The following is a 57671-nucleotide window of genomic DNA, read 5'->3' as shown; positions in this document are numbered from 1 at the left end:
CTGGAACGGCGCGCAGGTGCTGGGCTCGGCCTGGGACGATGTCCGCCAGGTGCGCGAATCCGACCGCATCCTGGCGCTGCTCGAAAGCGAGACCGGACGGCTGCACAATCTGATCCACCGCTACATCAACCAGCCGAGCCCGGACCTGTTCGCCGAGATCCTGTTGCTGCGCGAGGCGGTGCTGGGCACGTTGTCCAACCGCGCCGCCAAGGACCCGATGCTGTCAGGCTCGGTCGAGGAGCTGGAGCGCACCACCGACCGCTTCCTCAACGGCTTCGGCGAGCTGCGCGGCCTGCAGGCCACCATCGCGAAGACCTATGAGGAGCAGGTGCAGGGCCCGGCCCGGGACATGGCGGGCCTCTACTCCATCATCGAAGGCGCCACCGGCCACCGCGATGCGCTGATCTGGCCCTCGCTCGGAAAATCCCGCGAGGCCTTCACCGCGATGCTGGTCGCCGCCAATTCCTATTACCTGTCGCTGTCGACGGGCGCGGCCGACGACGCGCGCCGCAACACCGAAACGATCGAGAAGACCATCCCCGTGATGATCGATCTCGCCGACAACGACCTCCAGCGCATGGCGCTGCAGCGGCTCGGGGCCCGCACCGCCGCGCTGCGCGAGGGTTTCGCCAAGCTGTCCGAGCAGCTTGCGAACCGCACCGAGCTCCTGCGCAACAGCATCGACGCCAGCCAGGCCGAGGCGATCGGCGCCATCGACGACCTCTCCACCAAGATGCGCCAGCGCGAGCAGAAGGCGCAGGCGACCTTTGACCGCACGCTGGCTGATATTTCGCGGCGAGTGTTGTCGATCGCGGTGATCTTCCTCGGCATCATCCTCACCGCCGGCGTGATGATCGCGCTGTCGATCCGGCTGCCGCTGCAGCAGATCATGACCGCGATGCGCGCGATCACGCTTGGCGACCTCGACCGCGAGGTGCAGGGCACCAAGGCGCGCGACGAGGTCGGGGCGATGGCGCGCGCGGTGGAGGTGTTCCGCGAGAACGCCATCGCCAAGCGCCGGACCGAGGACGAGCTCCGCGCCTCCAAGGAAAAGGCCGAAAGCGCGCTGCTCGAGCTCAACACCGCGCAGCAGAACCTGATCGACGCCGAACGGCTGGCGGCGCTCGGCGGCCTCGTCGCCGGCGTCGCGCACGAGGTCAACAACCCGATCGGCATCAGCCTGACGGTTGCCTCGAGCTTTGCCCGGCGCACCGAGATCTTCGAGGCCCAGCTCAGGGGTGAGGGCGGCCTGCGCCGTTCGCAGCTGGAAGAATTCGTGCAGTCCTCGCGCGACGCCTCACAGCAGCTGGTCGCCAATCTCCAGCGCGCCGGCGAGCTGATCCAGTCGTTCAAGCAGGTTGCGGTCGACCGCTCCCATGCCGAGCGGCGGCAATTCTCGCTCAGCGAGGCCACCGACCAGATCATCGCCAGCCTGCGCCCGGTCTTGAAGCGCTCGCCGATCACGCTCGAGGTCGACGTGCCCGAGGGGCTGCTGCTCGACGGCTACCCGGGCTCCTATGGCCAGATCCTGACCAATTTGTTCCTCAACGCCGCCAACCACGCCTTCGCCGACGGGCGCGCCGGCACCATCACGATCTCGGCGCGGCCACGCGGGGCCGAGGATATCGAGATCATCTTCACCGATGACGGGGCCGGCATGACCCCGGACGTGCAGCGCCAGGCCTTTGACCCTTTCTTTACCACCCGGCGCAATGAAGGCGGCACGGGACTCGGCCTGCATATCGTCTATAACCTCGTCACCCAGCAGCTCGGCGGCCGCATGATGCTGGAATCCAAGCTGGGACAAGGCACTACTTTTCGCATTATCATGCCCCGCATCGCCAAGGGCGGCGCGCAAAGCACAGAAATTGACGGGACTTCTCAATGGCCGAACAGGACGATGTCCTCCACCTGATCGACGACACCGGTACCGCATCGGAGGATGCCAACGCCCGGAAATGGAAGATCGCCGTCATCGACGACGATCCGGCCGTGCATGACGGCACCCGTTTTGCTCTGTCCGATTACAGCCTGAACGGCCAGAGCCTGGAGATCCTGTCGGCCTATTCCGCGGCGGAAGGCCGCAAGCTGATGGCCGAGCACAGCGACATCGCCGCCGTGCTGCTCGACGTCATCATGGAGACCGACGTCGCCGGCCTCGAGCTGGTCGAGTTCATCCGCAACGAGATCAAGAACGAGACCGTCCGCATCATCCTGCGCACCGGCCAGCCCGGCCAGGCGCCGGAGCGGCGCGTGATCGTGCAGTACGACATCAACGACTACAAGGCCAAGACCGAGCTCACCGCCGACAAGCTGTTCACCTCGCTGACCGCGGCGCTGCGCTCCTATCAGCAGCTCGAGCGCATGGTGCAGACAAGGCGCGGGCTCGAGATCATCATCGATGCCGCCTCGACGCTGTACGACTTCAAGTCGATGCAGCGGCTCGCCGAAGGCGTGCTGACCCAGCTCGCCTCGCTCCTCAACGTCGACTGCGCCGGCATCTTGGTGCTGCGCGACAATGGGGGCCTCGACCCCGAGCTCTCGGTGCTCGCCGGCAGCGGCTGCTATAGCCGCTTCATCGGCACCACCACGTCGAAAGCGCTCGATCCCGATCTGCGGGCGATGGTGGAGGCCGCGTTCCAGCGCCGCAAGAACGAGTTTGCCGACCATCGCAGCGTGATCTATCTGCGCACGGGCTCGGGCCGCGAGGTGGTGGTGCTGCTGCAGGCCGAGCGCGAGCTGTCCGAGACCGACCGCTCGCTGGTCGAGATCTTCTCAAGTCGGCTCTCGATCGCCTTCGACAACGTGATCCTGTATCAGCAGCTGCAGGACGCCAACACGCAGCTGGAGGACCGCGTCGCCCAGCGCACGCGCGCCTTGATGCAGGCCAACCGCCGCCTCTCGGCGCAATGGCTGCGGCTGCAGCGCGCCAACGGCTTCAAGAACGAGATCCTGGGCACCGTCGCCCACGACCTGAAGAACCCGCTCGGCGTCATCCTCGGACGCACCGAGATGCTGAAGGAACTGATCTCGACCGGCGCCTCGCAAAGCGGCGTGGTCGCCCAGGTCGACCACATCCGCGACGCCACCAAGCGCCTGACCACGATGGTCGACCATCTCATTTCGGACGCGATGGCCGACGCCTTCGACATCACCATCCGCCGCGAGCCGGTCGACGTCGCCGCCCTGGTCAAGGAGGTCGCCGAAGCCAACCAGCCGCTCGCCGTCAACAAGCAGCAGGCGATCAGCGTCACCGCGCCGGCCAACATCGTCACCATGTGCGACACCGACCGCATCCGCGAGGCGATCGACAATCTCATCAGCAACGCCATCAAATACTCGCCGATCGGCGGCAGGATCGACGTCGCCGTCAGCCATGAGGGCGGCGACACCATCGTGCGCGTCAGCGACGAGGGCGCCGGCCTGTCGCCGGAGGATCTCGGCCGCCTGTTCGGCCGTTTCCAGCGGCTGTCGGCCAAGCCGACCGCCGGCGAGAGCTCGACCGGGCTCGGCCTCTCCATCGTCAAGCGCATCATCGACATGCATGGCGGCGAGGTGACCGCCAACAGCGGCGGGCCCGGCCAGGGCTCGACCTTCACCATCACCCTCCCCGCGACCGAAATGCCGTGATCAAGCCGCCATGACCCAAAGCCAGCACATCATGATCGTCGACGATGAAGCCCCGGCCCGGGAGATGGTCGGCGATTATCTCAAGATGCACGGCTTCACCGTGACGCTGTGCGACGGCGGCAAGTCGCTGCGCACCGCGATCCAGGGCAGCATGCCCGATCTCGTCGTGCTCGACCTCAACATGCCCGAGGAAGACGGGCTCTCGATCATTCGCGACCTCAAGAGCCGCATCAACGTGCCGGTCATCATGCTGACGGCGACGGCGAGCCCGATCGACCGCGTCGTCGGGCTCGAGCTCGGCGCCGACGATTACGTCGCCAAACCCTGCGAGCTGCGCGAGCTGATGGCGCGCATCCGCTCGGTGCTGCGCCGGAGCGTGCCGGCCAAGGCGGCCGCTCCGGAGGCGGCGGCGAAATCGGACAAGGAGCAGCTGGTGCGCTTCGGCACCAAATGGCTCGATCTCGAAGCCCAGGCCTTGCGCGACGACGAGGGCAACGAGCATCCGCTGACCGCATCCGAGTTCGGGCTGTTGAAAGTGTTCGCGGCCAATCCGAAGCGCGTGCTGTCGCGCGAACGCCTGCTGGAATTGGCCAATGCGCGCGACGCCGAAGCCTTCGACCGCGCCGTCGACCTGCGCATCATGCGCATCCGCCGCAAGATCGAGCCCGACCCGGCCAAGCCGGCCGTGATCCGCACCATCCGCGGCGGCGGCTACCTGTTCTCGCCGCAGGGCGAGAAGGCGTAAGGGCGGCACACCCACCGGTGCCGTAGGGCGGGCAAAGCGGAGCGTGCCTACCACCTCTGTAGGCACGTGAGAGAAACGTAGGCACAGCGCTTTGCGCTTTTACCCACCCTACGAGACCGCCCATCCTGGCTGCAGGCGCCCGCAACGGCGCAATGTGCTTTCGCGGCCGAACGCAAATCGCCGGGATTCGTTCCGTGACGTCCCTGTCCGCCCGCGAATCCCCGCCCCCGTATTTTCCGTACATTGAAATTCCACGCTTTTTTGCTCCGAATGTTTCGTCGTGCCCCTTCCGACGAAACAATTTGGCGGCGCACGAAACCATTTTCCGCTTTTCGTGCAGACGTCCCGAAACGTTGGCTGATTAACACTTTGGTCCAAGGAAACGCCGCTCGGTTGCGGCGCTACGGGGAGCCAAGTCCATGCCGAACGTCATCGCCATCAACGCCCAAGCCAGCCAGAGCATCATCGCCGCTCAGGCGACCTCGGACGACATGCTCCTCGAGAGCATTGCCGACGGCAACCGGACGGCCATGCACATCCTTTATTGCCGGCACAATGTGCGGGTGTACCGCTTCATCCTGCGCATCGTGCGCGACGCCACCGCGGCAGAAGACCTCGTCAGCCAGGTGTTCCTGGACGTGTGGCGGACCGCCGGCCAGTTCCAGGGCCGCTCGCAGGTCTCGACCTGGCTGCTCTCGATCGCCCGCTTCAAGGCCCTGACCGCGATGCGCCAGCGCCGCTTCGAGGACATCGACCAGGAGGACGTGCGCCAGATTCCCGACGGCAACGATACGCCCGAGACCTCGCTCGACCGCAGTGACACCAGCGCCATCCTGCGCGCCTGCGTGCAGAAGCTGTCGCCCGCCCATCGCGAGATCATCAACCTCATCTACTACCACGAGAAGTCGGTGGAGGAGGTCGGGCAGATCATCGGCATTCCCCAGAGCACGGTGAAGACGCGGATGTTCTACGCCCGCAAGCAATTGGCCGAATTGCTTAAAGGCTGCGGCGTCGAGCGCTTTGCCGCCTGAAGCTCAGGTATTTCAATGGGATAGGACCTCAAATTGGTCCTTTCCAGGACACGGAAGTGTTACCGCCCGCGAAACAATTGAAACAAAGCACAACATCAGGCGGAAAAACTTCCCCCCTATAAAGCTCACATACGGTTTTGCTTAAACCTCCCAAGGACCTCCAACGACCCGGACGGGATGCCCCCCTCCGGGTCGTTTTGTGTTTGGGGCTTGTCGGCGTCCCCGGGTGAGGCGGTCATTACGCTCTTATTCCCTCCCCCTCGCGGGGAGGAAGCGCAAATGCCGCCGCGGCTGACAGGCTGCCTTTCAAAGCCCCTGCTCCCACGCCAAAGAGCCGGCCGTCACGAAGCTGTGACGCTCCGTAACGACCGCCTTCTCCATCCCGAACTGCCCTCGTGACCTCCCCCCGCGAGTGCGCCATGCTCGAGCTAGTCTTCGCTTTCCTTGCCGGCATTCTCACCATCGCCGCGCCGTGCACGCTGCCGATGCTGCCGATCCTGTTCGGCGCCTCGATCGGGCGCGCGGGGCATTGGCGCCCCGCGATGATCGCGCTCGGCTTCGTCGTCTCTTTCTCGGCCGTCGCGCTGCTGCTCGGCGCGCTGACGCGGCTGTTCGATTTCGATCCGAGCGTGCTGCGCGAGGCCGCCTCGATCCTGCTGCTCGGCTTCGGCCTGTTGATGCTGTGGCCGGCGCCGTTCGAATGGCTGTCGAGCCGGCTCAATGGCTGGCTCGATCTCGGCAGCGCAGGCGGCGCGCAGCGCGAGGGCGCGCTCGGCGGGCTGATCCTCGGCACCACGCTCGGTCTGGTCTGGACACCCTGCGCAGGGCCGGTGCTCGGCTCGATCCTGACACTGGTTGCGACGTCGAAGAATCTCGGCTGGGCCGGCACGCTGCTGATCGTCTACGCCATTGGCGCGGCGATCCCGATGCTGGCGATCGCTTATGGCGGACAGGCCGCGACCGCGCGCGTGCGCAGCCTCGCGCGGATCACGCCGCGCCTTCAGCAGGGCTTTGGCATCGTCGTGATCGGCTTCGCGGTCGCCGCCTATTTCCAATACGACACGCTGATCGTGGCGTGGCTCACCGGCTTCTACCCGACCGGCCAGATCGGCCTGTGACCATCCAAGATTTCACCTGGAGGACGCTTCCATGACTTTCAAACTGCTCGCTGTGACCGCCGCCATCATCGGCATGGCCGTAACAGGCGCCGTCATCCCCGGCCTCTGCGGCGAGGCTGCGCGCGCAACGCCGATCACCGTCGCCGCAGCAAGCCAGCAGGCCGCGCCGGACTTCACCGGCATCAACACTTGGTTCAACTCCAAGCCGCTCAGCCTCGCCGAGCTCCGCGGCAAGGTCGTGCTGGTCGACTTCTGGACCTATGGCTGCGTCAACTGCGTCAACACGCTGCCGCACGTCACCGAGCTCTACGCCAAATACCGGGACAAGGGGCTCGTCGTGGTCGGCGTGCACACGCCGGAATTCCCGTTCGAGCGCTCGGCTTCCAATGTGCAAGCCGCGCTGAAGCGTCACGGCATCACCTATCCGGTGGCGCAGGACAACGATTCCAGGACCTGGAACGCCTACCGCAACCAATATTGGCCGGCACAGTACATCATCGACCAGAGCGGCAAGATCGTGTTCCAGCACGCCGGCGAAGGGGCTTACGACCAGATCGACCGGACCGTGGCAAAGCTGCTCAACGCCGGCAGCTGATGCAGCGCGGGCCTCGCGCGGCGGGTTTCAGTTGCCGGCCTTGTTGCTTGACTCCGTGGACCCGTCCGTGGAGTTTCGCGAGCGACGGAATCAGCCGCCCGCAATGGACGCGAACACCAGCACCGATATTCGCCTTCGTGAAGGCTCTTCGATCGCGCAGCGGCTGGTGATGTCCGCCTTTGCGGCGGCCGTTGCGCTGTGCTTCACGCCCGGCCTGTTCACGCACGACACGCTGGAGATCATCATCTCCGTGGTTGCGCTGCTCGTCGGCGCGGGATTCGTCGTCGGCATCATGATGGCGCCGGCCGTGGTGTGGATCATCACGGCGAACGAGATCCTGATCGGGCGGCAAAGTCCGTTCGGCAAGCTCCGCACGCGGGTCGTCGGAAAAGACGACATCACGGCGTTGCAGGTTCCCGGCAGCAAGCGGATCAAGGCGCGCTTCCAACTCGTGTTCACGCTGGCTTCGGGCGAGCGCCTGACATCTCCACCGATCTCGGACGTCACCCATGTTCGCGACACCGTGGCGCGGATCGCGGCGCAGTTCGAGGTTCCTAATGTCGAGGAGCCCGTCAATCCGCTCGACGCCAGCAATCCCGAGATGCATCTCGGCGAGCCGCTCGAGGCGTTTTCCGCGCGGGACATCAGGATCGTGGCGCTGATCGCCGTCGCCTTGTTCGCCCTGCCCTACGCCTACAAGCTGTGGCGCGGATGGCCGCCCAGCCATGTCGACATCCTGCTACTGCCGCTCGGTGCGCTCGCGGCGTTCGCGGTCTACAGATATGCCAACCTCCTGACCGGTGCGTTTTGGGTCATTGGGCAAGGCGATATACGCGTCGAGCGGTTGTGGGGCGACGGCACCCCGCGCGCCGATCATATCGAGGGACCAGACGTGAAGACGATCACCGTCGAGCGCCGCGGCCGCTCCGAGGACGAACATTGCATCGTCACCATCCGGTTGCGCTCGGGGCGGAGGTTTCGCAGCCCCCGCATCGGATCGCGGGCCGAAGCGCGCGCGGTGGCGACCGAGATCGTGCGGCGGCTGGGAATCGCGCCGGAGAGCAACAAGATCTGACGCTACGGCCTGGGAGCGATCTCGCCTGTGGCCATCCTTCGAGACGCCCGCCGTTGGCGGGCCCTCAGGATGGGGACCAGGTGCGCGGCACCAGTTTCAACGAGCACCAATGCTGCTGAGCCTCATCCTGAGAAGACCGCGAAAGCGGTCGTCTCGAAGGACGAGGCGCGCCCAGGTCTCGCAAAGCGCCATATGCGATAACCCTGACCTTGCCGGGGAGGGAGCGCACTACCGCTGCGGCGACGATCTATGCTTTTCGCGCCATCCCCTGATTGTGGCATTGCCGGGCACGGTCAAGAAACCGTAGGTATTCTCGTGACATATCGAGGCGGCACGCCATCAACTTGCCATGAACTTGCCCCTCAGGTTTGATGGCTTTGAATGATTTGCGCTGTGGCAGCGGGGAGAGATTGAAATGGCGGATTTTCGTCACCTGACCGGAATATGCGTGGCCGCGATCGGCCTGCTCCTGTCCGCACCGCAAGGCTTCGCCCAGCAGCCCGACCGCGGCGACGAGCCGGGCCTGATCGCCGATGACGGTTACCAGCTCGAGCCGGAATGGCAGAAGCAGGTGGTCTACTTCCGCACCACCGAGCCGCCGGGCACGATCATCGTCTCGACCGCCGAACGTCACCTCTATCTGGTGCAGCCCGGCGGGCGCGCGATCCGCTACGGCATCGGCGTCGGCCGCGACGGCTTCCAGTGGCAGGGGCTGGTGACCATCACCAACAAGAAGGAGTGGCCGGACTGGACGCCGCCGCCGGAGATGATCCAGCGCCAGCCCTATCTGCCGCGCTTCATGGCCGGCGGCCCCGGCAATCCCTTGGGGGCCCGCGCCATGTATCTCGGCACCACCGTCTACCGCATCCACGGCACCAACCGCCCCGACACGATCGGCACCAAGGTGTCCTCGGGCTGCTTCCGCCTCGTCAACAACGACGTCGCCGATCTCTACGACCGCGTCCCTGTCGGCACCAAAGTGGTCATCCGGCAGAAGCCTGAGCTCTGAGAGATACGATACGAGCATGATCTCTTCGGACGCCCGCGTCGCGCCTTGCCGGCGCGGCCTGTCCGGATCAGGATCACGCTCTCCCGCCCTCGCCTGATTCCTTCCCGATTTTTCGAGAGAACAACATGATGCGCACTTTTCGTGGCGGCCTGCTGATCGGGCTCGCGGTCGCCGTGCTGGTCGCCGTCCTCGCCATCATCTATGAATTCTACGACACCCGCACGCTGAAGCGCACCGTGCGCCGCGGCGAGGTGCTGTGCGGCGTCAACAAGGGCCTGCCGGGTTTCTCGATCCCCGACGACAAGGGCAACTGGACCGGTTTCGACGTCGATTTCTGCCGCGCGGTCGCCGCCGCGATCTTCAACGATCCGGGCAAGGCGAAGTTCGTTCCGCTCGACGCCAACGAGCGCTTCAAGGAGCTGCAGAGCCGCAAGGTGGACATCCTCTCGCGCAACACGACCTGGAGCATGGCGCGCGAGCTCGACTACGACCTGTATTTTCCGGCAGTGGCCTATTACGACGGCGTCGGCTTCATGGTGCCGCGCGCGCGCAACAAGGAGACTTCGCTGGAGCTGGCCGACAGCAAGATCTGCGTGCAGAACGGAACCACGACGACGCTCAACGTCGCCGATTACTTCCGCGTCAACAACATGAAGTATGAAGAGGTGAAGTTCGACAAGCTCGACGACGTCGTGAAAGCCTACGACACCGGCAAATGCGACACCTTCTCCGCCGACGTCTCCCAGCTTTATGCGCTGCGGCTGAACCTCTCGAAACCCGGCGACCACATGATCCTGCCGGACATGATCTCCAAGGAGCCGCTCGCCCCCGTCGTGCGCCAGCGCGACGACGATTGGATGATGATCGTGAAGTGGACATTGTATGCCATGATCAACGCCGAGGAACTGGGCGTGACCTCGGAGAACATCGACGAGGCCTTGAAGTCGAAGAAGCCGGAAGTGATGCGCCTCGTCGGCACCGAAGGCCGTTACGGTGAGCAGCTCGGCCTCACCAAGGACTGGGCCGCCCGCATCATCCGCCACGTCGGCAATTACGGCGAGATGTACGACCGCAACATCGGCGAGAAGTCGAAGCTGAAGATCCCGCGTGGCATGAACCAGCTGTGGAATGCCGGCGGCGTGCAGTACGCGCCGCCGATGCGGTAGGAAGGCTCTCTCTGGTGTCGTCCCGGCGAACGCCGGGATCCATACCGCGTGATCTATCGCTAGGCGCAGGGACAGTACCGGAGAGACTCTCTAACTTCGAGCCTTCGTCAAACTACTCCCTGGGGTTATGGGTCCCGGCGTTCGCCGGGACGACAGCCGGGTTGAGGCACCATCCTGCTGCCCCTTGAGGCCGTGCTCAATACCCCCGCGCGCGGGCCAGCTGCTCGGTATGGTAATTGGCGTCGCCGAACAATTCCTCGCACACCCTTGCGCGCTTCATGAAGAAGCCGATGTCGAACTGGTCGGTCATGCCCATGCCGCCGTGCATCTGCACGCCTTCCTGCACCGCGCGCGTGGCGGTGGTGCCGGCGCGGGCCTTCGCCACTGCGACGCTCGATGCGGCCTTGGCGACGTCGGCGTCCAGCGCCTGCAGCGCCTTCATGGTGGCGGCGCGGGTGATTTCGATGTCGACATAGAGCTCGGCGGCGCGGTGCTGCAGCGCCTGGAATTCGCCGATCAGCTTGCCGAACTGCTTCCTGTTCTTGAGGTACTCGACGGTGCGGCCAAAGACTTCGTCGCTGAGGCCGACCATCTCGGCGGCGACCGCGCCGCGGCCGATGTCGAGCACGCCGTCGAGCAGAGCGGCGCCCTGGTCGACCTCGCCGAGCACGCCGTCGGCATTGACTTCGACATTGGCAAGCTCGATCCGCGCAGCATTGTGGGCGTCGACCATGATGGTGCGCTCGATCGCAACGCCCTTGGCCTTGGGGTTGACCAGGAACAGCGTCAGGCCGTCACGCTCGCCGGCCGAGCCCGCGGTGCGCGCGGCGACGATGAAGAGATCGGCGACGTGACCGTCGACCACCAGCGCCTTGGCACCGGAAAGCTTGAAGCCGTTGCCGGCGCGCACGGCCTGCAGGCTGGTCTGCAGTGGACGATGCTTGGCGCCCTCGTCGATCGCGAGCGTTGCAAGCAGCGAGCCGCTCGCGATCTTCGGCAGGTAGTCCGATTTCTGCGCGGCATTGCCGCCACGGTTCAGCGCCGAGGCCGCCACCACTGAGGTGGCGAGGAAGGGCGACGGCATCAGGGTTCGGCCGATCTCCTCCATCACGATTCCAGCTTCCATGAAGCCAAGCCCGCTGCCGCCGAATTCCTCCGGCACCAGGAGGCCGGCAAAACCCATTTCGGCGAAGGAATGCCAAAGCTCCTTGGAGAAGCCGGTGGGGTCCTTGCTGTCGCGCAGATGCCGCAGGTGCGACACCGGCGCCTTGTCGCTGATCAGCCCGCGCGCGGAGTCGCGGAGCATCGATTGTTCTTCGGTGAGGACGAGAGCCATGTGCGTGTTTCCGATTCGAAATCTGTTTGTTGTCGTCATTCCGGGATGACCCGAGGAGTCAGACCCGGAATCCATCAGGCCGCATGTATGCCGTGAGATGGATTCCGGGCTCGCGCTTCGCGCGCCGCGGAATGACGGGTGGTGAGAGCGTGTTCACGCCCCCGGCAAATCCAGGATGCGCTTGGCGACGATGCCGAGCATAACCTCGGAGGTGCCACCTTCGATCGAGTTGGCCTTGGTGCGCAGCCAGGCGCGCGGACGGGCGCCCTGCCTGGAGCGCTCGCTCTCCCATTCCAGCGCGTCGACGCCGCCCGCCGACATCAGGATCTCGTGGCGGCGCTTGTTGAGCTCGGTGCCGTAATATTTCATCGCCGACGAGAACGCCGGATGCGCCTGCCCGGCCTTGGCGAGATCGACGGCGCGCTCGGCGCAGGCCGCGAGGGCGGCTTCATCGACGTCGAACGTCGCGATCCTGCCGCGCAGCATGGCATCGTCGAGCCGCCCCAGCGCATCGGTGCCGACGGTATCGGCCGCGATCTGACCGAGCGGACGGCCGACGCCGCGCTCGCCCATGCCTGAGATCATCGCGCGCTCGTGCTGCAGCAGATATTTCGCGACGTCCCAGCCGCGGTTGATCTGTCCCACCACGTGCGATTTCGGCACGCGGACGCCGTCGAAGAAGGTTTCGCAGAACGGCGAATAGCCGGAGATCAAGAGGATCGGCTTGGTCGAGACGCCCTTGGACGTCATGTCGAACAGGATGAAGCTGATGCCGTCGTGCTTCTTGGCCGCGGGATCGGTGCGGACCAGGCAGAAGATCCAGTCGGCGTAATTGGCGTAGGAGGTCCAGATCTTCTGGCCGGTGATGATGAAATCGTCGCCATCGCTCTCGGCGCGGGTCTGGAGCGAAGCGAGATCGGAGCCGGCGTTCGGCTCGGAATAGCCCTGGCACCAGCGGATCTCGCCGGCCGCGATCTTCGGCAGATGCTCCTTCTTCTGGGCCTCGTTGCCGTACTTCAAGAGCGCCGGCCCGAGCATCCAGATGCCGAAGCTCGACAGCGGCGGCCGCGCGCCGATCCGCGCCATCTCTGCGCGCAGCACCTTGTGCTCGGCCGCGCTGAGGCCGCCGCCGCCATATTCCTTGGGCCAGTCCGGCACGGTCCAGCCCTTGTCGCGCATGCGCTCGAACCAGATGCGTTGCGGCTCGGACGAGAACTTCGCGTTGCGGCCGCCCCAGAACACGTCGGCGTCCGACGTCGCGGGCTTGCGCATCTCCGGGGGACAATTGGCTTCCAGCCAGGCGCGCGTCTCGGCGCGGAATGTTTCGAGCTCGGCGGATTCAGTGTCGCTCATGGTCGTTTCCATCAATCGCAATCGACTTGTTGGCGAGGACTCTGGGCCAAGCTCCCGCGGAATTCAACCACTTCCGCGCCCCGCATTCCGCTATAGTCCGCGGCGAGGACGGTGCTTGAAAACAAAGAGGAAACGACGATGCGCCTGAAACTTCTTTCGCCTGGCGAAATGAACGAGAGCCAGCGGCAGACCTACGACGAGTCGATTGCCGGCAAGCGCGGCAAGCCGCCGGCGCCGATGATGGCCTGGCTCAACAGCCCGGAGATGGCGCGCCACGCCACGCGGCTCGGCGAGGTGCTGCGCTTCGACACGATCTTCCCGGCAAAACTCTCGGAGATCGCGATCCTGGTGACGGCGCGGCACTGGACCGCGCATTACGAATGGTACGCACATAAGCGGCTCGCGCTCGCCGGCGGCATGGACCCTGGCGTCATCGACGCCATCCGCGACCGCCGCACGCCCGACTTCGACGATCCCAAGGCCAAGATGATCTACGATCTCGCGAAATCGCTGCACGAGGGCCACGGCGTCGAGAAGGGCCTCTACGACGAGGCAATCAAGCTGCTCGGCGAGCGCGGCGTGATCGAGGTGATCGGCCTGTGCGGCTATTACACGATGGTGTCGATGACGCTGAACACGTTCGAGTTCGAGCTGCCCGAGGGCGAGGTGAAGGAGCTGAGCTAGAGCGAGTGACGTCGCGGCATTGCTGAAGCAGCGGGAGGGATGATCTCCGATCTCTCCCCGTCATTGCGAGCGTAGCAAAGCAATCCAGAGCCTTCGTACAGGTGCCGTAGGGTGGGCAAAGCGGAGCGTGCCCACGGACTTTTGCTGACTCGTCCGAAGATCGTGGGCACGGCGCATTGCGCCTTTGCCCACCCTACGCAATCTTCGCTTTTGGCTTTCCCCGCACCATGATCAGCGCCGCGGCAACAACCTCCAGCGCGACGCAGAGATAGAACGGCAGCGAATAACCGCCGGACCAGTCGCGCAAGGCCCCGACGACGCCCGGGCCGAAAGCGTAGGTGACCTGGTTGATCGCGGTGTTGAGGCTGATCAGCACGCCGAACGCGGCACTGTCGAACTCCCGCTGCACGATCAGCGACGGCAGCGTGATGAGGTTGCCGACGGAGAAGCCGAACAAGGCGCAGGCCGCAATCAGCACATAGTCGTCGTGCAGGTTGATGACGACGAGGAGCGCCGCGGCCTGGCTGAGGAACGACAGCGCGGACGCCAGGCGCTGGTTGAGGCGGTCGATCACCAGCGAGAACAGCACGCGGCCGACCACCGCCATCGCGGTCAATACCGCGACCGCGACGGCGGCACGCTCGCGGCCGATCACGGGATCGAGGAACGAGATCAGGTGCACGATGAAGCCGACCTGCGCGAACAGCACCAGGGCGAAGGCGATGGTCACCGTCAGGAAGCCGACGTCACGCAGCGCCCAGGCGCGGATCTGCGTCGATGATTGCGGCCTGGTATTCGCCGCCGCGTGCCGGCGGTGGTGATCGGGCGGCCGGCCGACGAGAACCAGGATCACCGGCAGCAGCAGCACCAGCATGGCCCCGGCGGCGATGTACATCGCGCTGGCGAAACCGACATGACCGATCAACATGACCAGCAGCGGCACGCCGGCAATGCCGCCGAAGCTGGCGCCGTTGAGCGCGAGGCTGATCGCCATGCCGCGCTTGTGGTCGAACCACAGGCTGATCGTGTTGGTGATCATGGCCAGGCTGGTGCCGGCCCAGCCGAAGGCGAGCACGGCATTGGCGAGATAGAGCTGCCAGGGCTCTCGCACCGCGCCGATCGCGACGCTGGCTGCCGCCATCGCCAGCGTGCCGGCGATGAGGCTGAGGCGCGGACCGTATGTCCGCACGGCTTCGCCGACGAACACGACGAGCAGCGCGCCGAACAGATAGAAGAACGTCGTGCCGGAGGAGATCAGCGTGGTCGGCCAGCCCCGCGCGCGCTGCAGCTCGGCGACATAGACGCTCTGGCCGTAGAAGCCGAGGCCCCAGCCGAAGGTCGCGAGCAGGAAGCAGACCGCGACGATGCGCCAGCCTTCGTAACGGAGCGAGGATTCGTCGATGGCGGCGGGCCTTGATGTGTCCACTCGTTCTTCTCGTTATCGTCTCTTCCGTCATTCCGGGTTCGATGCTGCGCATCGCCCCGGAATGACGGCAAGAACTGAAACACGCTCCGGCCGGGGACAAACCCGGCCAAGCCGACATCTAGACGACCCTCACCCGAAAATCACTTCGACCGCGATCGAAGCATCAACGCTGCTGACAGCCTCCTGCCAACCTAGACCGCGTCCGGAAACTCGCCCATCGCCGCGTCCAGCCGCGCCTTGCGACGGCGGGCCCAGGAGACCAGCGAGAGCACGATGAGGCCCAGCACGACCGGCGGAAACACCACGAGGTTCACCGCAGACCAGCCGTAATTGGCGAGCAGCTGCCCCGAGGCGAACGAGCCGAGCGCCATCATGCCGAATACCAGGAAGTCGTTGAAGGCCTGCACCTTGTTGCGCTCCTGCGGACGGTGCGTCTCCAGCACCAGTGCCGAGGCGCCGATGAAGGAGAAATTCCAGCCCACGCCGAGCACGACGAGCGTGGCCCAGAAATGCATGGCCGTGAGGCCCGAAAGGCCGATACCGGCGGCGCCCGCTTCCAGCAGCAGGCCGACGGCCACGATCTTCGGGGCGCCGAAGCGGGCGATCAGCGCGCCCGTGAAAAAGCTCGGCCCGTACATGGCGACAATGTGCCATTGAATGCCGAAATTGGAATCGGACACGGACAGGCCGCACATCTGCATGGCGAGCGGCGCCGAGGTCATCACCAGGTTCATCATGGGATAGGAGATGACGCCGCACAGCGCCGCCGCGATGAAGCGCGGCTGAGTCACGATCGTGAGCAGGGGCCGGCCGCCGTGCAGGTCGGCCGGCCCGGGCTTCGGAATGTCGACGCCGGCGACGATGCCCATTGCGATCAGCGCGACGGCCGCCTGCACCAGGAAGCTGAAGGCGAACAGATAGGGCTGCCAGACGTCCATGGTCCATTGCACGAGCTGCGGACCGAGCACGCCGGCGAACACGCCGCCCGCCATCACCCAGGACAGCGCCTTGGGCCGGTAGGCCGCGCTGGCGCCGTCGGCCGCGGCGAAGCGATAGGATTGTGCGACGGAGCCGTAGAGGCCGCCGAGGAAGGTCGCGACGCAGAACAGCGCGAACGAGCCGTGCAGAATCGCGAACGAGCCGAGCAGGCCGGTCAGCGTGCCCAAGCCCGTGCCGATGACGAAGGCGACGCGGCGGCCGAAACGGCGCGAGATCGCGCCGGTCGGCAGCGTGCCGGCGGCGAGCCCGAGCACGTACATCGACAGCGGCACGGTCGCGAGCGACATGTCGGGTGCGAGGGTGGCGCCGACGATCGAGCCGGTGGCGAAGATCACGGCCGAGTTGGCACCGGTCAGCGCCTGGGCTGCGGCGAGGCGCACCACATTGGCGCGCGCGCGGGCGTCGTCGGCGATCTCGTGGGCTGCAGTCACGTCAAGCATCGGCTTTTCCGCCCCAATGGGCTCTCAGGGCTCTGTTGATTCCCGGCACTATGGAGGGACGCAGGAGGGCGGGCAACCGGCGCAAACGGGCGCAGGCCATGCCTCTGACGCAATCGGTGCAATGATAGCGGCTCGCGCCCTTGACGGCTTGCGCTCGATCAAATCTGATCCGCCGCAATTCTCCCGGGAGTTTCCTTCATGTCCGTCGACGACCGGCCCACGCTTCAAGCTCCCGACGACGATCCCTTCCTGTGGCTGGAGGAGATCGAAGGCAAGCAGGCGCTCGATTTCGTCGAGCGGCAGAATCAGCTGACGCTGCAGGCGTTCGGCGGCAAGGCCTACGAGCACGACCGCGACGTCCTGGCTGCGATCTACGACCGGCCCGACAACATTCCCTATGTCACCCGGCGCGGCTCCGACCTGCACAATCTTTGGAAGGATGCCGCCAACCCGCGCGGCCTGTGGCGGCGGACGACGCTTGCGGAGTTTCGCAAAACCACCCCTGCGTGGGAGACCATGCTGGATATCGACAAGCTCGCCGCGAGCGAAGGCGAGGACTGGCTGCTCAGCGGGATCGCCACCATGCCGGGAAGCTCGCGCGCGGTCCTGAGCCTGTCGCGCGGCGGCAGCGACGCCGTGACGCTGCGGGAATTCGACATGGCGACGAAGAGCTTCGTGGCGGACGGCTTTACGCTGCCGGAGGCGAAGGGCGGTCTCGACTGGCTCGATGCCGATACGCTGCTGCTGTCGAGCGCGCATGGCGAGGGCATGGCGACGAGCTCGGGCTATGCTCGAACGGTCCGGCTGTGGCGGCGCGGCCAGCCCGTCGATCAAGCTGAGGTGATCATCGAGACCGTTGCCGATCACATGATGATTCATGGCATGGTCGACGACACCGGCCCTGAGCCGAGGGCCTGGATCGTCGACCAGATCGATTTCTTCAATCACGCGATCTGGCTGCGCGACGCAGCCGGCAGCATGACGAAGCTCGATCTGCCGACCGGCATCTGGCTGCAGGCCCATGGCGACTGGTTCGCGATGAAGCTGCGCAAGGACTGGACGGCCGGAGGCCGGACCTACGCCACCGACACCGTGCTCGGCATCTCGCTCTCGGCATTCCTCGCCGGCAGCCGCGATTTTGCGGTGCTGTTCGAGCCGGCGCCGCGGCGCGCGTTGCAGGGCCTGTTCTGGGCGGCGGGCAGGCTCGTGCTGTCGATCCTCGACGAGCTGCGGCCGCGCTTCGAGATCCGCACGCCGTCCGCGACCGGCTGGAGCCGCGAAACGCTTGCCGGCCTGCCTGAGATCGGCGTCGTCGACGTCTGGCCGCTCGATCGTCACCCCTCCGAGAGCAACGGCGATCTGCTCGCCAACGTGCAGGATCCGCTCACGCCGCCGTCGCTGCTGTTGCTCGAACGCGGGGTCGCCAGCCCGATCGTGCTGAAGCAGGCGCCGAAGACCTTCACCGCCGACGGACTCGTGGTGACGCAGCACGAGGCGGTCTCGATCGACGGCGAGCGCATTCCCTATGTGCAGACCGGCCCCGCCAAGGAGACCGGCGATGCACCGGTCTATATGAGCGCCTATGGCGGCTTCGCGCTTGCGGTGAAGCCTTACTACAATTCCTCGCTCGGCAAGCTGTGGCTGGAGCGCGGCGGCACGACGGTGCAGGCGAATTTGCGCGGCGGCGGCGAGTTCGGCACGCGCTGGCACGATGCCGGGCGGCTCGCGGGCAAGAAGCTGTCGCACGACGATTTCGCGGCGGTCGCGGCCGATCTCGTGCGCCGCGGCGTGACGCAGCCGAAGCGCATCGCCGCGCAGGGCGGCTCGAACGGCGGCATCCTCATCACCAACATGCTGGTGCGCTATCCCGAGCGCTTCGGCGCGCTGTTCTGCACCATCCCGCTGATCGACATGCGCCGCTACACCAGGCTGCTCGCGGGCGCGAGCTGGATGGCGGAATATGGCGATCCCGACAAGCTCGAGGAATGGGACTGGCTGAAGACCTACTCGGCCTACCATAATGTGAGGGCCGGTCAGTCCTATCCGCCGATCCTGATCGCCACCACGCGACGCGACGACCGCGTCCATCCCGGCCACGCGCGCAAGATGGCGGCGAAGCTGCAGGCGATGGGCTATGAAGCCTGGTTCTACGAGCCGGCCGCCGGCGGCCACGGCTACGGCAAGGACAACAAGGAGCGCGCCGGCTTCGAGGTGCTGGGCTATCGGTTCCTGAAGGAGAAGATCGGGTGGCGGGACGGCGAGGCGTGATCACTCCTGGGGTTGCCTGCCCCGTTGTGAAGACACCATCTCCCCAGCCCTCCCCGCAGGCCCAGGCTTTAGCATGTGAGCTCTTGCACTTGGGGCGTGATAGTCTCCATATCGTCATGGCCGGGCTTGTCCCGGCCATCCACGCCTTGCCATGCCGCGCGGAGAACGTGGATGCCCGGGACAAGCCCGGGCATGACGACCTCTTGTGACGCGCGATATGCGATAGCCCTCCCCCGCAGGCGGGGGAGGGAGCGCACTGGCTGCGTAGCTACCGCGCAAACACCAGCGTGAGATTGTTCGCGGGCATGTCGATGGAATCGACGAGGCGAAGGCCCACGGCGGTCGCGAGGGTCTCGACATCGCCGATATCGCGCACGCCCCATTCGGGATTGCCTTCGCGCAAGGAGGTGTCGAACACCGCATTGCTGAGCGCGGTGTGCTTGCCGTCGCGCTTGAAGGGGCCGTAGAGGAACAGCTTGCCGTCGGCGCGCAGATAGCGGCCGGCGCCGGCGAACAGGCCCTCTGCCACGGCCCAGGGCGCGATGTGGATGACATTGGCGCAGAACACGGCGGCAAGGCTCGTCGGCGCCTGCCCGCTCTTCATCTCGGGACACCAGTCTGGATCGGTGAGATCGATCCGCAGCGGTGAGCGGACGTTTGGCAGGCCGGCATAGACGCGCCAGGCCTCGATGCTCCTGAGATGGCGCTGATTGAGGTCGCTCGGCCACCAGACCAGGCCGGGCGTGTGGCGGGCGAAATGGACCACGTGCTGCCCTGTTCCGCTGCCGAGCTCGACCACGTTGCCGGTCAGGCCAGCGAGTTGCTGTTCCAGCGCCGCCCAGATCGGCACGTGATTGCGATGGAACGCCGGCGCGTCGAGCCGCCCATCCGGCTCGACCCGTCCACCATCCCTGCCAAACTCGACGACATATTCAGCCAAGCGAGATCCCCAAAATATGCGAACAGAAAAGGAAAGGCCCGAGGGCCAAACGCCCTAGAATAATTTGCTAGTGCCGCCCTATTGGATGAACGAACTATCTCATGGGTTGCAATGCGGAGGATATTAACTCCATTTTGCCGCGTGCATAGTCTTGATTGTCAGGCGATGCCCTTTGTGCTTTGGAACGCGCTATATATTTCCACAAATGAGATCATCGACATAACGCTCGGGACGATGCCTTGACCGCTTTTCCTTGCAAGCCTGCCATCCTGGTGGCGCTGGTCCTCTGCGCCGGCACGGCTGCGGCATGGGCGCAATCCAGTGTGGCCGACGGCCAAAAGCTCGCGTTCGACCGCGGCAAGGGCAATTGCCTGACCTGCCACGTCATCAAAGGCGGCGACCTGCCGGGAACGATCGGTCCGGAGCTGAAGGACCTCAAGGCCAAGTATCCCGACCGCAACGAGCTGACCGCGATCATCTTCGACGAGACCAAGCGCAATCCGCAGACCATGATGCCGCCGTTCGGCCGCAACCGGATTTTGACCGAGCAGGAGATCAGCGCGATCGTTGATTTCCTGCAGACCCTGTAACGGCCGGCTGCCAGGAGACCAGAGATGACCATGACCACCGGCCCCCTTGCGACACGGCGCCTGATCCTTCAGGGCGCGGCCTCCGTCGCACTGCTCGGCCTTGGCAATCTGCCGTTCGCCGCCGCTCCCGCGCGCGCCGCGGCCAACGACAAATATCCGGAAGAGGCCTTCAAGCAGAAGCACGAGGCCGACGCGATCAAGGCGCTCTACGGCAAGACCGCCGAGCCCTCGGACAAGGTCAAGCTGGATGCGCCCGAGATCGCCGAGAACGGCGGCGTCGTGCCGGTGTCGGTGACGACGACGCTCGACAAGGTGAGCTCGATCTCGTTCCTCGTGGCCGAGAACCCGTACGCGCTCGCGGCGTCCTACAAGATCGCCGAGGGCACGCTTCCGGCCGTCGCCAACCGGCTGAAGATGGCCAAGACCACCAAACTGGTCGCCATCGTCGAAGCCGACGGCAAGCTCTACAGCGCGACCAAGGAAGTGAAGGTCACCGTCGGCGGCTGCGGCGGCTAGGAGGATCGGTCCGATGGCATCAAGCATTCGCGTGCGCGCAACATCCAACGGCGACATCACCGAGGTGCAGGCGCTGATCCAGCATCCCATGGATACCGGCCTGGTCAAGAATCCCAAGGGCGAGCTGATTCCCGCGCACTTCATCCAGCAGCTGAAATTCGAATGGAACGGCAAGGACGTCTTCGTCGCCGATTGGGGCACCGCGGTCTCCAAGGATCCCTATGTGAAGTTCAGCTTCAAGGGCGCCAAGAAGGGCGACGAGCTCAAGATCTCCTGGACCGATAACAAGGGTGGCTCGGACACGACCACCGCGAAGATCGCGTGATGAAGACCCGGTCTGCCCTGCGGCTTGGCTCGCTCAGCGCCGCGCTCGTTGCGTTCGCCCTCACCGCTCCGCGCGTCGTCGCGGCCGACAAGGTCGATCCCGTGGCCGACGCCAAGGCGTTCCAGAACTTCTTCTTCCAGAAGTTTCCTGACGTGAAGCACGAGGACTTCGTCAACGGCCCATACTCCATGAACGCCGACTTGAAGCGGCAGTGGCAGGAGAAGGAGGAATTCCCGCCCTACGAGTTCGCGCTCGAGGCCGGCAAGGAGATGTTTGCGACGCCGTTCAAGAACGGCAAGACCTATGCCGACTGCTTCCCGAACGGCGGTATCGGCGTCCGCCAGAACTATCCCTATTTCGACACGAAGGAAGGCAAGGTCATCACGCTGGAGCTCGCGCTCAACCGCTGCCGCGAGGCCAATGGGGAGGCGCCCTATTCCTACGTCAAGGACGAGATGGCCTCGCTGACCGCCTACATGGCCTACACCTCGCGCGGCAAGCCGATGGACATCAAGATCCCCGACGATCCGCGCGCGCTCGCAGCCTTCGAGAACGGCAAGCGCTATTTCTACACTCGCCGCGGCCAGATGAACTTCTCCTGCGCAAGCTGCCATGTGCAGAGCCCGGGCGAGCGCATCCGCGCCGAGATCCTGGCGCCGGCGCTCGGCATCGTGAACGCGATGCCGATCTACCGCTCTGAATGGAGCGGCATGGGCACGACCAGCCGCCGCTTCGTCACCTGCAACAGCCAGACCCGCGCGGTTCCGCTGGAGCCGCAGGCGGACGAATACCGCGACGTCGAATATTTCCTGTCCTACGTCGCCAACGGTCTGCCGATATCGGGCCCGGGAGCGCGGCCATGAAGCGGACACTTGCTCTCGCCATGCTGCTCGCGCTCAGCCTCGCCGCCACGGCGCGCGCGGCGACCGAAGCGGACTACAAGGCGGCGTACAGCGCCGCCGAAGCCGCATCGAAGGAGGCTGCCGGCTTGCGCAACCAGTGGACCGTGACCGTCTCGATGCTGGCCGCGGCCAGGAAGGCGGCGGATGGCGGCGATTTCGACCGCGCCACCGCCGCAGCCAAGGAGGCCGAGGCGCTGGCAAAGGCGTCGATCTTCCAGGCGACGTCTGAAAAAGAAGCCTGGAAGGCGATGGAAATCCGCTAGACTGGCCTCAACTGGACCAGTCTTGCGACCATTGAGGGCGCGGAGAATTTTTGGATGGCGATCCGCCGCCGCGATTTCCTGAAGTCTGCAGGCCTTGCCGCCGCATCGCTTGGTCTGCCGCGGCTCGCACGAGGCGCCGAGACCGGGAGCATCTACGATCTCGAGCGGTTCGGCAATGCGCGCATCCTGCACATCACCGACACGCATGCGCAGCTGAACCCGGTTTATTTCCGCGAGCCCAGCGTCAATATCGGCATCGGCGAGATGGCCGGACGGCCGCCGCATCTGGTCGGCCGCGCCTTCCTGGAGCGGTTCGGCATCCGCTCCGACAGCGCCGATGCCTATGCCTTCACCTGTGTCGAGTTCGAGAAGTCGGCAGGCCGCTTCGGCAAGCTCGGCGGCTTTGCCCATCTGAAGACGCTGGTCGACCGCTTGCGCGGCGACGTCGGCGAGCAACGTTCGCTGCTCGTCGACGGCGGCGATCTCTGGCAAGGCACCGGGCTTGCCAATGTCATGCAGGGCCGCGACATGGTCGAGGTCGCCAACCTGCTCGGCATCGAAGCGATGACCGGACATTGGGAGTTCACCTATGGCGAGCAGGCGCTGCGCGACAATCTCGAGCGCTTCAAGGGCGAGTTCCTGGCGCAGAACGTCTTCCTGACCGAGGAAGCCGCATTCAACGACGCCCTCGCCTTCGACAAGGCCACAGGACGCGTGTTCAAGCCGTCGATGATCAAGGAGATCGGCGGCCATCGGGTCGCGATCGTCGGCCAGGCCTTCCCTTACGTGCCGATCGCGCATCCGAAGCGGTTCACGCCGGATTGGACCTTCGGCATCCGCGAGGAGGAATTGCAGAAGCTCGTCGACGCCTTGCGCGGCACCGACAAGGTCGATGCCGTCATCCTGCTGTCGCACAACGGCATGGATGTCGACCTTAAGCTCGCAAGTCGCGTCACCGGCATCGATGTCATTCTCGGCGGCCACACCCATGATGCCGTGCCGCAGCCGATTGCGGTGAAGAACGCCGGCGGCATCACGCTCGTCACCAATGCAGGCTCCAACGGAAAATTCCTCGGCGTGCTCGATCTCGCCATCGACAAAGGCAAGGTCGGCGGCGTTCGTTATCATTTGCTGCCGGTCTATTCCGAGCTGCTGAAGCCCGATCCGGCCATGGCCGAGCTGATCGGCCGGCTGCGCGCGCCGCACGTGACCGACTGGTCGGAGAAGATCGCAACGCCCGACCGCCTGCTCTATCGCCGCGGCAATTTCTCCGGACCGGTCGACGAGCTGATCTGCACCGCGCTCCGTACCGAGCTCGACACCGAGATCGCGCTGTCGCCGGGCTTCCGCTGGGGCGTCACCGCGCTGTCCGGCCAGGCGCTGACCATGGAGGATCTGCTCGCGGAGACCGCGATCACCTATCCCGAGACCTATGTGCAGGAGATGACGGGCGCCCAGATCAAGGACGTGCTGGAGGACATCTGCGACAATCTCTTCAACGCCGATCCCTACTACCAGCAGGGCGGCGACATGGTGCGCGCCGGCGGGCTCAGCTACACCTGCACTCCGACTGCCGCGATCGGCAGCCGCATCTCGGATTTGAGGATCCATAATGGCAAGGCGATCAGCGCCGGCCATCGCTACAAGGTCGCAGGCTGGGCTTCGGTCAACGGCCAGCAGGGCGCGCCGGTGTGGGACGTCGTCGGCAAATATCTGCGCTCGGGCCGGATGTTTCAGGAGCGGCTCAGCTCCGGCGTCACGCTCAAGGGGGTCGACGACAATCCAGGCATCGCGGGGCAGGGATGAAGCGCGCGCAGATCCTGTCCACACTGATACTGGCGCTGCTCGCCTTCGCCGTCCCGCCGGCCTCGGCGCAACAGGTGCCGCTCCTGGACAAGCCATTCGCCGAGCACAGAATCGTGCTGCAGCTCTCCGATGGCGATGCCAAGAAGCAAGCACTGGTGCTTAGCGTCGCCAACAACCTGCTGAAGGCCTACACTCCCGACAAGATCGCGCTCGAAGTGGTGGCGTTCGGCCCCGGCATCGACCTCCTGCTGTCGGGCAGCGAGCGCCGCAAGCAGGTGGAAAGCCTGATCGCGCAGGGCGTGCGGTTCGACATCTGCCTCAACACGGTGGACACGATCGAACGCGAAACCGGCAAGCGACCGGAGTTCATCCCCGCGGCAACACCGGTGCAGGTCGGCGTCGGGCAGATCCTGTTTCTGGCGGAGAACGGGTACACGGTAGTGAGGCCCTGATTTCGTTGGGCACAGCGTCGCCACAGAGGCGGTGTCATTCCCCGCGAAAGCGGGGGATCCAGTACGCCGCGGCCCCCCGTATCCCACGACGGCCTCTGGAATACTGGATCGCCCGCCTTCGCGGGCGATGACAGTTGTGGATGGGGCGACGGCATGGCCGACCACTCCCACACTTGCACCGCAAAAAGAATCTTCCAAATTTTCCTACGCGGACAGTGAATTACTTCTCTTTCCGGCCCGGATCGTAGTAGAATCCTCGAAAACCAGTTCCACTGCCGGACTTCCTGCCATGATCTTCCGCCAGCTCTTCGACAGCGTTTCGGGCACCTACAGCTATCTCCTTGCCAGCCGCTCCGGCGGCGAGGCACTGATCCTGGATCCCGTGCTGGAGAAGGTCGACCGCTATTGCCAATTGCTGCGCGAGCTCGACCTCAGGCTGGTCAAGGCGGTCGATACCCATCTGCATGCCGACCACGTCACCGGCCTCGGCGAGCTGCGCGACCGCACCCATTGCATGACCGTGATGGGCGACCAGACCAAGGCCGACGTGGTGGCGATGCGGGTCGCCGACGGCGACAAGGTGACGATCGAGGGCCTGTCGCTCGACGTGATGTACACGCCCGGCCACACCGACGATTCCTATTCCTATCTGATGGGCGATCGCGTCTTCACCGGCGACACGCTCCTGATCCGCGGCACCGGCCGCACCGACTTCCAGAACGGCTCCTCGCGCGCGCAGTACGATTCGATCTTCAACCGGCTGCTGAAGCTGCCGGACGAGACGATGGTGTTCCCGGCGCACGACTACAAGGGCGACACCGTCTCCACCATCGGCGAGGAGAAGCGCTACAATCCCAGGCTCCAGGTGCGCTCGGTCGACGAATATATCGAGCTGATGGCCAATCTGAAGCTGCCCAATCCGAAGATGATGGACGTGGCGGTGCCCGCCAACATGCATGTCGGCCTGCATCAGGAGGAGCTGGAGAAGGAGGGCCGCGCGCTCAACGCGACTGAAGCGATCCGCAGTCTCGGCCGGCCGGATATCCTGCTGGTCGATCTGCGCGAGGGCAACGAGCGCGCCAAGCACGGCATGCTCGAAGGCGCACTGCACGCGCCGTATCAATCGGTGGAGGAGAGCCTCAAGCCCGGCGGCATGCTGCGCGAGGTCGCAGCCGCCACCGGCCGCCGCATCGTGTTCTTCTGCGCCTTCGGCGAACGCTCGGCGATGGCGGTGGCGGCGGCGAAGGAGGCCGGCCTTGCCAACACAGCGCACATCGCCGGCGGCCTGGATGCCTGGAAGAAGGCCGGCGGGCCGCTCGTGCACTGACGGGCCCACGTAGCTTCTTGAGATAAGTCAGCAGCCGCCCACATATTCGGACTAGGATCGGATGCAGCATCACCATCCGGGACCAAGCCATGAGCAAGACTGCCAAGCCGAGCGCGCCGCCCAAGCCTGCCGACGAGAAGCCGGCGGACAGCAAGGCGAAGAAGCCGCTGCCACGCGACATCGACGACGACGATTACGAAGACGGCGACATCGCAACACCGAAGCGTGACCGCTACGGGCCGGATGACGACCCGTTGTGAGGTCTTAGTCCCGTACTCCGCCGTCGTCCCCGCGTAGTGCGCAATTGCGCACTCGGCAGGGACGACAGCGTGGAGGCACCTCGGCGTCGTCACTCCCCCGCCCGCCCTACCTGCCATGCGCTTGCGTTCATGGACAAATAACCGCCCTTCGATAGTTTCCGCATCCCGAAGGAAGTAAAACGGAACTGCAATGGTCGACGTTCTCGCCGCACCGCAGCAAGGCAAGGCGGACAGCGCGCTGCGCACGCTGACGGGAATCTCGATCGCGCATTGGGTCAGCCACTTTCATCTGCTGGTCCTGCCGATGCTGTTCCCGTTTCTCAAAGCGCAGCTCGGCGTCGGCTATATCGAGCTCGGCTTCGCGCTCACCGTGTTCGCGGTGGTGTCCGGGCTGACGCAGGCGCCGACCGGCTATCTCGTCGATCATTTTGGCGCGCGCAGGATCCTGCTGATCGGCCTCACGCTGGGCGGTTTCGCGCTGATCCTGCTCGGCCTGCATCTCAGCTATGTCTCGCTGATTGCCTGCGCCGTGCTGCTGGGCCTCGCCAACAGCGTCTATCATCCCGCGGACTATGCGATCCTGGCCGCGCACATGGACGAGGCGCGGATGGGCCGCGCCTTCTCGATCCACACCTTTGCCGGCTTTCTCGGCGGCGCGGTGGCGCCGGCGATCGTGGCGGCGCTCGTCGCCCTGTCCGGCGGCGTCGGCGCGCTGATCGCATCGGGCGCGATCGGCATTCTGGTGGCGCTGCTGCTGCTCGTCATGAACATTCCCGACGCCGGCGCCAGCAAGGCAAAGCCGGGCGCGGAGAACACGCCGAAGCAGGCGGTCATCACCCCGGCGCTGATCACGCTGACGGCGCTGTTCATGCTGCTCAGCCTGTCCGTGGCCGGCATCAACAATTTCGGCGTCGTCGCGCTGATGAGCGGCTACGGCACGTCCTATTCGGCAGCCAACGTCATGCTGACGGCGTTCCTCGGCGCCAGCGCCGCCGGCGTGCTCGCCGGCGGCTTCCTCGCCGACCACACCGAACGCCACGGCTATGTCGCAGCGGCCTGCTTTGCCGTGAACGCGGCCATCGTGCTGCTGATCGCGCTGGTGACGCTGCCCGGCTGGGCCTTGACCGCGGCGATGACGGTCGCGGGCTTCCTCTCCGGCGTGATCGCCCCGTCGCGCGACATGCTGGTGCGTAACGCCGCGCCGGCGGGCGCCGCGGGGCGCGCCTTCGGCATCGTCTCCACCGGCTTCAATCTCGGCGGCATCGTCTCGCCGCTGCTGTTCGGCTGGATCATGGACCAGAACGCGCCGCACTGGGTGTTCGGCGCGTCCGTGATCTTCATGGTGGCGACGGTGGTGCTGTCGCCGTTCACGGAACGGAAGCGGGAAGGTTCTGCGAATTGAGCGGTCGATGTAGCTACAAATTCAACTGTCGTCCCCGCGAAGGCGGTGACCCATAATCACAGGGAGAAGTTGCGGCGCGAAGCTGGTCACTCCGAGTCATCGCCAAACTTATCCCTGTGGTTATGGGTCCCGGATCTGCGCGCGCTTGGGCGCGCTTGTCCGGGACGACAGTTGTGATTGGAGCGGGCGGTTCGCAGCCCTACGTCGGCGACACCGCGCCCTTCAGCGCGCTGGCCTGTGCCGCGGCACCACGGGTCAACCTCGCCCTCTCCGTGTTCGGCCACAGCAGCAGCAGGCCGAGCAGACCGGAGCCGACCATGATCACGGCGTTGATGGTGAAGCCGGTCATGTAGCCGTCGAGCGTGCTGCCGGCACGCTGGATCGTCGCGCCCATCACGGCCGGCGCGATGATGCCGGCCAGCGTGTACAGCGCACCGTAGATCGCGAGGATGGCGCCGCGCTGCGAGGTCGGCGTGAACTCGCCGAGCATCGGCGGGCAGACGACATAGATCGCGCCGCACAGGCCCGAGCCGACCACCAGCAGCGCGATCTGCAGGCCCGCACCCTGAACATGCGGCATCATCGCCAGGATCAGCCCACCGATCACCAGCGGCACCGAGCCGAGCACGCCGCGTGCCACGCGGGTGTTGTAGCCGCGCGCCATCATCACCTGCGAGATCCATCCGGTGAGAATGACGATGGTGGCGCCGAACACCCAGGGCAGGATCGAGACGAAGCCCGCCTGGCTCTGCGAGAAGCCGAGGCCCTTGACGATGAACGGCGTGAACCAGGTCAGGCCGAGCGACAGCGCCCAATAGGCACCGAAGGTCGCGGCGACGCAGCCGATGAAGGTGCGCGAGGTGAGAAGCTGCAAGTAGGGAATTTTCTGCTCGGTCTCGGCAAGGACCTGCGTGTCCTCCAGCGGCCCTTCCTTGCCGAGCACGAGCCAGGCCGCAACCCAGATCAGGCCGACGATTCCGAGCGCGCCGAAGGCATAGTGCCAGGAATGATTGACGATGACCCAGTTCAGCGCCGGCACCGCCAGGATGACGCCGAAGGCCGAGCCCTGCGACAGGATCGCGGTCGGCAGCGTGCGCTTCTCGTCGGGGAACCATTTGTAGATCGCGTGCGCGGCGACCGAGAAGGCCGGGCCTTCGCCGGCGCCCAGCACGATGCGGCAGATCAGGAGCGTGGTGAAGGAGACGGTGCCGACCATCGGAAACTGCGCCAGCGCCCAGATCACCGCGAGCGTCAGCAGCACCCAGCGCGTCGGCACCTTGTTGACGATGAAGCCGACCACGATGGCGGCGATCGAGAACAGGAAGAAGAACGAGGAGCCGAGCAGGCCGAACTGCTCCGGCGAAAGCTTCAGATCGGTCATGATCGGCACGCCGGCGAGCCCGACGACGATCTTGTCCGCAAAGTTCACGACCATGAAGAGAAAGAGGAGAAAGGTGACGGTCCAGGCGCCCTTCGGCGTTGGCTTCGCCGAATCCCTGGACTGCCCTGCCGTCCTGCCCGCCGCATCGGGCGTTCCCTGAGCGCTCATCGTTCTCCCCGCATGTCTTTTTGGCACCTTTTTGATTTGGCCGTTTTGGAAGCTAACAACGGGTTCGAGACCAACGCAACCCGGCATTTCCACAGCAAGTGTGCTACGCAACAAGTCCTCATTCCGTCCGGCGCCATTCATCGTGCTGAGCATCCGAAATCTTTCCAAGACCTTCTCCTCGGCCGGCGAACCGGTCCATGTGCTGCGCGGCGTCGATCTCGACCTCGGCAAGGGCGAGCGCATCGCGCTGACCGGCGAGTCCGGCAGCGGCAAGAGCACGCTGCTGCACCTGATCGCGGGATTGGACGCCGCCGATGGCGGCACGATCCGGCTGGAGGACGTCGAGGTCACCAAGCTCTCCGATGCCGGTCGCGCCAGCTTGCGCCGCGACCGGATCGGCCTGGTTTTTCAGCAGTTCAACCTGATCCCGAGTCTTTCGGTCGCGGATAATCTGGTGTTTCAGGCGCGGATCGCCGGCCGTCACGATGCAGCCTGGACCAACGAGTTGACCGAACGGCTCGGGCTTGGATCACTCCTGAAGCGCTATCCCGAGCAATTGTCCGGCGGTCAGCAGCAACGGGTCGCGATTGGCCGGGCCTTGGCGACAAAGCCCTCGCTGCTGCTGGCGGACGAGCCGACCGGCAATCTCGACGAAGACACCGCCGAGGACGTGCTTGCGCTGGCGCGCGACCTTGTCGCGCGCACTGGCTGCGGCTTCCTGATGGTGACGCACAGCCTGCATCTGGCCGCAACACTCGACCGCCACCTCACCCTGCATGCGGGGCGGATCGCATGAGACGCGCGCTCTGGATCCTTGCGGTGCTGCTCAGCCATTGGCGACGTCACAAGATGCAGTTCGCGACGCTTCTGATCGGGCTGATCGCGGCGACCGCGCTGTGGAGCGGCGTGCAGGCCATCAACCAGCAGGCCCGCACCGCCTATGACCGCGCCGCAGCGACATTCGGCGGCACCCGCACCGCGATGCTGGTGGCACCGCATGCGGCAACTTTCCCGCAGGATCTCTTCGTAGAGCTCCGCCGCGCCGGCTGGCCGGTGTCACCGACACTGGAAGGCCGGGTCCAGATCAACGGCCGCTCGGTGCGGCTGCTCGGGATCGAGCCGGTGACGCTGCCAGCCGAAATCGGCAATGCGCCGCGCCTCGGTGCCGCGGATTTGAGCAGCTTCGTGGCGCCGCCGGGCCAGACATTGGCGGCACGCGAGACGCTGAGCGACTTGCAGGCAGCGGAAGGCGCGGCACCTGCGATCAGCAACGGCGCAACACTGCCGCCGCTACGCGTGCTGCCGCAGCTCGCGCCCGGCGTGCTGGTGGTCGATATCGGCGTGGCGCAGCGCCTGCTGAACAAGCCGAACCAGCTGTCGCGGCTGCTGATCGGCAAGCCCAAGAGCAGGCCCGCGCCGCTGGCCAGCGTCGTCGGCGACCAATTGCAGCTGGTCGAGCCGAATGCGGAGACCGAGCTGGAGCGCCTCACCGACAGCTTCCATCTCAACCTCACGGCGTTCGGCCTGTTGTCGTTCTTCGTCGGGCTCTTCATCGTCAACTCCGCCGTCGGCCTCGCCTTCGAGCAGCGGCTGCCGATGCTGCGGACGCTGCGCGCCTGCGGTGCCTCGGCGCGGCTCGTCAACACCGTGCTGGTGGTCGAGCTCGTCGCGTTGGCACTGGTCGCAGGGTTGATCGGGCTCGTGTGCGGCTATTTCATTGCCGCGGTGCTGCTGCCTGACGTCGCGGCTTCGCTGCGCGGGCTCTATGGCGCGCAGATCCCGGGGCAGCTCAGCTTGCGGCCCGAATGGTGGCTCGCCGGCATCGGCATCAGCATTGCGGGCGCGCTGGTCGCGGCGGCCACCAGCCTGATCAAGGCGATCACGATGCCTGTGCTGGCGACGGCGCAGCCGCGCGCCTGGCAGCAGCGGCAGCGCCGCTGGCTGGTCCTGCAAAGCTGTGCGGCCGGCGCCGTGTTCGTGGGCGCGCTGCTGCTGCTGCGCTACGGCGAATCGCTGATCGCGGGCTTTGGCTTGCTGGCGGCCTTGATGCTCGGCGCGGCCCTGATCCTGCCGGCCTTCCTCGAGCTCCTCCTGCTCGCAGGCCAACGTGCCGCGCGAAGACCGCTGGCGCTGTGGTTCTGGGCGGACAGCCGGCAGCAGCTCTCCGGCCTGTCGCTGGCGCTGATGGCGCTGCTGCTGGCGCTTGCCGTCAATGTCGGGGTATCCACCATGGTGGAGACGTTCAGCCGCACCTTCCTCGGCTGGCTGAACGGACGGCTCGCCGCCGACGTCTACATCAGCGCCTCCGACAACGCGCAAGGTGTCGCGATCCGCAACTGGCTGAAGGAACGCAGCGACGTGCAGGCGATCCTGTCGGGCGGGCGCGCCGAAGCGCAGCTTCAGGGCCAACCGGTGGAGCTGCTCGGCCTGCCCGATCACGCGCTGTATCGCGAGCGCTGGCCGCTGCTGGACGCCGCGCCCCAGGCCTGGACCCGGCTGGTCCCCGGCAACGCCGCCTTCATCAGCGAGCAGCTCAGCCGCCGCCTGAATGTCCGCATCGGCGACGTCGTCGCGGTGCCGGCACCTGGCGGAACCTGGGAGCTCGACATCGTCGGCATCTATGCCGATTACGGCAATCCCAGGGGACAGCTGACCGTGAACGTCGCGGCGCTGATCCGGCAATTTCCGCAGACGCCGCAGACGCGGATCGGCCTGATCGTCGCGAAGGAGAACATATCGGGCCTGATCTCGGCGTTGCAGAAGCAGTTCGCGCTCGACGACCGCAGCGTCGCCGACCAGTCGACGGTGAAGGCGGAATCGATCCGCATCTTCAACCGCACCTTTGCGGTGACCTCGGCGCTGAACGCCTTCACGCTCGGTGTCGCCGGGATCGCGCTCTTCACGAGCCTGCTCACGCTGGCGAATTCCCGCCTGCCGCAGCTCGCGCCGCTATGGGCGATCGGCATCACGCGGCCGCGCCTTGCCGCGATCGAGCTGGCCAAGACGCTCTCGGTGGCGCTGTTCACGGCGCTGCTGGCCGTGCCGCTCGGCCTCGTGGTGGCGTGGTGCCTGGTCGCGATCGTGAACGTGAAGGCGTTCGGCTGGCGGCTGCCGTTCCACGTGTTTCCGGAGCAATTGGTCGGGCTGGTCGCGGTGGCGCTGCTGGCCTCGCTGCTGGCGGCCCTCCTGCCGGTGGTGCGGCTGGCGCGGATGCAGCCGGCGAGCCTCGTCAAGGTGTTTGCCAATGAGCGCTGATCGCATCTCGCGCCGCGCCTTCGCCGGCGGCATTGCCGCGCTGGCGCTCGCGCACCGCGCCGCTGCGCAAGGCTATGCCGGGCTCGGCGAAACCGCGGACGGCTTTGCGAAGGTGACGCCGGGACGACCGTTTGCCTTTCCGGCCGATCACGGGCCGCATCCGGAGTTTCGCATCGAGTGGTGGTATCTCACGGCCAACCTCGTCGACGGCCGCGGTGCGGCTTGCGGCCTGCAATGGACGCTGTTCCGCCAGGCGGCGCAGCCGGGCCCGCAAGGCGAAGGCTGGACCAATCAGCAGGTGTGGATGGCCCACGCCGCAGTGACGCGCGCCGACACTCATCGCTTCAACGAAACATTTTCGCGCGGCGGCGTCGGGCAGGCCGGGGTCACGGAAAAGCCGTTCGATGCCTGGATCGACGATTGGCAAATGAAGGGCCTCGAGCCCGCCGACGATCGCAATCTGGCGCCGCTGACGCTGAAGGCATCCAGCACCGACTTCAGCTACGCGGTGACGCTCGAGACTGATCGTCCGGTCGTGCTGCAGGGTGATCGCGGCTACAGCCGCAAATCGGAGCGCGGCCAGGCGTCCTATTATTACAGCCAGCCGTTCTACCGCGCCCGCGGCACGCTCACCATCGACGACAAGCCGGTCAGTGTCTCGGGCCAGGCCTGGTTGGACAGGGAATGGAGCAGCCAGCCGCTCGACACGGATCAGACCGGCTGGGACTGGCTGTCGCTGCATCTGTCGTCGGGCGACAAGCTGATGCTGTACCGGCTGCGGCAGAAGGACGGCAGGAATCATCCGTTCGGCAATTGGATCGACGCGGCAGGCAACACGCAGATGATCGCGGGGGATGACATCCAGATGATCCCGATGGCGACGGCGGAGGTCGCAGGACGCAAGGTGCCGGTGGAATGGCAGATCGCGATCCCGTCGCGATCGTTCTCGATCCAGTGCAAGCCGCTCAATCCGAAAGCCTGGATGGGGACCGGCTTCGCCTATTGGGAAGGGCCGATCAGCTTTGCCGGAAGCCATGACGGTGTTGGTTATCTCGAGATGACCGGCTATTGAAGCCGCGACCTCTCCAAAGGAATTCCGCGATGTATCACCTCACCGCCCTCGTCACCCTGCTGGCGATTGCATTTTACTTCTTCACCATCATCAACGTCTCGCGCGCACGCACCAAGACCGGCGTCAAGGTGCCTGCGATGTCGGGCCATCCCGATTTCGACCGTGCCTTCCGCATCCAGATGAACACGCTGGAATGGCTGCCGATTGTCCTGCCGGCGCTGTGGCTGTTCGCGATCTATATCGGCGACGCCATCGCCGCGGGGCTCGGCGCAGTCTGGATCATCGGCCGCATCGTCTATTTCATCGGCTATTCGAAGGCGGCGGCCAAGCGCGGCCCAGGGTTTGCGATCCAGATACTCGCGGCGTTTGCGCTGTGGGTGGGAGCGCTGGGGGCGGTGGTGTTGCGGCTGGTGTGAGGCCATCCGGGGCTGCACATTCCGCTGTCGTCCCGGACGAGCGCAGCGAAGATTCGGGACCCATATCCACAGGGAGATGTCGTGACGCGAGTTGGCAACTCCGAGTCCCGGTAACCACGTCTGCCTGTGGTTATGGGTCCCGGATCGGCGCGCGCTTGAGGCGCGCTTGTCCGGGACGACACCGAGTGTGTGGGGCGCGCTGTGGCCTGTTCCCTCACTTCGTCAGCGGGCAGCCGCTTTCCTTCGCGGTGAAGAAGGCCTTGTCGCCGGGGACGGTGGCGAGCAGCTTGTAATAGTCCCAGGGCTTCTTCGACTCCGCGGGCTTCTTGACCTCGAACAGATACATGTCGTGGACCATGCGGCCGTTCTCGAGCACCTTGCCGCCTTGCGTGAAGTCGTCGTCGACCGGAAGCTCCTTCAGCTTCTTGGCGACGGCATCCGGATCCTTGGTGCCCGCGGCCTTGACCGCCTTCAGATAGCTCAGCGTCGCCGAGTAGGTGCCGGCCTGGATCATGTTCGGCATCCGCCCGGTGCGCTTGAGGAAGCGCTCGCCGAGATTGCGGCTCTTGTCGTTGACGTCCCAGTAGAAGCCTTCCGTCAGCACCAGGCCCTGCGCGGCCTGCAGGCCGAGGCCGTGCACTTCGGCAAGCGTCATCAGGAGGCCGGCGAGCTTCTGACCACTGGCGACGATGCCGAACTCGGACGCCTGCTTGATCGAGTTGGTGGTGTCGAGGCCGGCATTGGCGAGGCCGACGATCTTGGCCTTGGAGCTCTGCGCCTGCAGCAGGAAGGAGGAGAAGTCGGAGGAGTTGAGCGGCACGCGCACCGAGCCGACCACCTTGCCGCCGTTGGCCGTGACGATCTCGCTGGTGTCCTTCTCCAGCGCATAGCCGAAGGCGTAATCCGCGGTGAGGAAGAACCAGGTGTCGCCACCGGCCTTGGTCAACGCGCCGCCGGTGCCGACGCCGAGCGCGCGGGTGTCGTAAGCCCAGTGGAAGCCATAGGGCTGGCAGGCATCGCCTGTCAGCCGCGAGGTCGCGGCGCCGACGACGATGTCGATCTTCTTCTTTTCCTTGGAGAGCTCATGGATCGCGAGCGCGACCGAAGAGGTCGTCAGCTCCGTGATCATGTCGACGTTCTCGACGTCGTACCAGCGCCGCGCGATCGAGGCTGCAAGATCCGGCTTGTTCTGGTGGTCGGCGGTGACGAGCTCGATCTTCTGGCCGAGCACCTCGCCGCCGAAATCCTCGATCGCCATCCTGGCCGCCTCGACCGACCATTTGCCGCCGTAATCGGCATAGACGCCGGACTGGTCGTTGAGGATGCCGATCTTGACGCCTTGGGCGGAGGCCGGCGCGGCAAGCACCAGGGCGGAGGTTGCGACGGCGGCCAAAAGTGCTGATTTCATCTATTGTCTCCCAGCAGTTTCTGTTTTGAAATCGCGCGGATATTAGGGAAGAACCCCGCGCCTGCCCATCCGTTGCATGTTGGTCGTTAGTATGAAGGGCTCGCCGCACAACAACTGGTGTCGTCCCGGACGAGCGAAGCGAAGATCCGGGATCCATAGCCACAGGAAGTAGTTTGACGAAGACTCGGAGTGACCGTGTCGCACCAAACTACTCCCTGGGGTTATGGAGCCCCGCGTTCGCGGGGATGACACCGTGAATGAGGGGACGCGAGTGGCCGCTACCGACACTTACGAGGCCGCCAGCTCCGGCTTCCTGCCTTCGTTCCGTCCCTCCGCCAGGTTCCGCACCACCACATAGAAGATCGGCGTGAACAGCAGGCCGAACAGGGTGACGCCGATCATGCCGAAGAACACGGCGACGCCGACCGCCTGCCGCATCTCGGAACCGGAGCCGGTCGAGATCACCAAAGGCAGCACGCCGAGGATGAAGGCGAAGGAGGTCATCAGGATCGGCCGCAGGCGCAGACGGCAGGCCTCGATCACGGCCTCCAGCCGCGGCCTGCCTTCGTTCTCGATGTCGCGGGCGAACTCGACGATCAGAATCGCGTTCTTCGCCGCCAATCCCACCAGCACGACGAAGCCGATCTGGGTGAGGATGTTGACGTCCTGGCCCATGAGGCGCACGCCGATGGTGGCAGCCAGCAGGCACATCGGCACGATCAGGATCACCGCGAACGGCAGGGTCCAGCTGCCATATTGCGCGGCCAGCACGAGGTAGACGAACAGCACGCAGATCGGAAACACGTAGAGGCCGGCATTGCCGCCGGTGACCTGCTGATAGGACAGATCCGTCCACTCGAAGGTGAAGCCGCTCGGCAAGGTGTCGTTCGCCAGCTGCTTGATGGCGTTGAGCGCGGTGGTCGAGCTGGTGCCTGGCGCGGGCTCGCCCTGGAGCTCGGACGCCGCATAGAGATTGTAGCGCGCGACGCGGTCGGGGCCCGAGACGTCCTTGAACTCGACCACGCTGCCGAGCATCACCATGTCGCCGGAGGCATTGCGCGTGCGCAGGCGTGCGAGATCGCTGGGCTCCTTGCGGAACGGGAAGTCGGCCTGCGCGGTGACGTGATAGGTGCGCCCGAACAGGTTGAAGTCGTTGACGTAGGTCGAACCGAAATAGCTCTGAATCGTGTCGTTGATGTTCGAGATGGGAACGCCGAGCTTCTGCGCCTTGGTGCGGTCGATATCGACGAAGAGCTGCGGCGTGTTGGCCGTGAACGGCGAGAACACGGAGGGGCCGAGCAGGAGGGGCGATTTGCGCGCTGCGGCGACGAGTTCGTCGGTCGCCGCGGCGAGCATTTCGGGTCCGCGGCCCTGGCGGTCCTGGATGCGGATGGTGAAGCCGCCGCCGGTGCCGATGCCGGGCACGGCCGGCGGCGGAATCACGATGATGAAGGCGCCCTGGATCGCGGACAGGCGCTTGCGCAGCTCGACCGTAATGGCGGTTGCGGACAGGCCCTTCTTAATCCGCGCCTCGGGCTCGTCGAACACCGGGAACAGCGCCGCCGCATTGCCGGCCTGCGTGCGGGTGGCGCCGGAGAAGCCGGCAAAGGCCGCGACGCGGACGATGCCCGGCGTATCGAGCGCGATCCGCTCGATCTCGCGCACGACCTCGGTGGTGCGCGCCAGCGAGGCCGCGCCCGGCAATTGCACGGACACGATGACGTAGCCGCGGTCCTGCGCCGGGATGAAGCCCTGCGGCGTGGTCACGATCAGCCAGCCGGCGCTGCCGATCAGCACGAGGTAGATCAGGAGCATCAGCACCGAATGCCGGATCACGAAATTGGCGAGGCCGGCATAACCGTGCGCGAGGCGGTCGAACACGCGGTTGAACACGCCGGTGAAGGCACCCCACGCCCGCGCGACGACATTCCAGCTCGACGGCGGGCGCTTCTCCTCGTGCGGGGTGAGGATCAGCGATGCCAATGCCGGCGACAGCGTCAGCGAGCAGAAGCACGAGATCGCGGTCGCAACTGCGATGGTGACCGCAAACTGCTGGAAGAACTGCCCGGAGATGCCGCCCAAGAATGCCGTCGGCACGAACACCGCACACAGCACCAGCGCGATCGAGACCAGCGCGCTGCCGACTTCCTCCATCGTCTTCAGCGCGGCGTCGCGCCGACTCATGCCGTGCTCGAGGTGACGCTCGACATTCTCGACCACCACGATCGCGTCGTCGACGACGATGCCGACGGCGAGGACGAGGCCGAACAGCGTGAGATTGTTGATGGAGAAGCCCAGCGCCGCCATCACCGCGAAGGTGCCGACCAGCGACACCGGGATCGCGATGATCGGAATGATCGCGGGCCTCCATCCCTGCAGGAACACCAGCACCACGATCACCACGAGCAGCATGGCCTCGTAGATGGTCTTGATCAGCTCGTGCACGGATTGCGCGATGAACTCGGTCGGGTTGTAGCCGATGTTGTAGTCGAGGCCCTTCGGGAAGCTCTCCTTCAGCCTCGTCATGGTGTCGTTGATGTTCTTTGCCGTGGCGAGAGCGTTCGATCCCGGCCGCTGCGTCACCAGCATGGCGACCGCGGATTTGCGCAGCAGGAAGCTGTTGGTGGAGTAAGCCAGCGCCCCGAGCTCGACGCGAGCGACGTCGCGTAACCGCACGACGCGGCCGTCGGACCCGGCCTTGATCAGGATGGCCTCGAACTGCTTCTGGTCCTTCAGCCGGCCGGTGAAGGTGAGATTCGGCTGGAAGGCGCGGTCGGCGATCGGCGGCTCAGCGATCTGGCCGCCGGCGATCTGCACGTTCTGGGCCCGGATCGCGGCCAGCACCTCGGCCGAGGTCAGGCCGAGATTGGCGATCCGGTCGGGGTCGAGCCACAGCCGCATGGAATAGTCGCGCGCGCCGAAGATCTGGATGTCGCCGACGCCGTCGAGACGCAGCAGCTGGTCGCGGACCTGGAGCAGTGCGTAATTGGAGATGTAGAGCTGGTCGAACGTGTCGTCCGGCGACAGCATGAACACGACCATCAGGATGTCGGGCGAGTTCTTGCGCGTGGTGACGCCGTTGCGCTGGACTTCCTCGGGCAGCCGCGGCTGCGCGATGGCGACGCGGTTCTGCACCAGCACCTGGGCCTTGTCGAGGTCGGTGCCGAGCTTGAAGGTGACGGTGATGGTGAGCTGGCCGTTCGAGGTGGCCTGGCTGTAGAGATACAGCATGTCCTCGACGCCGTTGATCTCCTGCTCGATCGGCGCTGCGACCGTGTCGGACACGGTCTGCGCGGAGGCGCCGGGATATTGCGTCGTGACCACCACGGTCGGCGGCACCACTTGGGGATATTCGGAGACCGGCAGCGTGGTGTAGGCGAGCGCGCCGACGATCAGGAGCACGATCGACAGCACCATCGCCAGGATGGGCTGATTGATGGAGAGACGGCCGAGATTCATGACTTGTTACCGGCTGGGGCTGGCGCGGTCTGCGGAGCGACCTTGGCGCCGACCCGGGCGCGCTGGATGCCGTTGACGATGACGCGGTCCTCCGCCTTCAATCCTTCGCGGATCACGCGCAGGCCGTCATCCAGCGGGCCGAGCACCACGGGACGGGCCTCGACGGTGTCATCGGGCTTCACCACGAAAACGATCTTGCGGGACTGGTCGGTCGCGACGGCGGCATCGGGAATCAGCAGAGCCTCGTAGGGCGCGCTGCCGATCAGCCTGACGCGGCCGAACTGTCCGGGCAGGATCGAAAGATCGGTGTTCTTGACGACCGCGCGGCTCCGCAGCGTGCCGGTCGAGACGTCGAGGCGGTTGTCGAGAAAGTTGATGGTGCCTTCATGCGACGGCTTGGTCTCGCCGGCGAGCGTCACCTGCACCGGGTTCGCCGTGTCGCGCGAGCTTGGGCGCCGCCCTTCGAACCACAGCTTGCTGTATTTGATGAAGGTCGCCTCGTCCATGTCGAAATAGATGTAGATCGGATCAAGCGTGACGATGGACGTCAGCAATGTCGACGTGCCGCTGTCGCTGCCCTGCACAAGATTGCCGGGACTGACGAGATGGCGGCTGACGCGTCCCGTCAGCGGCGCCGTCACATGCGTGAACTCGATGTTGAGCTTGGCGGCCTTCAGCGCGCCTTCGGCCTGCATCTCGGCGGCATGCGCGGCCTGCAGAGCTTGGCGGCGCTGATCGACGACTTGCTCGGAGACCGCGCTGGTCTGCACCAGGCTGAGGCCGCGGTCGAGCTCGCGCTTGGCAAGCTCCACCTTGGCGCGTGCATCGGACAGCTGGCCTTCCGCTTGTATCGCCACCGCCTCGAATGGGCGCGGGTCGATCACGTAGAGCAGATCGCCCTGTCGCACGATCGCGCCGTCCTGGAAGTCCACCGAATTGACGAAGCCGCCGACGCGCGGGCGCACCTGCACCTCCTCGACCGCCTCGAAGCGTCCGGTGAACTCGTCCCAATCGGTGACGGTGCGCTTGACCGGCTGGGCCACCGTCACCGCCGCCGGCGGCGGAGCAGCGGCTTGCGAGGTCGGTTGTCCGCAACCGGTGAGCGCGACAGCCGCGACGAGCAGCGCGGCGATTGCAATCGGTCGGGTCAGAACGAAATCGTGCTTTTTGACAAACCGCTCGCTTCCATCCGGTCCGCTCATCCCAGGTCCTCGCACAAAAGCCGCAGAAAGCCACATGGTACGCTTCTACCTGCGGGCGCCACAAGATGGGTGGCCAAGACGAACTCTTCAAGACTGCGATGCGCGCAATGCTCGGACGAGCGCCCTGGCCGGAAGACGGGTTGACAGTTCGAGAGCCGGCTTCGGCGCCCTCAGCGCCTTCACACATGACGGGACCTGGCGGCTCGGCTAGATTAACCTGCACAAAAACAAGGCGAATTGTCCGGGAGGACAGGCGTGCACCAGGGACGTGTCGTTTTCGGCGCGATCGAGGAGGTCGTATTCGGCCATCCCGCGGCGGGCGCCATCGTCGCGCAGATGGATCGGCTGGGAACGCGCCGCGCCTTCCTGATGGTCTCCGGCACGCTCAACCGGCAAACCGACGAAATCGAGACGATCAAGCAGGCGCTGGGCCCGCGCTGCGCCGGCCTGTTCGATGCCATGCCGGCGCATACGCCGCGCGAGGCGGTGATCGCGGCCACACATGCGGCGCGCGCGGCGGAGGCCGATCTGATCGTCACCGTGGGCGGCGGCTCGATCACCGATGGTGCCAAGGCGGTGCAGCTTTGCCTCGCCAATGGCATCACCGATGTCGAGGGAATCGAGCGCATCCGCGTCCGCAAGGGCATCGCGCCCGAGATGAATGCACCGACGGTGCGGCAGGTCAGCGTGCCGACCACGATCGCAGGGGGCGAGTTCAGCGCGATCGCCGGCGTCACCGACCGCAGCACGAACGTGAAGCAGATGCTGCGGCATCCGCTGACGGTGCCGCGCGCGACCATCCTCGATCCGGCCATCACCGTGCACACGCCGGAATGGCTGTTCCTGTCGACCGGCATCCGCGCCATCGACCATTGCGTCGAAGCGATCTGCTCGCGCGAGGCGCATCCCTATGCCGACGCGCAGGCGGTGAAGGGCCTCGCCATGCTCGCCGACGCGCTGCCGCGGGTGAAGGCCAATCCCGCCGATCTCGACGCGCGAATGGACGCGCAGATCGGCACCTGGCTGTCGATGGGCGCGCTCGCTGCCGGCGTGCCGATGGGCGCCAGCCACGGCATCGGCTACGTGCTGGGCGCGGCCTTCGACGTGCCGCACGGCTACACCTCCTGCGTCATGCTGCCGGCGGTGATTCGCTGGAATGGGCGCGACAATGCCGAGCGGCAGATGATCGTCGCCGCCGCCATGGGCTATCCCGGCCACAATGCCGCCGACGTGCTCGATGCCTTCATCCGCTCGCTCGGCATGCCGCGCAGCCTCGCCGAGGTGCATGTGTCGCCCGAGCATTTCGAGTCGATCGCCGAACAGGCGATGCGCACGCCCTGGGTGCCGCGCAACCCGCGCAAGATCGAAGGCCCGGCAGAGGTGCGCGAAATCCTGCTTCTCGCCGCATGATTCAAGCCGGAGGATAGATGTACACTGGTCACCACGCCCGCCTGCGCCCGCTGCAACCCGCCTTCATCATGGCGGCCACAGGCGAGGCCGTCACCTATCGCGAGCTCGAGGCGCGCAGCAACCGGCTGGCGCATCTGTTCCGCAAGCACGGCTTGAGGCGGCTCGACCATTACTCGATCTTCATGGAGAACAATTCGCGCTACCTGGAAGCCTGCGGCGCGGGCGAACGCTCCGGGCTGTACTACACCTGCATCAACTCCTTCCTGACGCCGGGCGAGCTCGCTTATCTGCTCATCAACAGCCAGTCCAAGATCCTGATCACGTCGGTGGCGAAGCTCGACATCGCGCGCGAGGCGATCAAGTCCTGCCCCGATATCAAGCTCTGCATCGTCGCCGATGGCCCGGGCGAAAGCGAGCGTATCGTCGGGCTTGCGGACGTGATCGCGGACATGCCGGCGACACCGATCGCGGACGAATGGCTGGGCACGGCCATGCTGTACTCGTCCGGCACGACGGGACGGCCGAAAGGCATCCTGCGGCCGCTGCCGGAGGAGCCGCCGAAGCACAATCTGCCGCTGTTCGATTTCCTGACCAAGCTCTGGCACTATCGTGAGGGCATGGTCTATCTCTCGCCGGCCCCGCTCTATCATTCCGCACCGCAAGCCGCCGTGAACCTCACGATCCGCATGGGCGGCACCGTGATCATCATGGAGAGCTTCGATCCCGAAAGGTACCTCGAGCTGGTCCAGCGCTGGGGCATCACGCACACCCAGCTGGTGCCGACGATGTTCTCGCGCATGCTGAAGCTGCCGGAGGAGGTCCGCAAGCGCTACGACCTGTCGTCGCTCGAGATCGCGATCCATGCCGCCGCGCCCTGCCCGGCTCTGGTCAAGGACGACATGATCAGATGGTGGGGACCCATCATCCACGAATATTACGGCGCGACCGAGGGCCTCGGCTTCACCGCCTGCAACAGCGAGGAATGGCTTAGCCATCGCGGCACCGTCGGCAAGGTGCTGCTCGGCGACCTCCACATCCTCGACGAGAACATGCGGGAATGTCCGGCCGGGACGCCCGGCCAGGTCTGGTTCAAGACGGCGACGCCGTTCGAATATTTCAACGATCCCGAGAAGACCAAGGAGGCGCGCTCGGCCGACGGCAGCATGAGCACGGTCGGCGATGTCGGCTATGTCGACCAGGACCGCTTCCTGTACCTGACCGACCGTGCGACCTTCATGATCATCTCCGGAGGAGTGAACATCTATCCGCAGGAATGCGAAAACCTCCTGATCACCCATCCGAAGGTCGCCGATGCCGCGGTGTTCGGTGTGCCCAATGCCGATCTCGGCGAGGAGGTGAAGGCGGTGGTGCAGCCGATGCCGGGCGTGGTGCCGGACGCGGCGCTGGCCGAGGAGCTGATCGCGTTCTGCGCGAAATCGCTGTCGCGGCAGAAGGTGCCGCGCTCGGTCGATTTCGAGAAGGAATTGCCGCGGCTGCCGACCGGGAAGCTGTACAAGCGCCTGCTGCGGGACCGGTATTGGGGAAACAAGGCGTCAAGGATCGTGTGAGCTACGAACGCCGCGCTCGTCCCGGACAAGCGGAGCGCAGATCCGGGACGACAGTGGAGCTTGTTGGTGCAGTCGCGCACGACAGCTGTGTCGGGAACCATCTTTTCGCACCTGCACTCTCACATCGTGAGACGTGAGACCCTGCGGCCTTCCGTCATCCGAAATGCCGAGGCGGCGCGATCGGGGTTGCCACGCGCGGGTTGCGTGCTATCGTCGCGACAAACAGGCCGCAAAAGGCCGATGTCCAGGGAGGATGAGCATGCGGAGCGTGTGGGCGCTCGCCGTGACGGCGGTGCTATCTGTGCTGACGGCCTCAACTGCCACGCTTGCCGGCGAGCCCAAGCAGGGCGGCATCCTGCGGATGTATCACCGCGACAGTCCGGCCAACGCGTCGATCCTCGAAGGCGCAACCTATTCGGTCAACGTGCCGTTCATGGGGGTCTTCAACAATCTCGTCATCTACGATCAGCACATCGCGCAGAACACTCCCGATACGCTCAGGCCCGAGCTCGCCGAAAGCTGGTCCTGGAGCAGCGACAACAAGAAGCTGACGTTCAAGCTGCGTCAGGGCGTCAAATGGCACGACGGCAAGCCGTTCACGTCGGCCGACGTCAAATGCAGCTTCGATCTCCTGATGGGCAAATCGCAGCAGAAGCTGCGGCAGAATCCACGCAAGGCCTGGTACAACGAAGTCAACGAGATCACGACGAGCGGCGATTTCGAGGTCTCATTCGCCCTGAAGCGGCCGCAACCCTCGCTGCTGGCGATGCTCGCATCCGGCTATACGCCGGTCTATCCCTGCCACGTCTCTCCGGCGGACATGCGCACCCATCCGATCGGGACCGGACCGTTCAAGTTCGTCGAGTTCAAGGCCAATGAATCGATCAAGCTGACGCGAAATCCGGACTATTGGAAGAAGGGCCTGCCCTATCTCGACGGCATCGAGTACACGATCATCACGAACCGCTCGACCGCGATCCTCGCTTTCGTCGCCGGCAAGTTCGACATGACCTTCCCGACGCACATCACGATCCCGCTGCTGAAGGACATCAAGTCGCAGGCGCCGAACGCGACCTGCGTCGTCGAGCCGACCAACGTTTCGACCAACATCATCGTCAATTCGACCTCGGCGCCGTTCGACAACATCGATGTTCGCAGAGCCATGTCGCTCGCGCTCGACCGCAAGGCCTTCGTCGACATCCTGTTCGAGGGCCAGGCCGATATCGGCGGCACCATGCTGCCGCCGCCTCAGGGCATCTGGGGCATGCCCAAGGACAAGCTCGAGACCATTCCGGGCTACGGCCCGAACGTCAACGCGAACCGCGAGGAGGCGAAAAAGCTGATGCAGAAGGCGGGCTACGGTCCCGACAAGCATCTTGCGGTGAAGGTCTCGACACGCAACATCGCGGAATATCGCGACCCCGCGGTGATCCTGATCGACCAGCTCAAGAGCATCTATATCGACGGCGAGCTCGACGTCGTCGAGACGGCCAACTGGTTTCCGAAGGTCGCGCGCAAGGACTACATGCTCGGCCTCAACCTGACCGGCAGCGCAGTCGACGATCCCGACCAGTCCTTCTACGAGAACTATTCCTGCGGCTCGGAACGCAACTACACCAATTACTGCAACAAGGAGATCGAGAAGCTGTTCGACGTGCAATCGCAGGAGACCGACGTCAACAAGCGCAAGCCGCTGGTGTGGGACATCGACAGGAAGCTGCAGGAGGACGTCGCCCGCCCGATCATCTTCCATGCACGCGCCGGCACTTGCTGGCAGCCTTACGTCAAGGGCGTCACGATCATGTCGAACAGCTCCTATAACGGCTTTCGCTACGAGGACGTGTGGCTCGACAAGTAGCACGGCAGGCTGAAGGCTAGCGGCTCGCGGAGGGCGAAGGATGTTTGCCTATCTGGTGCGACGCCTGTTCCTGATGCTCGTGACCCTGCTTGGGATCTCGGTCGTCATCTTCGTCCTGCTGCGCGTCGTGCCCGGCAATATCGTCGACATCCTGTTCGCTGCCGCCGGCTATGTCGATCCCGCCGACAAGGCCAATCTGGAGAAGGAGCTCGGCATCGACCAGCCGCTGATCGTGCAATATTGGCACTGGATCAGCGGCTTTGTGCGCGGCGACTTTGGTTTTTCCTACGTTTCCGAGAAGCCGGCGCTGCAGGAGATATTGCCGCGAATTCCGATCACGGCAAAGCTGGCCGGTCTCGCGCTGCTGTTCTCGGCCTCGATCGGGATTCCCTTGGGCGTCATCAGCGCCGTGAGGCAAGGCACGCGGCTTGATTACGCCTTGCGCGTGGTCAGCCTCAGCGGCCTGTCGCTGCCCTCGTTCTGGCTCGGTCTTTTGATCCTCACCGCTTCGGTGGCGATGTTCGGCCAGATGCCGATCTTCAACCCGAATCCGCAGACCTGGCTCGAGGCGTTCGCGACCTACGCCGTGCCGGCCGCCGCGGTCGGCTTCCGCAGCGCGGCGCTGACCATGCGCATCACGCGGTCCTCGATGCTGGAGGTGCTGCGGCAGGATTACATCCGCACCGCGCGCGCCAAGGGTGCCTCCGAAGCCGCCGTGAACTACCGCCACGCGCTGAAGAACGCGATTCTGCCCGTGATCACCGTGATCGGCATCGAGGCGGCCTTCCTGATCGGCGGCCTGATCGTCACCGAGACCGTGTTCAACATCCCCGGTGTCGCCCGCTTCCTGGTCGAGGCGATCCGCTGGCGCGACTATCCGATCGTGCAGAACCTCGTGATGTTCATCGCTGTGGTCGTCGTGGTCACGAATTTCACCGTCGACATGCTCTACGCGGTGTTCGACCCGCGGATCAGGTACACGGATTAGGCGAATGTTTATTACTCACGTAGCGCCTGCGCTTTCCTTCACTTCTCCCCGCTTGCGGGAGGTCGGATTGCGCAGCAATCCGGGTGAGGGGGACTGTCCGCGAGTCCAACTCTCACCTCCCCTGTGGAAAGGCCCCCTCACCCCGACCCTCTCCCCGCAAGCGGGGAGAGGGGGAGGATAAAGCTGACATGGCCGCGATCGACTTCGACGTTGAACTGAGGCGGGCCGGCGCGCATGCCACCGGCGGCTGGCGACGAGTGCTGTTCCTGGCGCAGCGCCACGTGCTCGGCGCGGCCGGGCTCGTCATCATGACGGTGTTCGTGCTCACCGCGGTCTTTGCCGACTTCATCGCGCGCTATGACCCGCTGACGGTCGATTCCGCGCGCGCGCTGGCGCGCCCGAGCTGGGCGCACTGGATGGGGACCGATTCCTTCGGCCGCGACGTGTTCAGCCGCATCATCCACGGCGCGCGCATCTCGCTCGCCGTCGGCATCGGCTCGACCGCGCTCGGCGGCACGATCGGCGTCATCGTCGGGCTCACCTCCGGCTATCTGTCCGGCTGGGTCGATCTCGTCTTCCAGCGCGTTTCCGACGTTCTTCAGGCGCTGCCGCTGCTGGTCCTCGCCCTGATCATGACGGCGGCGCTCGGCCCGTCCCTGCCGAACGTCATCATCGCCATCGCGATCCCGCTGATCCCGACCGTGTCGCGCGTCACCCGCGCCAACACGCTGGCGCTGCGCGAGCAGCCCTTCGTCGAAGCCGCCAAGTCGATCGGCATGAGCGAGGTGCGGATCGCGCTGCGTCACGTGCTGCCGAACACGCTGGCGCCACTGATCGTGCTCGCGACCGCCCAGCTCGGCTCGACCATCCTGACCGAGGCTTCCCTCTCCTTCCTCGGCCTCGGCATTCCCGAGCCTTATCCATCCTGGGGCCGCATGCTGTCGGAATCCGCCGCCGAATATGTCCGCACGGCGCCCTGGCTCGTGATCTTTCCGGGCATCGCCATCAGCCTCGCCGTGTTCGGCGCCAACCTGTTCGGCGACGCCCTGCGTGACATTCTCGATCCCCGGCAGCGCGGCTGATGACGAAACAATCCGATCTCGTGCTCGAGGTGAAGAACCTGAAGACGGTGTTCTTCACCAATTCCGGCCTGTTCAAGGCCGTGGACGACCTCTCCTTCAGCGTGAGGCGCGGCGAAACCCTGGCGATCGTCGGCGAATCCGGCTGCGGCAAGAGCGTCACCGCGCTGTCGCTGATGCGGCTCGTGCCCGACCCGCCCGGCCGCATCGTCGGCGGCTCCGTCTCGCTCGAAGGCACCGATCTGCTGGCGCTGGACGAAGCCGAGATGCGTGCCGTCAGAGGCAACCGCATCTCCATGATCTTCCAGGAGCCGATGACATCGCTCAATCCCGTGATGCGGATCGGCGACCAGATCGTCGAAGCCGTGCGGCTGCACCGGAACATCCCGGCCAGGGAGGCCCAGGACATCGCCGTCGAGATGCTCCGCCTGGTGCGCATTCCCGAACCGGCGCGACGCGCGAGGGAATATCCGCATCAGCTGTCCGGCGGCATGCGCCAGCGCGCGATGATCGCGATGGCGCTGGCCTGCCGGCCGGCGCTGCTGCTCGCGGACGAGCCGACCACGGCGCTCGACGTCACTATCCAGGCGCAGATCCTGGCGCTGATCCTCGACCTTCAGAAGGAGCTCGGCACCGGGCTCGTGCTGATCACCCATGATCTCGGGGTCGTCGCCCAGACCGCGCAGCGCGTGATCGTGATGTATGCGGGGCGGAAGGTCGAGGAGGCCAGCGTCGAGGCACTGTTCGCCTCGCCAAAGCATCCTTACACGCGTGGGCTGATGGCCTCGATCCCGGCCGTCCCCGCCCCCGGCATCGTCGCGCCGGAGCGGCTGAACGAGATTCCCGGCACGGTGCCGTCGCTGGTGCGCTTGCCGAAGGGTTGCGCCTTCGCGCCGCGCTGCAAGCTCGCCATCAAACGTTGCGAGGCCGAATATCCGCCGCTGGCGGATTGGGGCGGCGGCCATCTCGCCGCCTGCTGGCGCGCGGAAGAAGTCGCGGAGGTGGCATGACCGAGGCGCTGCTCGAGGTCACCGACCTCAAGAAACATTATCCGGTGCGCGCCGGCGTGCTGCGGCGGCAGGTCGGCACCGTGCATTCGGTCGACGGCGTCTCGTTTTCCCTTCAGGCCGGCGAGACGCTCGGGCTCGTCGGCGAGTCCGGCTGCGGCAAGTCGACGGTGGCGCGCAGCGTGCTGCGGCTGGTCGAGCCGACCTCCGGCCAGATCCGCCTCGACGGGGAGGACATCACGTACCTCTCCAAGGCGGCGCTGCGCCCGCACCGACGCTCGATGCAGATCGTGTTCCAGGATCCGTTCGCCTCGCTCAATCCGCGCATGACCGCCGGCGACATCGTCGGCGAGCCGCTGATCGTGCATGGTCTCGCGACCGGCAAGGCGCTGGAGGCGCGGGTTGCAGAGCTGTTCGAGCAGGTGGGCTTGCGCCCCGACCAGATGCGCAACTTCCCGCATCAATTCTCCGGCGGCCAGCGCCAGCGCATCTGCATCGCGCGGGCGCTGGCGCTGGGGCCCCGTTTGATCGTCTGCGACGAGCCGGTCTCCGCGCTCGACGTCTCGATCCAGGCGCAGGTGATCAACCTTCTGATCGACCTGCAGCGGCAGCACGGCTTCTCCTATCTCTTCATCGCCCACGACCTCGCCGTGGTCGCCCATATCAGCCACCGCGTCGCCGTGATGTATCTCGGCCGCATCGTCGAGATCGCAGGCAAGGACGAGCTGTTCCGCAATCCCAGGCATCCCTACACGCAGGCTCTGCTCGCCTCGGTGCCGATCGCCAACCCGCTGGCGAAGAAGCTCGCGCCGCTGGTCGACGGCGACGTGCCGAGCCCGGTCAATCCGCCGCCGGGCTGCGCGTTTCACACCCGTTGCCGGTTTGCGATGGAGCGGTGCAAGATCGAGCGGCCGGCGCTGCTGGACGCCGGCGACGGCCACCAGGTGGCGTGTCTGCTCAATGAGGGAACGGGACGAAGCAACACGACTGTGTAAGGTGGGCACGGCGCTACGCGCTTTTGCCCACTCTACGATTGCGGTTCATGCCGCAATGAGCTGATGACCGGCCAGGCCGCCAGCGCGGCAGCCAGATGCTTGAGCGTGTGGCCCGAGACGATATGGCCCGTCGCGTCGAACACGATCGCATCGCCAAGCTCGAACAGCTTGGCCAATGCATAGAAGAAGATCACACCGCCGAGCGGCACGCCAAGCGCACCGGGCCGGGGCCGCGTCAACGCCAGTGCCACGGCGAGCGCGATGCCGCCGTACTGCACGACGACCCATGGCATGAGATTCTCGCGCGCCACCCAGGCCGCCAGCAGGCCCGCGATCATCATCAGCACCAACACCGCCTCGCCCGCGCGCACGCTGATGCGCTCGCTGGCTGCGATGCCCAGAAATCCCGCAAACGCCACGGCCATGCCGAGACGATCGGCGACCAGCCGTTGCGGCACGTCGGGGTCGAGATGATAGAAGCCTGAGCCCAGGCAGGTGAGGATCAGTCCCACGAAAAACCAGCTTGCACCGACCGGCACATCGAGACCGCCGCGCAGCCGCTCAGTGCCCCAGACACCCATGGCGAGAAAGGCGAGATTGCTCAGCACGTCGGCGGCGTTGGGCACGCCGAGCCAGGCTCGGCCGTCGACGAAATGCGGGATGTGCCAGGCGGCGGCAGGCAGCGCGGGCGCGAAGAGCGTCGCCAGTGCCAGCACGAGCAGCGCCGCGGCCAGATATTTTTCGCGGGCTTGCGGGACGCCGAACGAGAGGCGGCGGGACACTGAGGGGAGGATGGCAGCCGCCTGAATGGGATCGTTTGCGCGCGACATGCGGGACTCCCGAATTGAACGTTGTTCATTATTAGTAGCAATAGAAGAACAATGTTCAATAAAAATCATTCATGGCCGCGAAATATCATCTATCTCATTGATATCATGATATTTTTCAGATTAGGTAGGCCCACGGTCTCGTGCGGACCACCCCAGCCACGCTCGGGCCCTCGGCGACATGGGTCCCGGCTCGCGCTTCGCGCGTCCGGGACACGTTAGGCGGCGATCTCCGCCACGATCATGCCCGTGGTGACCTGCTCGCCCTCGGCGACGTCGATCGCGGCGACGACGCCGTCGATGCCGGCCTTGTGGACGTGCTCCATCTTCATCGCTTCCAACGTCATCACCGGCTGGCCGGCTGCGACGCGGTCGCCCGGCTTGACCAGGACGGCGACGACGCGGCCATTCAGGGCCGCGCGGACCTTGCCGTCGCCGCCATTGCTGGCTGCCGCCTTCGGCGCAGCGAGGGTCAGGTCACTCACTGTGAGCGGGATACCGCGATGCTGGAGGTGGAGCCGGTCGCCGTCGCGCAGGAATTTGGCGCTCTCCATCACGCCGTCATGGCGGAAGCGGATCACGTCGGAATCGAACTGCTCGATCTCGAACCGGTCCTGCCGGCCATCGCTCGCCACGGTGTAGCTGCCGTCGCGCTCGCGCGTGATGTCGAACTCGTGCGCCTGGCCGGCGATCTCGATCATCGCAGGAAGCGGGAACGTAGCCGACAGGCTCCGGCCACTTTGCCAGGACGGCGCGCGCGGATTGGTGACGTAGAGCAGCAGGCCTGCGAGCGCCGTATCGAATGCCGCCTCTCGCCGCGGCGCCAGCAATTCGTCGCGGTGCGCCCCGATGAAAGCCGTGGTCGCCTCGCCCCTGGCAAAGCCGGGATGGCGCAGGCAGGACAGCAGGAACGCCTGATTGGTCGTGACGCCGAACGCGGTGAGCTGCTCCAGGCCGACGATCAGCCGTCCCCTCGCCTCCTCGCGCGTGGTGCCATGGCTGATCACCTTGGCGATCATGGAATCGTAGAACGGGGGAATTTCTGAACCTGATTGCAGCGCGTGCTCGACACGGATGCTCTCAGGCACCTGCCAGCGCGCCATGCGGCCCGACTGCGGCATGAAGTCGAGCGCGGCATCTTCCGAGCACAGCCGCACCTCGATGGCATGACCGGAGAACTTGATGTCCTGCTGCCTCACCGGCAACGCCTCGCCACGCGCGACGCGCAGCTGCAGCTCGACGAGATCGAGCCCGGTGATCGCCTCGGTGACGGGATGCTCGACCTGGAGCCGCGTGTTCATCTCCATGAAGTAGAATTCGCCGCTGGCATCGAGCAGGAATTCCAGCGTGCCCGCACCCTCATAGCGCAGCGCCTTCACCGCAGCGACCGCAACCTCACCCATCCTGGCGCGCAGCTCCGGCGTGACCGCGGGCGACGGCGCCTCCTCGATCAGCTTCTGGTGCCGCCGCTGCACCGAGCAGTCGCGCTCGCCGAGATGAATGGCGTTGCCGTGGCTGTCGCCGAACACCTGGATCTCGATGTGCCGGGGATCCTGGATCGCACGTTCGAGGATGATTGTGGGGTCGCCAAACGCGGCCTTGGCTTCCGACCGCGCACTGCGCAGCGCATCCGGGAACGCGGCTGCTTCGGTGACGAGCCTCATGCCGCGCCCGCCGCCGCCGGCGACGGCCTTGATCATGACGGGGAAGCCGATCTTCCTCGCCTCCGCAAGCATGATTTCGTCGCCCTGCTCCGCACCCTGATAGCCCGGCACGACGGGAACGCCGGCCTGCTTCATGATATCCTTGGCGCCGGCCTTGTTGCCCATCGCCTCGATCGCCTGCGGCGACGGGCCGATGAAGACCAAGCCCGCATCCTTGCAGGCTTGCGCAAACTCCTCATTCTCGGCGAGGAAGCCGTAGCCGGGATGGACGGCATCGGCGCCGCTCGCCTTGGCCGCTGCGATGATCCCGGGGATGTTGAGATAGGACTGCGCCGGCAAAGCTTCGCCGATGCGGACGGCCTGATCCGCCTGCCGCACATGGAGCGCATCGCGATCCGCATCCGAATAGACCGCGACGACGCCGAGGCCGAGCCGCCGCGCGCTGCGCATCACGCGCAGAGCGATCTCGCCGCGATTGGCCACCAAGACCTTATGGAACGGCCGGTGCTGCACTGATCCGTTCCTCATGGGCGGGCCACCGAAAACTGCATGCGCTGGGGTGTGCGCGCATCGCCCTCGCGGCAGATCGCGAGCACTTCCGACAACACGGCGCGGGTGTCGCGCGGATCGATCACGCCGTCGTCGAGCACGCGGGCGCTGGTCGAGAACACGTCCATCTGGCCGTCGAACACGCCGATGATCTGCGCCTTCATCGCGTCCAGCTTGTCCTTCTCGATCGGCTTGCCGCGGCGGGCAGCAGCGGCCTCGGTGACGATGGCCATGGTCTCGGCGGCCTGCTCACCGCCCATCACGGCGGTCTTGGCGTTGGGCCAGGAGAAGCAGAAACGCGGATGGAAGCCGCGGCCACACATGCCGTAATTGCCGGCGCCGAAGGAAGCGCCGCAATAGATGGTGATTTGCGGCACCGTCGCCGAAGTGACCGCCTGGATCATCTTCGAGCCGTGCTTGATCATGCCGGCTTCCTCATAGGCCTTGCCGACCATGTAGCCGGTGGTGTTGTTGAGATAGAGCAGCGGCGTACGCGTCTGGCAGCAGGCCTGGATGAAATGCGTCGCCTTGTTGGCGCCGGCAGGGTCGAGCGGGCCGTTGTTGGTGATGATGCCGATCGCCTGTCCCTCGATCCGGGCATGACCGCAGACGGTGGCCGGGCCGTAATTCGGCGCCATCTCGGTGAAATCGGAATCATCGACGATGCGCGCGATCACTTGGCGCATGTCGACCGGACGTTTGTGGTCCATCGGCATGATGCCGAGCAGTTCGTCCTGGTCGTAGCGCGGCGGCTTGAACTCCGGAGCCGGCCGGCCCGGCCGCTCCCATTGCAGCGCCGCCATGATCTCGCGCGCGATACGCAGCGCATCGCGGTCGTCCTCGGCGAGATAGTCACCGAGGCCTGAGACCTGCGTGTGCATCTCGGCGCCGCCAAGCTCTTCCTCGGTTGCGATCTCGCCGGTCGCGGCCTTCAGCAGCGGCGGCCCCGCGAGAAAGGCGCGGGTGCGGCCGCGCACCATCACGATGTAATCGGACAGGCCGGTCTGATAGGCGCCGCCGGCGGTCGAAGAGCCGTGCGTGACGGTGACGACAGGCAAGCCTGCCGCCGACAGCCGCGCCAGATTGCGGAAGATGTTGCCGCCGCGAACAAAATCCTCGACGCGGTAGCGCAACAGATTGGCGCCGGCGCTTTCGACGAGCTGCACGTAGGGCAGCTTGTTCTCCAGCGCGAGCTCCTGCACCCGCAGCGTCTTGTCGAGGCCGAAAGGCTGCAGCGCGCCGGCATCGATGCCGGAATCGCTGGCGCTGACCATGCAGCGGACGCCCGAGACGAAGCCGATGCCGGAGATGACGCCGCCGCCGGGCACGCTCTTGGCCGCGTCCGGCACGTCGAACATGTAGCCGGCCAGCGTGGACAGCTCGATGAAGGGCGCGCCGGGATCGAGCACCAGCGCGACACGCTCGCGCGGCAGCAACTGGCCGCGCTTGTGGAAACGGTCCTTCGCCGCGGCAGATGCGGCACGCGTGCGCTCTTCCAGCGCGCGCATGCGGTCGATGAGACCGAGCATGCCGTCGCGGTTGGCTTGATAGGTGACGCTGCCGGGGGAGATGGTGTTTTCGATAGTAGACATTAGTGCTCCTGCCCGTCATGCCGGGGCGCGCGGAGCGCGAGCCCGGAATCCATACTCCCGATCATGGTGATGGATTCCGGGCCTGGCCCTTCGGGCCATCCCGGAATGACAGAGTGTGGCTACCTGTTCGTCCCAAAGACCTTCCGCGCTTCGGCCGGGCTCGCGATCTCGCGGCCCGCACGCCTTGCGCAGGCGGCGATGGCCTCGATCAACTGCCCGTTCGACGTCACCTTTTTGCCGTCGGCGAGATAGAACGTATCCTCGAGCCCCGTGCGCAAGTGTCCCCCGAGCTCAGCGCAGCGCTGGTGCAGCGGCCAGATCTCCTCGCGGCCGATGGCGGTGACCTGGAAATGCGCCTCGGGACGCTTCAGCTTGATCAGGATCGGCAGCAGCTCGGGATCGGCGGGCATGCCGGAGGCGACGCCCATCACGAAGTTATATTCGAGTGGTCCCCTGTACATGCCGACCTGGTGGTACATGCCGACGCAGCGGACGATGCCGACGTCGAAGCATTCGAACTCCGGGATGGTGCCCACCGCGTTCATGACGTCGAGATAGTCCTTCACCTTCTCGACCGCGTTGTCGAACATCATCGGCGGCCAGGCCCAGGTGTTGTCGGCCTTCACCTTCAAGTAATTGAGCGAGCCGGCGTTGCAGGCCGCGATCTCGGGCTTGGTCTCGCGGATGCAGTCGAGCGCGCCGGAGTAGTTCGGCCCAGATACGCCCGAGGTGTGGTTGATGATCACGCCGGGGCACGCTTCGCGGATCGCCTGCTGAATCTCCCTGCTGACGCTCACCTCCCAGGACGGCAGGTGCCCCTTGCCCGGCGCCTGCTGGCGCAGATGGATGTGCATGACCGACGCGCCGGCCTCGAACGCGGCCTTGGCTTCGCGCGCCATCTGCTCGGGCGTCACGGGTACGTTGTGCTGCTTGGGGTCGGTGAGCACGCCGTTCAGCGCGCAGGTGATGACGGCCTTGTCGCTCATGCCAACAATATCTCGCACGTTGAGAATTCAACGTTTGCGATCATGTGATGGGTGGCATGCGGCTTCTTGCGCGGAGAAGCTGGAAAAGGGCGAGCTTTCGTAGGGTGGGCAAAGGCGCTCTTGCGCTGTGCCCACCGCGTCTCGATGGTGGGCACGCTTCGCTTTGCCCACCCTACGAGGGCGGAGTTAACTCGCCTCCGCCAGCCGCACCGTCTCGGTGCTGCGGTAGATCGCAAGGTCGCGCGAGCCGACGAAGATCGCGCGCGGCTTCAACCCGTAGAAGCGGCGGATCGAGTGGCTGAAATGGGTCGAGTCGGGATAGCCGATGTCCTGCGCGAGATGGGCGAGGTTGAGATCCTGGTTGGCGAAGTGCAGCAGATGCCGCGCGCGCTTCCAGGCGCGGAAGGAGCGGAAGGAGATGCCGGTCTCTTCCTTGAACAGGTGCAGGAAGCGCGAGGCGGACAGTCCGGCTTCGGCGGCGCAAGTATCGGCTGTCACCGGCTCGCCGGAGAAGCGCTCGATGCGGGCAACGGCCCGGGTGATGCGCGGATCGAGCACGCGGCGCGGCAGCGCCTCGCCAAAGCACATCTCATCGAACTCGGCGGTGGTGATGTCGCCGTAGCGGCGCTGGCGCAGCAACGCGTAAGCGGCGAGGATCTTGCGGGCATAGGCGGCTTTGTCCGGCCCGCGCAGCCGTGTGGCGAGGGCCTCGATCACGCCGTCCGGCATGCTTTCCGGCTCCAGCGTCACGCTGATGACGGTGCGATAGTCGCTGGCGATGGTGTGCCGCTGGTTCGGCAGGGTCACGAGCAATTCGTCCGAGGTGTGGACGTCGTCGATCGTCAGATGCAGGCTGCCCTTCACCGCGACGTAGACATGGCAGCAGCCGGGGGTCCGCTTGCGCGGGCGCCCGAGCAGACCGGCATAGAAGACCCGCTCCGGCGTGATCAGCATCAGATGGTCGGATTCGCGACCTTTATCTTCCATTGGGTTCCTCCTCGCGCGGCTCTCTGGCCGCTGCGGACGGAGGTCACCTTAGCGGAAATTTGGCCGCTGTCACGATGGGATAGCGCTGTCATGAAAACAGGCATCGTCGTTCCGGGGCGATCCGCAGGACCGAGCCCGGAACCTCGAGATTCCGGGCTCGATGCTTCGCATCGCCCCGGAATAACAGCCTGTCTTACGGCCTCGCCCTCGGCGCAACATTCTGCTCGACGCCAGCCTTCTGCTCCGCGGCAACAGCGCGCTTGAAACCGTCGCGCTGCTGCAAGCGTGCCCAATAGGCTGCGACATTTGGCCCAAAATCCTTAGCGAGGCCGATAGTGTCGGCGAGGCGAAGCGCGTATCCGATGACAATGTCAGCGGCGGTGAAGCGGCCGGCGCACAATGTTTCAGCATTGGCGGTGGCTGCCTCGACGGCGCGCAGTCGGCCCAAGAACCATTTGGCATAGTCGCCGGCGACCTGCGGGTTGCGACGCTCCTCCGGCTCGAGCTGGGTGTATCGGAGCACCAGCGTCTGCGGAAAGGTTAACGTGGCATCGCTGAAATACATCCAGTTCAGGAAGGCGCCATAGGCGGGATCCTCCGGTCCGACCATCAGCGGCGTCGGGCCGTGTTTGATGCCGAGATAATGGCAGATGCCGGAGGACTCGGTCATCTTGGTCTCGCCGTCGACCATGAAGGGAATCGTGCCGAGCGGATTGAGCGCAAGATATTCCTTGGCGAAGACGCGCGGCGGGAACGGCAACATCTTCAGTTCATAAGCCAGCCCCATCTCCTCCAGCATCCAGAGCGGACGGAACGAGCGCGCGGCGTCGCAGTGATAGAGCGTGATCATCAGGCGTTTCCCTTGCTCCCAGGCAACGTGCCCATCATCTTGCACAGGACCATCAGCATGACCTCGTCGGCACCGCCGCCGATCGAGGTCAGGCGGCTGTCGCGATAGGCGCGGCTGACCGGCGTCTCGTTGGTAAAGCCCATTCCGCCCCAATATTGCAAGCAGGCGTCGGTGAGCTCGCGGCCGAGCCGGCCGGCCTTCAGCTTGGCCATGGTCGCGAGCCGCGTCACGTCTTCGCCGGCGACCAGCTGCTCGGCGGCACGATAGATCAGCGCGCGCAGCAGCTCGACCTCGGTCTGCATCTCCGCGAGCTTGAAGTGCACGACCTGGTTGTCGAGGATGCTCTGGCCAAAGGCCTTGCGGTTGCGCGTGTATTCGATGGTCTGGTCGATGATGTATTCGTGCGACTTGAGGCAGGCCGCCGCGCCCCACAGCCGCTCCTCCTGGAACTGGATCATCTGGTAGGTGAAACCCTTGCCCTCCTCGCCGATCCGGTTGCGCTTGGGCACGCGGACATTGTCGAAGAAGATCTGCGCGGTGTCGGAGGAGCGCATCCCCATCTTGTCCAGCTTGCGCGCGACGGTGACGCCCTTGCTCTTCATGGGCACGCAGATCAGCGACTTGTTGCGGTGAACGGGCCCGTCGCCGGTATTGGCAAGCAGGCAGATCCAGTCGGCCTGCGTGCCGTTGGTGATCCACATCTTGCCGCCATTGATGACGTAATCGTCGCCGTCGGAGCGCGCCTGCGTCTTGATCGAGGCGACGTCTGACCCCGCGCCGGGTTCGGAGACACCGATGCAGGCGACGAAATCGCCGGAGATCGAGGGCGCCAGAAACTCGCGCCGCACCTCATCCGAGCCGAACCGCGCCAGCGCCGGCGTCGCCATGTCGGTCTGCACCCCGATCGCCATCGGCACGCCGCCGCAGGTGATGGCGCCGAGCTCCTCCGCCATCATCAGCGCATAGGAATAATCGAGACCGGAGCCGCCGAACTCGACCGGCTTGTTCAGGCCGAGGAAGCCGAGATCGCCCATCTTCTTGAACAGCTCGTGGGCCGGGAAGATGTCGGCCTTCTCCCATTCATCGACATGGGGATTGATCTCGTTCGCGATGAATTTTTGTAACGAACGGCGGATGTCGTCGTGGTCGGCGGTGAATAGCATTCTGCCCTCTTCGTCATTCCGGGGGCGCGCGAAGCGCGAACCCGGAATCCATTTCTCTACAGTGCATGCGGCCCGATGGATTCTCAGGTGCGCAATTGCGCACCATAGTTCGACGCTTCGCGTCGCCCC

Annotated in this window: 48 protein-coding genes (1 of these 48 only partly in view); 32 read left to right on the top strand and 16 right to left on the bottom strand. The window is 65.5% G+C overall.

The window, feature by feature from the left end; translation table 11 throughout:
* From WI560_RS01770 to WI560_RS01730, 9 genes are all read left to right on the top strand, one after another.
* On the top strand, positions 1 to 1915 hold the 3' portion of the coding sequence (locus WI560_RS01770; protein WP_375308971.1) for an ATP-binding protein. It extends 107 nt beyond the left edge of the window; only the last 1915 of its 2022 coding nucleotides appear in the window; its start codon lies off the left edge, out of view; the stop codon is at positions 1913 to 1915.
* Complete coding sequence (locus WI560_RS01765) at positions 1885 to 3630, top strand: DUF3369 domain-containing protein (RefSeq protein ID WP_375306655.1); 1746 nt, start codon at positions 1885 to 1887, stop codon at positions 3628 to 3630. The genes WI560_RS01770 and WI560_RS01765 overlap by 31 nt, the downstream gene beginning before the upstream one ends.
* Positions 3631 to 3640: 10 nt before the next feature.
* On the top strand, positions 3641 to 4375 hold the full coding sequence (locus WI560_RS01760; protein WP_375306654.1) for a response regulator: 735 nt from the start codon (positions 3641 to 3643) through the stop codon (positions 4373 to 4375).
* Between the two features lie 419 nt (positions 4376 to 4794).
* Positions 4795 to 5406 (top strand): sigma-70 family RNA polymerase sigma factor, encoded by a 612-nt coding sequence (locus tag WI560_RS01755; protein ID WP_126257197.1) that lies wholly within the window; start codon positions 4795 to 4797, stop codon positions 5404 to 5406.
* Between the two features lie 419 nt (positions 5407 to 5825).
* Positions 5826 to 6524 (top strand): cytochrome c biogenesis CcdA family protein, encoded by a 699-nt coding sequence (locus WI560_RS01750; RefSeq protein ID WP_375306653.1) that lies wholly within the window; start codon positions 5826 to 5828, stop codon positions 6522 to 6524.
* Between the two features lie 31 nt (positions 6525 to 6555).
* Positions 6556 to 7119 carry a redoxin domain-containing protein gene (locus WI560_RS01745; RefSeq protein ID WP_375306652.1) on the top strand — a complete coding sequence of 188 codons (564 nt, stop codon included), beginning with the start codon at positions 6556 to 6558 and terminating at the stop codon, positions 7117 to 7119.
* Positions 7120 to 7222: 103 nt separating this feature from the next.
* A complete protein-coding gene (locus WI560_RS01740) occupies positions 7223 to 8194 on the top strand; it encodes a hypothetical protein (RefSeq protein WP_375306651.1) in 972 nt (323 codons plus the stop codon).
* 415 nt (positions 8195 to 8609) lie between these two features.
* Positions 8610 to 9203, top strand: coding sequence for a L,D-transpeptidase (locus tag WI560_RS01735; protein ID WP_375306650.1), 594 nt, complete (start codon positions 8610 to 8612; stop codon positions 9201 to 9203).
* A 128-nt stretch (positions 9204 to 9331) separates the two neighbouring features.
* Entirely contained in the window at positions 9332 to 10369 is a 1038-nt protein-coding gene (locus WI560_RS01730; RefSeq protein WP_028133885.1) for an amino acid ABC transporter substrate-binding protein, read from the top strand.
* 196 nt (positions 10370 to 10565) lie between these two features.
* On the opposite strand, the gene WI560_RS01725 is transcribed toward WI560_RS01730, so the two are convergent.
* On the bottom strand, positions 10566 to 11705 hold the full coding sequence (locus WI560_RS01725; RefSeq protein WP_375306649.1) for an acyl-CoA dehydrogenase family protein: 1140 nt from the start codon (positions 11703 to 11705) through the stop codon (positions 10566 to 10568).
* A gap of 153 nt (positions 11706 to 11858) precedes the next feature.
* Complete coding sequence (locus tag WI560_RS01720) at positions 11859 to 13058, bottom strand: acyl-CoA dehydrogenase family protein (RefSeq protein WP_257179334.1); 1200 nt, start codon at positions 13056 to 13058, stop codon at positions 11859 to 11861.
* 138 nt (positions 13059 to 13196) lie between these two features.
* Here WI560_RS01720 and WI560_RS01715 point away from each other — a divergent pair, with 138 nt between their 5' ends.
* Positions 13197 to 13742 carry a carboxymuconolactone decarboxylase family protein gene (locus WI560_RS01715; RefSeq protein ID WP_375306648.1) on the top strand — a complete coding sequence of 182 codons (546 nt, stop codon included), beginning with the start codon at positions 13197 to 13199 and terminating at the stop codon, positions 13740 to 13742.
* A 193-nt stretch (positions 13743 to 13935) separates the two neighbouring features.
* Here WI560_RS01715 and WI560_RS01710 read toward each other — a convergent pair whose 3' ends face one another.
* Together WI560_RS01710 and WI560_RS01705 are read right to left on the bottom strand one after the other, a co-directional pair.
* Positions 13936 to 15168, bottom strand: coding sequence for an MFS transporter (locus tag WI560_RS01710; RefSeq protein WP_375306647.1), 1233 nt, complete (start codon positions 15166 to 15168; stop codon positions 13936 to 13938).
* Between the two features lie 191 nt (positions 15169 to 15359).
* Positions 15360 to 16607 (bottom strand): MFS transporter, encoded by a 1248-nt coding sequence (locus WI560_RS01705; protein WP_375306646.1) that lies wholly within the window; start codon positions 16605 to 16607, stop codon positions 15360 to 15362.
* Positions 16608 to 16805: 198 nt separating this feature from the next.
* On the opposite strand from WI560_RS01705, the gene WI560_RS01700 reads away from it, so the two are divergent.
* A complete protein-coding gene (locus WI560_RS01700) occupies positions 16806 to 18875 on the top strand; it encodes a prolyl oligopeptidase family protein (RefSeq protein ID WP_375306645.1) in 2070 nt (689 codons plus the stop codon).
* A gap of 268 nt (positions 18876 to 19143) precedes the next feature.
* Here the strand turns inward: WI560_RS01700 and WI560_RS01695 are convergent, their stop codons facing one another.
* Positions 19144 to 19815, bottom strand: a complete 672-nt coding sequence (locus WI560_RS01695; RefSeq protein WP_028133877.1) for a DUF938 domain-containing protein — start codon at positions 19813 to 19815, stop codon at positions 19144 to 19146.
* Positions 19816 to 20054: 239 nt separating this feature from the next.
* Here WI560_RS01695 and soxX point away from each other — a divergent pair, with 239 nt between their 5' ends.
* The 10 genes from soxX (at position 20055) to WI560_RS01645 (ending at position 27658) form a co-directional block, all read left to right on the top strand.
* A complete protein-coding gene (gene soxX, locus WI560_RS01690) occupies positions 20055 to 20405 on the top strand; it encodes a sulfur oxidation c-type cytochrome SoxX (protein WP_375158318.1) in 351 nt (116 codons plus the stop codon).
* A gap of 24 nt (positions 20406 to 20429) precedes the next feature.
* On the top strand, positions 20430 to 20921 hold the full coding sequence (gene soxY / locus WI560_RS01685) for a thiosulfate oxidation carrier protein SoxY (protein ID WP_375306644.1): 492 nt from the start codon (positions 20430 to 20432) through the stop codon (positions 20919 to 20921).
* Positions 20922 to 20934: 13 nt separating this feature from the next.
* A complete protein-coding gene (soxZ, locus tag WI560_RS01680; protein ID WP_375306643.1) occupies positions 20935 to 21246 on the top strand; it encodes a thiosulfate oxidation carrier complex protein SoxZ in 312 nt (103 codons plus the stop codon).
* Positions 21246 to 22109 carry a sulfur oxidation c-type cytochrome SoxA gene (gene soxA / locus WI560_RS01675; RefSeq protein ID WP_375306642.1) on the top strand — a complete coding sequence of 288 codons (864 nt, stop codon included), beginning with the start codon at positions 21246 to 21248 and terminating at the stop codon, positions 22107 to 22109. The genes soxZ and soxA overlap by 1 nt, the downstream gene beginning before the upstream one ends.
* Positions 22106 to 22411, top strand: coding sequence for a hypothetical protein (locus WI560_RS01670; RefSeq protein ID WP_375306641.1), 306 nt, complete (start codon positions 22106 to 22108; stop codon positions 22409 to 22411). Before soxA ends, WI560_RS01670 begins: the two co-directional genes overlap by 4 nt.
* 54 nt (positions 22412 to 22465) lie before the next feature.
* Positions 22466 to 24217, top strand: a complete 1752-nt coding sequence (soxB, locus tag WI560_RS01665; protein ID WP_375306640.1) for a thiosulfohydrolase SoxB — start codon at positions 22466 to 22468, stop codon at positions 24215 to 24217.
* Positions 24214 to 24669, top strand: a complete 456-nt coding sequence (locus WI560_RS01660; protein WP_375306639.1) for a hypothetical protein — start codon at positions 24214 to 24216, stop codon at positions 24667 to 24669. Before soxB ends, WI560_RS01660 begins: the two co-directional genes overlap by 4 nt.
* A 289-nt stretch (positions 24670 to 24958) precedes the next feature.
* A complete protein-coding gene (locus WI560_RS01655) occupies positions 24959 to 25996 on the top strand; it encodes an MBL fold metallo-hydrolase (protein WP_375306638.1) in 1038 nt (345 codons plus the stop codon).
* 89 nt (positions 25997 to 26085) lie between these two features.
* On the top strand, positions 26086 to 26256 hold the full coding sequence (locus WI560_RS01650) for a hypothetical protein (protein WP_257179321.1): 171 nt from the start codon (positions 26086 to 26088) through the stop codon (positions 26254 to 26256).
* 190 nt (positions 26257 to 26446) lie between these two features.
* Positions 26447 to 27658: an MFS transporter gene (locus WI560_RS01645; protein WP_375306637.1), complete on the top strand. Its 1212-nt coding sequence runs from the start codon at positions 26447 to 26449 to the stop codon at positions 27656 to 27658.
* 199 nt (positions 27659 to 27857) lie between these two features.
* Here WI560_RS01645 and WI560_RS01640 read toward each other — a convergent pair whose 3' ends face one another.
* Positions 27858 to 29207: an MFS transporter gene (locus WI560_RS01640; protein ID WP_375306636.1), complete on the bottom strand. Its 1350-nt coding sequence runs from the start codon at positions 29205 to 29207 to the stop codon at positions 27858 to 27860.
* 142 nt (positions 29208 to 29349) lie between these two features.
* Between WI560_RS01640 and WI560_RS01635 the strand changes: the two genes are divergently transcribed.
* Genes WI560_RS01635 through WI560_RS01620 form a run of 4 tightly spaced genes read left to right on the top strand, consistent with a single transcriptional unit; the run spans position 29350 to position 33950 of the window.
* Entirely contained in the window at positions 29350 to 30003 is a 654-nt protein-coding gene (locus WI560_RS01635; RefSeq protein ID WP_375306635.1) for an ABC transporter ATP-binding protein, read from the top strand.
* Entirely contained in the window at positions 30000 to 32462 is a 2463-nt protein-coding gene (locus WI560_RS01630; protein WP_375306634.1) for an ABC transporter permease, read from the top strand. Before WI560_RS01635 ends, WI560_RS01630 begins: the two co-directional genes overlap by 4 nt.
* A complete protein-coding gene (locus tag WI560_RS01625) occupies positions 32452 to 33534 on the top strand; it encodes a lipocalin-like domain-containing protein (RefSeq protein WP_375306633.1) in 1083 nt (360 codons plus the stop codon). Before WI560_RS01630 ends, WI560_RS01625 begins: the two co-directional genes overlap by 11 nt.
* Before the next feature lie 29 nt (positions 33535 to 33563).
* Positions 33564 to 33950 carry an MAPEG family protein gene (locus tag WI560_RS01620; RefSeq protein WP_375306632.1) on the top strand — a complete coding sequence of 129 codons (387 nt, stop codon included), beginning with the start codon at positions 33564 to 33566 and terminating at the stop codon, positions 33948 to 33950.
* Between the two features lie 214 nt (positions 33951 to 34164).
* Here WI560_RS01620 and WI560_RS01615 read toward each other — a convergent pair whose 3' ends face one another.
* The 3 genes from WI560_RS01615 to WI560_RS01605 form a co-directional block, all read right to left on the bottom strand.
* Entirely contained in the window at positions 34165 to 35358 is a 1194-nt protein-coding gene (locus WI560_RS01615; protein ID WP_375306631.1) for an ABC transporter substrate-binding protein, read from the bottom strand.
* Between the two features lie 288 nt (positions 35359 to 35646).
* Complete coding sequence (locus WI560_RS01610) at positions 35647 to 38817, bottom strand: efflux RND transporter permease subunit (RefSeq protein WP_375306630.1); 3171 nt, start codon at positions 38815 to 38817, stop codon at positions 35647 to 35649.
* Positions 38814 to 40019, bottom strand: a complete 1206-nt coding sequence (locus WI560_RS01605) for an efflux RND transporter periplasmic adaptor subunit (RefSeq protein ID WP_375306629.1) — start codon at positions 40017 to 40019, stop codon at positions 38814 to 38816. The genes WI560_RS01610 and WI560_RS01605 overlap by 4 nt, the downstream gene beginning before the upstream one ends.
* Positions 40020 to 40274: 255 nt before the next feature.
* On the opposite strand from WI560_RS01605, the gene WI560_RS01600 reads away from it, so the two are divergent.
* From WI560_RS01600 to WI560_RS01570, 7 genes are all read left to right on the top strand, one after another.
* The gene (locus WI560_RS01600) at positions 40275 to 41429 is read left to right on the top strand and encodes an iron-containing alcohol dehydrogenase (protein ID WP_375306628.1); all 1155 of its coding nucleotides are present in this window, start codon (positions 40275 to 40277) and stop codon (positions 41427 to 41429) included.
* Positions 41430 to 41446: 17 nt separating this feature from the next.
* Positions 41447 to 42997, top strand: coding sequence for an AMP-binding protein (locus tag WI560_RS01595; protein WP_375306627.1), 1551 nt, complete (start codon positions 41447 to 41449; stop codon positions 42995 to 42997).
* A gap of 259 nt (positions 42998 to 43256) precedes the next feature.
* Complete coding sequence (locus WI560_RS01590; RefSeq protein WP_375306626.1) at positions 43257 to 44855, top strand: ABC transporter substrate-binding protein; 1599 nt, start codon at positions 43257 to 43259, stop codon at positions 44853 to 44855.
* 40 nt (positions 44856 to 44895) lie between these two features.
* Entirely contained in the window at positions 44896 to 45843 is a 948-nt protein-coding gene (locus WI560_RS01585; RefSeq protein WP_375306625.1) for an ABC transporter permease, read from the top strand.
* 188 nt (positions 45844 to 46031) lie between these two features.
* Positions 46032 to 46925 carry an ABC transporter permease gene (locus WI560_RS01580; protein WP_028133855.1) on the top strand — a complete coding sequence of 298 codons (894 nt, stop codon included), beginning with the start codon at positions 46032 to 46034 and terminating at the stop codon, positions 46923 to 46925.
* Positions 46925 to 47932, top strand: a complete 1008-nt coding sequence (locus tag WI560_RS01575) for an ABC transporter ATP-binding protein (protein WP_375306624.1) — start codon at positions 46925 to 46927, stop codon at positions 47930 to 47932. Before WI560_RS01580 ends, WI560_RS01575 begins: the two co-directional genes overlap by 1 nt.
* Positions 47929 to 48924 (top strand): ABC transporter ATP-binding protein, encoded by a 996-nt coding sequence (locus tag WI560_RS01570; RefSeq protein ID WP_375306623.1) that lies wholly within the window; start codon positions 47929 to 47931, stop codon positions 48922 to 48924. The genes WI560_RS01575 and WI560_RS01570 overlap by 4 nt, the downstream gene beginning before the upstream one ends.
* 32 nt (positions 48925 to 48956) lie before the next feature.
* On the opposite strand, the gene WI560_RS01565 is transcribed toward WI560_RS01570, so the two are convergent.
* The 7 genes from WI560_RS01565 to WI560_RS01535 form a co-directional block, all read right to left on the bottom strand.
* Positions 48957 to 49754 (bottom strand): hypothetical protein, encoded by a 798-nt coding sequence (locus tag WI560_RS01565; protein WP_375306622.1) that lies wholly within the window; start codon positions 49752 to 49754, stop codon positions 48957 to 48959.
* A gap of 215 nt (positions 49755 to 49969) precedes the next feature.
* Positions 49970 to 51943 carry an acetyl/propionyl/methylcrotonyl-CoA carboxylase subunit alpha gene (locus tag WI560_RS01560; protein WP_375306621.1) on the bottom strand — a complete coding sequence of 658 codons (1974 nt, stop codon included), beginning with the start codon at positions 51941 to 51943 and terminating at the stop codon, positions 49970 to 49972.
* A complete protein-coding gene (locus WI560_RS01555) occupies positions 51940 to 53556 on the bottom strand; it encodes an acyl-CoA carboxylase subunit beta (protein WP_375306620.1) in 1617 nt (538 codons plus the stop codon). The genes WI560_RS01560 and WI560_RS01555 overlap by 4 nt, the downstream gene beginning before the upstream one ends.
* A gap of 119 nt (positions 53557 to 53675) precedes the next feature.
* The gene (locus WI560_RS01550) at positions 53676 to 54542 is read right to left on the bottom strand and encodes a 3-keto-5-aminohexanoate cleavage protein (protein WP_375306619.1); all 867 of its coding nucleotides are present in this window, start codon (positions 54540 to 54542) and stop codon (positions 53676 to 53678) included.
* A gap of 186 nt (positions 54543 to 54728) precedes the next feature.
* A complete protein-coding gene (locus WI560_RS01545) occupies positions 54729 to 55529 on the bottom strand; it encodes an AraC family transcriptional regulator (protein ID WP_257179299.1) in 801 nt (266 codons plus the stop codon).
* 193 nt (positions 55530 to 55722) lie between these two features.
* Positions 55723 to 56379, bottom strand: coding sequence for a glutathione S-transferase family protein (locus WI560_RS01540; protein ID WP_375306618.1), 657 nt, complete (start codon positions 56377 to 56379; stop codon positions 55723 to 55725).
* Positions 56379 to 57542, bottom strand: a complete 1164-nt coding sequence (locus WI560_RS01535) for an acyl-CoA dehydrogenase family protein (RefSeq protein ID WP_375306617.1) — start codon at positions 57540 to 57542, stop codon at positions 56379 to 56381. Before WI560_RS01535 ends, WI560_RS01540 begins: the two co-directional genes overlap by 1 nt.
* Positions 57543 to 57671 lie beyond the last annotated feature (129 nt).

The organism is Bradyrhizobium sp. A11, from assembly GCF_042077125.1.
GTDB lineage: Bacteria > Pseudomonadota > Alphaproteobacteria > Rhizobiales > Xanthobacteraceae > Bradyrhizobium > Bradyrhizobium japonicum_B.
This window is presented reverse-complemented; position numbering and strand designations above follow the sequence as displayed.

Coding starts and splice junctions, on each gene's coding strand:
- WI560_RS01575 (WP_375306624.1), top strand. CDS start 46,925: ATGACGAAACAATCCGATCTCGTGCTCGAGGTGAAGAACCTGAAGACG.
- soxB (WP_375306640.1), top strand. CDS start 22,466: ATGGCGATCCGCCGCCGCGATTTCCTGAAGTCTGCAGGCCTTGCCGCC.
- WI560_RS01650 (WP_257179321.1), top strand. CDS start 26,086: ATGAGCAAGACTGCCAAGCCGAGCGCGCCGCCCAAGCCTGCCGACGAG.
- WI560_RS01545 (WP_257179299.1), bottom strand. CDS start 55,529: ATGGAAGATAAAGGTCGCGAATCCGACCATCTGATGCTGATCACGCCG.
- WI560_RS01735 (WP_375306650.1), top strand. CDS start 8,610: ATGGCGGATTTTCGTCACCTGACCGGAATATGCGTGGCCGCGATCGGC.
- WI560_RS01730 (WP_028133885.1), top strand. CDS start 9,332: ATGCGCACTTTTCGTGGCGGCCTGCTGATCGGGCTCGCGGTCGCCGTG.
- WI560_RS01765 (WP_375306655.1), top strand. CDS start 1,885: ATGGCCGAACAGGACGATGTCCTCCACCTGATCGACGACACCGGTACC.
- WI560_RS01625 (WP_375306633.1), top strand. CDS start 32,452: ATGAGCGCTGATCGCATCTCGCGCCGCGCCTTCGCCGGCGGCATTGCC.
- WI560_RS01745 (WP_375306652.1), top strand. CDS start 6,556: ATGACTTTCAAACTGCTCGCTGTGACCGCCGCCATCATCGGCATGGCC.
- WI560_RS01580 (WP_028133855.1), top strand. CDS start 46,032: ATGGCCGCGATCGACTTCGACGTTGAACTGAGGCGGGCCGGCGCGCAT.
- soxZ (WP_375306643.1), top strand. CDS start 20,935: ATGGCATCAAGCATTCGCGTGCGCGCAACATCCAACGGCGACATCACC.
- WI560_RS01565 (WP_375306622.1), bottom strand. CDS start 49,754: ATGTCGCGCGCAAACGATCCCATTCAGGCGGCTGCCATCCTCCCCTCA.
- WI560_RS01715 (WP_375306648.1), top strand. CDS start 13,197: ATGCGCCTGAAACTTCTTTCGCCTGGCGAAATGAACGAGAGCCAGCGG.
- WI560_RS01705 (WP_375306646.1), bottom strand. CDS start 16,607: ATGCTTGACGTGACTGCAGCCCACGAGATCGCCGACGACGCCCGCGCG.
- WI560_RS01535 (WP_375306617.1), bottom strand. CDS start 57,542: ATGCTATTCACCGCCGACCACGACGACATCCGCCGTTCGTTACAAAAA.
- WI560_RS01585 (WP_375306625.1), top strand. CDS start 44,896: ATGTTTGCCTATCTGGTGCGACGCCTGTTCCTGATGCTCGTGACCCTG.
- WI560_RS01755 (WP_126257197.1), top strand. CDS start 4,795: ATGCCGAACGTCATCGCCATCAACGCCCAAGCCAGCCAGAGCATCATC.
- WI560_RS01670 (WP_375306641.1), top strand. CDS start 22,106: ATGAAGCGGACACTTGCTCTCGCCATGCTGCTCGCGCTCAGCCTCGCC.
- WI560_RS01640 (WP_375306636.1), bottom strand. CDS start 29,207: ATGAGCGCTCAGGGAACGCCCGATGCGGCGGGCAGGACGGCAGGGCAG.
- WI560_RS01620 (WP_375306632.1), top strand. CDS start 33,564: ATGTATCACCTCACCGCCCTCGTCACCCTGCTGGCGATTGCATTTTAC.
- WI560_RS01630 (WP_375306634.1), top strand. CDS start 30,000: ATGAGACGCGCGCTCTGGATCCTTGCGGTGCTGCTCAGCCATTGGCGA.
- WI560_RS01615 (WP_375306631.1), bottom strand. CDS start 35,358: ATGAAATCAGCACTTTTGGCCGCCGTCGCAACCTCCGCCCTGGTGCTT.
- WI560_RS01725 (WP_375306649.1), bottom strand. CDS start 11,705: ATGGCTCTCGTCCTCACCGAAGAACAATCGATGCTCCGCGACTCCGCG.
- WI560_RS01740 (WP_375306651.1), top strand. CDS start 7,223: ATGGACGCGAACACCAGCACCGATATTCGCCTTCGTGAAGGCTCTTCG.
- WI560_RS01700 (WP_375306645.1), top strand. CDS start 16,806: ATGTCCGTCGACGACCGGCCCACGCTTCAAGCTCCCGACGACGATCCC.
- WI560_RS01560 (WP_375306621.1), bottom strand. CDS start 51,943: ATGAGGAACGGATCAGTGCAGCACCGGCCGTTCCATAAGGTCTTGGTG.
- WI560_RS01720 (WP_257179334.1), bottom strand. CDS start 13,058: ATGAGCGACACTGAATCCGCCGAGCTCGAAACATTCCGCGCCGAGACG.
- WI560_RS01760 (WP_375306654.1), top strand. CDS start 3,641: ATGACCCAAAGCCAGCACATCATGATCGTCGACGATGAAGCCCCGGCC.
- WI560_RS01605 (WP_375306629.1), bottom strand. CDS start 40,019: ATGAGCGGACCGGATGGAAGCGAGCGGTTTGTCAAAAAGCACGATTTC.
- WI560_RS01750 (WP_375306653.1), top strand. CDS start 5,826: ATGCTCGAGCTAGTCTTCGCTTTCCTTGCCGGCATTCTCACCATCGCC.
- WI560_RS01610 (WP_375306630.1), bottom strand. CDS start 38,817: ATGAATCTCGGCCGTCTCTCCATCAATCAGCCCATCCTGGCGATGGTG.
- WI560_RS01590 (WP_375306626.1), top strand. CDS start 43,257: ATGCGGAGCGTGTGGGCGCTCGCCGTGACGGCGGTGCTATCTGTGCTG.
- soxY (WP_375306644.1), top strand. CDS start 20,430: ATGACCATGACCACCGGCCCCCTTGCGACACGGCGCCTGATCCTTCAG.
- soxA (WP_375306642.1), top strand. CDS start 21,246: ATGAAGACCCGGTCTGCCCTGCGGCTTGGCTCGCTCAGCGCCGCGCTC.
- WI560_RS01655 (WP_375306638.1), top strand. CDS start 24,959: ATGATCTTCCGCCAGCTCTTCGACAGCGTTTCGGGCACCTACAGCTAT.
- WI560_RS01570 (WP_375306623.1), top strand. CDS start 47,929: ATGACCGAGGCGCTGCTCGAGGTCACCGACCTCAAGAAACATTATCCG.
- WI560_RS01660 (WP_375306639.1), top strand. CDS start 24,214: ATGAAGCGCGCGCAGATCCTGTCCACACTGATACTGGCGCTGCTCGCC.
- WI560_RS01540 (WP_375306618.1), bottom strand. CDS start 56,379: ATGATCACGCTCTATCACTGCGACGCCGCGCGCTCGTTCCGTCCGCTC.
- WI560_RS01555 (WP_375306620.1), bottom strand. CDS start 53,556: ATGTCTACTATCGAAAACACCATCTCCCCCGGCAGCGTCACCTATCAA.
- WI560_RS01595 (WP_375306627.1), top strand. CDS start 41,447: ATGTACACTGGTCACCACGCCCGCCTGCGCCCGCTGCAACCCGCCTTC.
- WI560_RS01645 (WP_375306637.1), top strand. CDS start 26,447: ATGGTCGACGTTCTCGCCGCACCGCAGCAAGGCAAGGCGGACAGCGCG.
- WI560_RS01550 (WP_375306619.1), bottom strand. CDS start 54,542: ATGAGCGACAAGGCCGTCATCACCTGCGCGCTGAACGGCGTGCTCACC.